Raw genomic sequence first — 54,447 nt, 5'->3', positions numbered from 1 at the left:
AGCACAGGCTCAGTGTAAGGGAATCCAAAAAGTGCCTGAGGACTATCTCTCTGTCTTCTCTTATGGCGGTAAGGTTATGAACCCTGTTCCACCTCTTTAGCTCTTTCAGGTAAATCCTGAAGCTTTCAACCTGCCCCTCGGACAGCTCAAAGCCATTTCTGGCAAAGGTTTCCCTTATGAGCTCCTCAGCAGGAATCTTATGTCCTCCGCCATCTTCTCAGGCTCCTGTTTTGCCGGTGTGTAAAGAAGCTTTATCTTCATATCAGGGGTAACGAGGTATATGGTTGCCGTATGGTCCACAAGGTATCCACCAGCAGATTCGCCCTCTACCTTTTTGTAATAGACCTTGTATTCCTTTGCAGTCTTTCTGATTTCTTCTTCAGTTCCCGTTAACCCTATGAAAGTGAGGTTAAAGTAGGGAACATAGCTTCTTAGGACCTCTGGAGTATCTCTTTCTGGGTCCACGCTTATGAAGAGAACCTGAACTCTATTTGCCTCTTCAGGTTTAAGGTTTTTCATAACCTTCGCCATGGTTTCAAGTGCCATCGGGCATACATCCGGGCAGTGGGTATATCCAAAGAAGAGTAGGACTATCTTTTTCTGCCCTGTAAAGTCCGAAAGTTTTACTCTCTTCCCGTTCTGATCCATAAGCTCAAAGTTGTAAGCAGGCTGGTCAAAGATATGGCCGTAGAACTCGTGCTGCTTTTTGCAGGAAAAGACAAAGGTGAGCAGAAGAACTATAAAAGTTGTTAATTTCCTCATAATTTAAAATTATAGCACAGGCTCACCCTTGTGCCAACCCCCTTCTTGCTCTCCACCCTCATGTCCATGCCGCTCCTCTGAGCGATGAGTTTAACTATGGAAAGCCCCAGCCCTGAACCCTCTCTGTCCGTTGCCTCTCTGTAGAAAAGCTCTCCCGCCCTTTCGGGATGTTCCATGCCCATGCCCTTGTCCTCAACAACCACGCAACCTTCGCTGAAGTAAAGCCTTATACTTCCACCTTCCTTTGTGTATCTGTATGCGTTCTCTATCAGGTTTCTGAGGGCCATCTTGAAGTATTCCTTATCCACATGAAGAACTCTGTCCTCATCAAGGTATTCTACTCTGAAGTTCCTTTCGGTCTTGATAAACTCATACTCCTCCTCAAGCTCTGCAAAGAGCTGGTTTACGCTGACCTCTTCTACCCTGAGCGGAACCTGAGACTCAAGCCTCATTATGGTGGTGAGCTGTGTTATGAGCTTTGCCATCTTTTCAGACTGGAGCTGTATATTGCGGTATACTTCTCTGAGCTCTTCCTCTTTGTATGCACCCATCTGCAACAGCTCTGCCTGTCCCTTTATGTAGGTAAGAGGTGTTTTTAGGGCATGGGCAATGTTTCTTATGAACTCCCTCTGCCAGAGAATTATGTTTTTTAGCCTCTCCACCATGCTGGCATAGGCTTCCTCAAGCAGACCAAATTCGTCCCTCCTGTTGCTTCTTTTTATCTCCAGTTCCAGCTCTCCTCTTGAGAGGCGTCTTGAGACCTCCGTAAGATAAGACAGAGGCTTCAGAAGCCTGTTTATAAAATAAACGGCAAGGAGGGAGGCAGGCAAGGAAACCATGAGAAGTAGCACTGTGGTAAAAAGGAGGATACGCTTTTCCACTTCCCTTATACTGTCCAGCTTTCCAAGAAGGATTAGGTGGTAATCCCCAACCTTCTTTACTATAAAGGCGTAGCCCTTTCCTATCCCTCTTTTTGACCCTAACATGTCCTCTATCTCTCTTCTGTCCACCTCTGGCACTTCACCTTCAAGGAAACCCTCTATGTTTACCACTCTACCCTTCTTATCCACAAGAAGGCTGGCTATCTCCCTTGAGACCACATCCTCAGAAAGAAGCTTTGCGTAGTAATCTGGGTTTTTGTAGTAGTTTCTGTAAAACTCTATAAGGGGGTTTATCTGATACTCCATGTAGTGAAGTATGTATCTGTAGAGGGTTGACCTCACCACCATAAGGCTGAAAAAGGAAAGCAGGACAACGCTTCCAAGGTAGAGGCTGAAGAAAAGTAGTAGAGCCTTAAGCCTTACTGACATCCTCTGAGGTAAGCATGTAGCCGTATCCCCTCACCGTCCTTATGAGTCTGTGTTCCCTGTCCTTTAGCTTGTTCCTTATGTTTTTTATGTAAACATCCACTACGTTTGACCCCTCTCCGTAGGAGTAGCCCCAGATTTTTGAATATATCTCCTCCCTGCTTACCGCCCTGTCTGCTCTTTCCGCAAGAAGCTTTAGAAGCCTGAACTCCCTCTGGGTGGTAGGTATTTTCTCCCCTCTGTAGTAGACCTCAAAGGATTTTAGCCTTAGCTCCAGCTCACCCACCTTTAAAAGGTCAGGCCCCTCTCTTCTATACCTTCTGAGAACTGCACCGATTCTTGCCAGAAGCTCCTTGAAGGAAAAGGGCTTTGTTATGTAGTCATCCGCACCTGCGGAAAGTCCCTCCACCTTATCCTCAAGCTGACCCTTTGCCGTCAGCATTATTATGGGAATATCTCTTATTTCCCTTATCCTTTTGCATACTCTGAGCCCATCCATCTTTGGAAGCATGATGTCAAGAAGCACCAGGTCGTAGTCCTTTTCAAGTATGCTGTTTATGGCCGAATAGCCGTCCTTTACCCAGTCCACATAAAACCCTTCGTGGCTCAAGCCCTCCACAAGCATGGTGCCAATATGCTGGTCATCCTCAACAAGCAGAACCCTCATACTTCAGGTAGCACCAAATGCTCCTCTACCTTCAGAATTTTCAATATATCCCTGTAAGGCTCAAGAGCTATTTCCAGCTCCCTTTCTAACCTTTCATTACCCAGCATGTTGTAGCTGAGGTCCAGTAGAAACTGCAGAAAACCAAAAACTTCCTCTTCGCTTCTTGGCATTCTTCTGTAGAGTATAACACCCTCATGGTATTTTAAAACATCCGAAGATGCTAACTGTGCCAGTATTAGATGGTTCAGATGTCCTGCGTGCTTTAAAATTATGCCGTATATGGCATTGAGCAGAAATTGATGGATAACATTTCTTATGTTGTCCATGGGCTGGTAAAAGGCAATATCTACCCATTCTATCCTTTCAACTGGCAGACTTTTGACCAATCTCAAGCCTTCACTGCCATCTTCCACAATACCCATAAGCAATCCATCCCTGTAAATGATATGAGTTCTGGAGCCTTCCGAATATACGGTTATCATACCCGTCCTGCCCTCCATACCCATACCTATGAGTATCTTTCCTGTTTCTATGAAACATCCGGACAGCCCGCTTACCACCTTTTCCTCAGAATGTTTCAGCATAAGCAGGTCAAGAGTGCTTCCGCTTATGCTTATCACATTCAGAAGGGAATTACTTCTCGGCGTCAGGAAAAAGTCAAAGACTTCTGAATTATAAGGATATACAGCAGATAATCTGCCCTTCTTGTAATAGAGTTCAAACTCAAAATCACCGCCCATTATCTGAACAATACCGCTGAACTTGCTGAAATGAAAGCTCTCCAGAAGTGTTATGATGTTTACTCTATCAGCATCAACGCCTTTCATGAGGTATTCTATTTTTATTTCCTCTTTCAGAAGCTCAGGGTTGTAAAACTGGTTTATATCCAGATAACCACCTGAAAAGAGAGATTTTAGCTTTCTTATTTCCTCAACCAGGTTGTTCTTTGAACTGGCAAGTATCTGATAGATGTTTTTGCCATCGTAGAAACCTGCCTCCTCAAAATTTTTTACTATCCTGACAACGGCCATGGGGGTTATTACTCTTTCCATAAGGGATTTAAGTTCACCATGAACCAGCTGAAGCTGAAGCACAAGCTCCTCCACCGATACAGGGTCTTCAAGCTGGAGGATGTTTTCTCTCTTACCCTCCCTGAAGGTGAAAAAGGCTTCAGGATTTTCCATAAATTCAGAAAGGTGATAAAGAAGCATGGACCTCTTATTCTCAGCAGTTGCCTCATCTCCATCACTTAGTTTGAAACCTTTTATTAGCCCCCTATCCGTGTATAGGGATACTACCTTTACACCGAGGAAAAGGTCAAGTGTGCCGACCCTGTTAAAGAGGCATCCGTTTAGAAGGTCTACAAGGTCCTGCCCTGACCTCAGGTATCCGGATATCATAGGAGCATCCTTTCTACCCTTGATATGAGATAATCTTCAAGAATCTTGAAGGTTTCCAACACTCCTTCTCCCTTTATGGCACTTGCACAGACAGATGGATAGTTTTCTATGTTTATCGTCTTCTCCATTTCCCTGTAGTCCATGGCTTCTGGCAGGTCAAGCTTGTTATACTGGACTACTACGGGGACACTTGAAGGGTCCTTACCCATACGGAGAAGGTCTGCCTTCAGCAGGCTGTAGAAGTTTATGTTCTCATTGAGCCTTTCCTTCTGGGAGTCCACCACGAACACCACTCCATCAACGCCCCTCAGAACTGTCAGCCTTATATCCTTGTATATATCCTGACCCGGGACTGTATAGAGGGCAAAGGAAAGGGTTAGGTCTCCAACCTTTACCTTCTTTGTGGCAAAATCAAAGACAAGTGTCTTCTCCTCCTGCGTATCTATCTTCATAAGGCTAAGTCCCTCTCTTTCTGAAAGCTTTTCAAGGTTTGTGGTCTTACCGGACTGTGCCACCCCGTAGTATACTACTTTGAGTCTTATCAGTCTCTTTTCAAGGTCCACCAGCATCCAGTTCCCTCCTGAACTTTATCTCTCCCCATTTCATACACCCGGCACACAAAGGTCTGTAAGTATTATAAGCCCTTCCGCAAGAACATACAAAGGGTCTTAAAAGTTCTTTCAGGCTATGCAGGCAATACCTGTCCTGTTCCCTGTGAGACTGAGAGCTGTAAAGGAGGGCCTTTAATGGAGCTTTGAGCCTGTCCTCCAGACTCCTTGCCTTGCTGAAGAGGTTGAGCCTAATGTAAACCATGGAGAGAATGTTGGGGTCTATGGATTCTGCCTTTGCTTCCACCACAGGTAGCAATTTTGTGAGTCCTTCTTCATCTTCAAGGAGGTTCCAGAGCACTTCTTCCTGATATCCCAGAGAAAAAACCTTTTCCCAGCTTTTTCTGGCATCCTTTAGCCTGTCCTGAGACAGAAGGTGTCTTATGTAAACCGAGTAGACAAAAGGTGAGGGGTTAAGGTCAAGGGCCTTTTCTATGAGCCTTTCCTCCCCCTTTTTAAGGTAGAGCATGGTCATAATCTCAGCCCTGACACCTTTCTGTTTTTCCCTTTCCCATCGCTCGCACAGGTCAAATACCTTTTCTTCATATTCAAGGGCCCCTTCCCAGTCCTCTTTTAAGGCATTAACATCTCTGAGCCCCTTAAGAACCCTGAGGTTTTCAGCATCCCTGGAAAGTGCCTGAAGAAACCTTTCTTCGGCTTCCTGCAGTCTTCCCTCCTTAAGCATAATCTCCCCTACGCTGGCGGAGGATGCACCATTAAAGCTTCTGAGTTCCTCAAGCCTTCCTTGCTCACCCATAATCTCTGCCACAAGCCACCTTACTGCCTCAAGGGATTTTCCGGCGGAAAGGAGCAGTCTCTCCGCCCTGCCAAGATAGCCCCTTGATAGCTCTTTCAGGCCCTCTTCCAGTCCATGAAGCCGCCTTTTTATCACCGCTTCCCTCAGAAGAAAGTAGAGGGAAGGGAACAGGAAGCCAAGGGCAAAGCTGGAAAGCAGAAGCACAAACATTGGTATGCTGTAGGTTATATAAAAAAAACGGACCTCCACATAGGCAGCGTTCTGAGCTATGAAGAGGAGGAAGATTATCAGAAGGGCTATAAGTATGAGCAGTTTTACAACACTCATAGGTTTACCCTCTCCGCACTGGAGTAGAGCCATTCAAGGTCATAGTATTCCCTCCACTCCCTTAAAAACACATGAACTATTATATCAATAAGGTCCAGAAGTATCCAGTTTGCATCTTCAGCACCTTCCACATGGTCCGGTCTGATACCCATCTTTTCAAGCTCTTCGGTAAGATGTTTTAGAAGAGCTTTTGCATGCACAGCAGAGTTTGCTGTGGCTATCACAAAGTAGTCTGCTATGTTCGTTTGTTTTGAAACATCAAGAATTACTACATCCTCAGCCTTTTTTTCCTCTAACAGATTTTTCAACCTTTTTAAGAGCTCCCTACTGTCCTGCATACTTTTTAAGTTCTCTATAGTAAAGGTTCTCTCCATATACCTGTCTGTATGTTTCCAGTTGTTTTAGCCCTTCCTGACGGCTTGTATCCGCCAGGTTTTTCCACCTTTCTATCTCCCCTGTCAGGAAATCAATTCTCTTCTGTATTGCCCTTCTGTCATCCTCGGACCTGGTGGAGCTGAGCTCCTTTTTTGCAGATTCTATCCATTTTCTGTATTTTAACTCCTGTCTTTTTGCCTGCTCTCTCGTAAGGAGAAGGGACTTTATATACCTGTAGAGAACCTCTGCTTCGGAGACCTGCTGTGGAAAGTTCACAAGAAGGTTTCTGTATCTGAGTGAGGCAGAATAGTAGTAGCCAAAGTCTTCATAGAACCTGCCTATAAGGTATTCGTGCCTTGCTATTTTTGTCTGTGCATTGTCTATGAGCTCCATGACCCTGTCTCCGTAAGGGCTGTTTGGATACTTGCTGAGAAACTCCTTCGCCTTGTCTATGGCTTTGAGGGTGTAGCTCTGGTCTCTGTATGCATCGGGTGCTACCTTCATGTAGCTCTCCACCACCATAAAGTATACCTTCTCCGCTTCCGGACTTTCTGGATAGTAGAAGAGAAAATCCTCAAGGTAAACTATGGCATTTATGTAATCCTTTCGGAGGTAATAACTCTCCCCTATGGCATACTTTGCAGACTTTATCTGCTCTGGTGTCAGGTTTTCTAAATATTTGAGGGCTTCCGAGAGCTTGCTTATGGCTTCTCTGTAATCCTTTCTTGCGTAGGCAGACATACCCTGAGAATAGCTCTCTACTGCAAGCCTTGCCCTCTTTTCCTCCGTCATCTTGGCACAGCCAACCAGCAAGAGTAGAAGAAGAACCAGAAGTTTACGCATGGCTTATGCTGTATGTGTTTATACCAGTTTCCTGGTTTTTACTCAGCCGCACGTGCATGAGTCCTTTTGCCTGCAGGGCTTTACTCACGCCTTCGTATCTGAGGGGATGCACCTGCAGCTCAATGGTTCTCTGATGGTGCGGGGGAAGCTCCTTTTGAAGCTCAAGCAGGAAAAGAGATGAACTTTTTATGTAGCCTCTGCCGGAACAGACAGGACACTGTTCTGAAAGGGTCTTTGTTACACTTCTGCCTGTTTTTCTCCTTGATAGCTCCAGAATACCCAGCTTAGTAAAGCCATATATGGTGATACCGCATGCCTCCTCTCCAAAGGCTGAAAGCATACTGTTTATGACAAGGTTCCTGTTCTCCTGTTTTTTCATGTCTATAAAGTCAACAAGAATTATACCACCTATATCTCTGAGTATTATCTGTCTTGCTATTTCCTTTACCGCTTCAAGGTTTGTCTTCAGTGCGTTCTCTTCATGGCATGAACCGGCGGGTTCTCCACTGTTCACGTCTATTATGGTAAAGGCTTCTGTTTCTTCTATCACTATGTATCCACCACCCCTGAGCCATACCACCTTGTTAAATATACCTTTAAGAGTATCGTAAAGCCTGTATTTGTGCACATAGACTGTAGGGTCCTTGAGGTAAAGGTTCTTCTTGAGCAACTCCGGTTCAAATTCTTCAAGAAAGGAGGCTATGTTGTTCCATACCACTGTGTTGTCTGAGACAATTTCTTCTATCTCCTGCCAGTAGTCCCTTATGAGCTTTATGTAGCTGGGGTATTCTTCAAGGATTATCTGGGGTTTTTTGAGGGCTTTTGCCTTCTTCTGGACCCACTGCCACTGCTCCCTGAGCTTATGTAATTCCCCCCTTATGCTTTCCGGGTCTGCCTTCAGGGCAGAGCTTCTTATTATGACGCCCTCCTCTTTAAGCTCGCTTTCCATCAGGCTGCAGAGGCCTTCCTTTTCCTCCTCCTGTAATTTGCTGGAGCACTTTATATCCCTGCCTCTGGGAAAGTAAATGAGATATTTTCCCACCAGCTTTATGTTTGTAGTGAGCTTTGCTCCCTTTTCACCTTCAACTTCCCTCACCATCTGCACTATCAGGCTGTCCCCCACCCTGTAGCTCTCGCCTCTGAGTGGTAAAAAGGCATCCTTACCCATGCCTATGTCCACAAAGACGCCGTCCATACCCCTTGCGAGCCTCTTTACCCTGCCTTTGAATATGCTCTCTAAGAGCCTCTGCCCTCCCCTTGGTTCAGCGCTTATCCTGTAAGTGGTGTCTCCATCTATTAAAAAGGAAATAAACAGCTCCTCTGAGGACAGAACTATCAGCCTCTTTGCCATTAACTCTATTATACTCTTTCCACTATGCTTTTTATTATTTCCTTTTCAAGGGGTGAGCCAACCTTTGGCAGTATTGTTTCCAGCACGAGGCTTTTTACATTCTCATACCTGTTAAGCCTTCTGGCACATCTTATAGTGTCCCTTATGGAAAACACAAAGTCAACGGGCTCTTCAGACTGCTGTGTCTGGTAGCTTCTGTAGGCACTTCTTATTGCATTGGCTATCTTCAGAAGCTCGAAGATTTTCCAGATGTGTCTTTCCAGTTCCTCCTGTCCTTCAACAGGCATGACTCTGAGCCCGTTTACAACCCAGTGCCAGAGGTATAGAAACTCTTCAAGGCTGAGCCGTGAAAGCTCAGGCACCTGGTCCTTGAGTATTATTGCCTCGTCAGGATGGAAAATACCCCTCTCATCTTCAAAAGGTGGATAGTCTATGAAGATAATGTCCGCCCTTGACTTTATATCCTGCGGGAGCTCTGAAACTCCAAGATAGTGCTGAGGGTTCATACCTCCTACGAGCACCACCTCTCTCTGTGCCTTTATGACTTCGCCGGTGGGAAGGGTGAGGTATCTTCTGTAATCAAAAAGGGGGTTGAAGAGCTTTACCATGCCTGCAGGAAGGGTGTTTATCTCGTCAAAGTATATTACCGCACCCGGAGTCTGAAGCGCCTTCACAAGGTCTGAGTATGCCCTCTTTGTCCCCCTTCTGGGGTCAAACTCGTAAACAAAGGTTATGTCTTCCTTTTCCATTTTTGAATTGCAGGGTATGATGTAGAGAGGTCTATTGGTAAGAGCAGAGAAGACCTCCACAAGGAAGTTCTTACCGACGCCGGCGTCTCCTTCAAGTATAAGAATACCTTCAGAATACATGAGCTGTTCCTTTAAAAGAGAGGCAAACCTTTCCAGGTTCCTTACAAACCATGGAGTTTCCTCATAGGAGACAAAGAGTGGAAGCCTGTAGGGCTCATAAGAAAAAAGCCCGTTAAGGTGGGACAGGTATCTTCTTGTCCACAGTGGAAGAGTCTTCAGCTCCTCCTGAGGAATAAGGTTAGGGTATCTTTTGGGTTCAACCAGCACACCATCCTCTCTTTCAAAGGCTACCCTTGCGTAAACCCTTTCCTGAAGTATAACTCTGTCCTCCACCTTTATTCTCCACCTGAGCCTCCTTTTTTCCCCGGAAAACCTGGGAAAGTCCTCAGAACCAAATATCACCCTTGAATCTTCAATCCTTATTCTGTATCTGTTTAACCTGTCCTGAAGTATCTTTTCCTGAAAAATCTTGAGGAGCTGAGATTGTCCCTGCTGGCTGAAAGCACCCGGTAGTCTATTTATAAACTCCCTTGCCTTTCTTACCTCTTCAAGGGCTTCAAAGTCCCTCACATCATCGCTATGAAGATTGCTTATTGCTTCTCTTACCCTCTGCAGGTGTTCCTGCATGGCTTTCTGGAAGTAGTTCTCAAGGCTTTCTTTGAGTGCTTTCAGCCTCTTGGCTCTTTCTTCTTCCTCCAGTTTTAGCCTTGCCTCCACCTCCCTCAGGTCTTCCGCACTCACACTGCCTTGCCTTATTCTTTCCTCCACATCCCTAACAAAGGCTTCAAAATTTGCCTCCTCCACCATTTGCTGTGCCTGAAGTATCAGCTCCCTTAACTTTCTTATGGGTGCATCCATGGAGATTAGCCTTCTGTATTCCTCAAGCTCCTTGAAGTCTACTTGCCTGTTTGATTTTCTAAGCCTGTTTTTCAGGCTTTTCAGTTCATCTTCTGCCCTCTTTACCATTTGAGACTGCCTGTCTCTATCGTAAAGATAGTCTGTAAGGTTTGTGCTTATACTTCTCAGGCTGTAAAGCCTTCTATCCTCTTCATCCCTGTATTCACAGGTGTATATGGTCCCGTCAGGAGACACTCTCACAACCGAGTAACCAAAGCCATCAAAAGTGTGGATAAACTCAAAACCTGGCATATAAACAAGCCCCATCCTGTTCTCCTCTGCATCTGCAAGGAAGATAAAGTCTCCATCTGGAGACATATCCACATGGGCTATGTTTATGGGCGTGCTCAGGCTCTGAAGGGGCCCCTCAAGCTGTGTATCATAAAGGAAAAGGCTCCTGTTCTCTGAGAGGAGAACTCTGTCCCTGAGAGGGAGAACTGCCCTGCCTGAGGCATGCTCAAGCCTTCTTAGCAACTTTCCCCCAAGGTCATAAAGGGCAACCCCTTTTGTGCCAGACAGAAGCAGTCTATTCCCGCCTATAAACCTCAGAAGCCTGAGCTCCCCTATCTGCGCATCTGAGTAAGAAAAGGCGCTCTTGAAGTCAAGACCCTCCGAACCGAAGCCTCCGGATATGTCTATAACATAGATTCTCTCGCCCACAACGCCATAGGCCAGCAGATTTCCCTGAAGGTCAAGTCCTGCGGATGCTCTCAGCCCTTCCTGGGTGGTTCTGAAGCTTTTCCATGTCTGCGGGTTCCTCGTATCCTCAAGGAGGTAAACAACCAGATAAGGTGGCGTTATGAGTGCAAGATATCTGCCTCTAAAGAGTATGTCTGTCACGACCTGAGCTGGTGGTCTTGAGGGCAGTCTGTGAATCCTGCCCCTCCAGTCATAGAGTTGCAGGAGTCCGTGCCTCCTCCCCACAAGGAGCCAGTATCCATCTTCGGAAACATCCATGGCATCCACCCAGAACTCCTCTATGCGTGCGTCCGGGTCCTTCTCAAGAAAGTCTTCAGGGTAGAGGGTCAGCTCACCCTTTGGACTTGTGACCTTTAGCAGCTTTTCTTCTTCCCTTTCCTTTCTGCGAAGAAGCTTTTGAACAAAACGCATAACTTTAAAATATTAACCGTGGAAAGGTCCAAAACCTATGATTTATCTTATGTTGAAGCCCTGAGAGGAAGGGAGAACATGGAGAAAGACTGGGAAAATCTGTTGATGGCTGAAAAAACAGGAAGCCCAGCTTTTAGACTTTACAGATGGGCTGAGCCTACCCTGAGCGTAGGGTATTCTCAGGAAGAACCCCAACTTCCAATCCCGGTGGTAAAAAGACCCACGGGTGGTGGTGCTCTACTTCATGGCTGGGATATCTCCTTTTCTTACGCAGGGCTTAGGGAGAGCTGGGGTGGCAGTTTTACAAAGATATACAAAAACTTTATGAATCTTATTCTCCAGGCACTGAGAGAAATAAATCCGGGATTTGAGATGAGCAGATACAGGGGTGCATATGAAGATTTTTTCTGCTACTTTTATCCTACCCTTGGAGAGATTACCTTCGGGGGCAGGAAGGTTCTTGCCTGTGCCATGAGAATGCTCAATAGAGCCTTTCTCGTACATGGAAGTCTTTTTGTTGACTTTGAATACAGGGAGTTTGAGAAAATTACCGGCATTGATGCCCGCCTGCTCAGGGAAAGGGTCATAACCTTCAGAGAGTTGAATGTGCCAGAAGGCTATCTGCTACACACCATGGATAGGGTAAAAAATCTGCTATAAAATAAGTGCATGCCTCTCCTTATAACCCTTTTCAGGCTTTTTCTTCTCATTCCCACCCTTTACCTGCTTGAGGAAGACAGAAGAAGCCTTGCTGGAGTTCTTGTAGTAGTTGCTGGCATATCCGACTGGCTGGATGGTGGGCTCGCAAGGAGAAACAATCAGGCGAGTAAGGTTGGGATGCTTCTTGACCCACTAGTAGACAAAATCTTCGTCCTTGGTGTGCTTTCTTACTTTCTCTATAGCCACGAGATTGGGCTTTTGCCCTTCCTTCTACTCCTTGTGAGGGAGCTCTCTGTATCCTTTCTCAGAAGCCTTTCGGTGGAAAAGGGTTATGCCATGCCTGCATCTTACATTGGAAAGGCAAAGGCCTTCTTTGAGTTTCTAACGCTAATAGCCCTCTGCTTTGGCTACGGCTATGCAAACTTCCTGCTCTGGATTTCCCTTCTGCTGGCATACCTTTCCATGTATGACTATACGGTCAGGTATATCACCTTTGAGAGAAGGGCTTAAAGGTTTGGACTTTCCTTGGCTATTATGTCTGCAACCGCTGCCAGCTCCTTACCAAGCAGGAAAAGCACATCATCCAGTGAAAAGAAGCCTGTCAGCTTCCCCTCTGAGTTTACCACTGGATACCTCCTTACGCCCTCGTCCTTCATGAACCTGAGGGCTTCAAAGAGTCCCATATCTTCATCAAGAACGGAAAGCCCCCTTGTCATAACTCTCTCAAGGGGAGTGGTTTTTACATCAAGTCCATCATAAACCACTCTTATAACCACATCTCTGTCCGTTATTATACCCACCGGCTTGTTATCCTCGTCTACTATGACCACACTTCCCACATTTTTCTCCTTCATGAGCCTGACCGCATCATAAACCATGTTATCAGGCCTGAGTGTAATCACCTCTTTTCTTGCGAAGCTTTTAAGGCTCATTTCTATACCTCCTTTCTTTTAAAAAATATGTATACTTTACAATAGATGCAAGCCCTTCACCTTCTGGGTTATAATACTCCACCATGTTAAAAGAATACAACCCCTATCTTGAATACAGAAAGGAAGGGCTTTACCTTGAGGGTGTATCTCTTAAGGCACTTGCAGAAGAGTTTGGAACACCACTTTATGTCTACAGTGGCACATACATTAGAGACAGGATAAGGGCATACAGGGATGCCTTCCCTCAGGCTCTTATCTGCTATGCGGTAAAGGCAAATTTCAATCCTCACATTATCTCCATTGCAAAGGAAGAGGGTGCAGGTGCTGACATAGTGTCGGGTGGTGAGCTTTATGCAAGCCTCAGGGCTGGAGTTGAACCTTCAAAAATTGTGTATGCAGGTGTGGGTAAGACTGTATGCGAACTGGAGGATGCCATAAAGGCTGACATACTCATGTTCAACGTGGAGTCCTTTATGGAGCTGGATGTGCTCAACGAAATTGCAGGAAGGCTGGGCAAAAAGGCACGCATCGCCATAAGGGTTAATCCAGATGTGGACCCCAAGACCCATCCTTACATATCAACGGGCATGAAAAAGAGCAAGTTCGGTGTGGACATAAAGACTGCAAAGGCAGAGTATGAATATGCAGCCAGACTGAAAAACCTTCAGGTGGTTGGTGTCCACTGCCACATAGGTTCTCAGATACTGGACACCTCTCCTTACATTGAAGCCTCTCAAAGAGTGGTAGAGCTCTACTACGACCTTCTAAAGGCAGGCTTTGAGATAGAGTATCTGGACCTTGGGGGAGGACTGGGCATAAAATACAAGCCTGAGCAGTCAAACCCTGAGCCTTCAGACCTTGCAGAGGCAATATTGCCGGTGCTGAAGGATGTAAAGGCGAGGCTCATACTGGAGCCCGGCAGGTCTGTGGTGGGCAATGCGGGCGTGCTTCTGACTCAGGTCCAATTTATAAAGGACAAGGGACACAAGCACTTTGTTATCGTGGATGCAGGCATGAACGACCTTGTGAGACCTGCCATGTATGAAGCGTATCATCACATAGTGCCAGTAGAGAAAAAAGACAGACCATACATAAAAACAGATGTGGTGGGACCCATCTGCGAGACGGGAGACTTTCTTGCCCTTGACAGGGAAATACCTTCTGTGGAGAGGGGTGAGTATCTGGCGGTGCTCTCAGCAGGTGCTTATGGCTTTGCCATGTCTTCCCATTACAACGTAAGGCCAAGGGCATGCGAGGTGCTTGTGGAAAAAGGCTCCTACAGGGTTATAAGGGAAAGAGAAGACTACTCCTACATACTCAGGCAATAAGCCCCCTCTGGTGGAAGCTCCTTCCATTAAGCAGCGTGTAGCGAAGAATCTTTGAGAGGTTTCTTATACCTCTGAGGTCTGCAGGCGTGCTTATCTTCTTTTCTCCTCTTCTCTTTATTATCTCTTTCGCAGTCGCCTTACCAATCCCGGGGACTCTTATAAGAGTTTCATAATCTGCAGTGTTTATTTCAACGGGGAAAAGGTGAGTGTTGGCTTCAGCCCATGCGGTCTTCGGGTCCTTTTCAAGGGGGAGGTTTCCATCCCTGAGAATTTTTCTCAAATCCTCCAGCCTGAAGCCGTATTCTCTTATGAGAAAGTCCACCTGATATAGCCTGTGCTCCCTGAGTGGGTTTTCTGGAGTTCTGTTTTCAAGGGGCGTTCCCCTAACAGGGAAAAAGGCACTGAAGTATACTCTGCTTAGCCTGAATCGTCTGTTAAGGTATTCAACAGCCCTTATTATCTCTTCGTCTTTTTCATTACCAACACCCACCATCATCTGGGTAATCTGGCTCTTTCCTCTGTTTTCTCTTATGAGCCTGTCCACATACTCTATCTTGGGTAACATGTCCCTGAGGATGCTCTTGCCCTTTGCTATGCTCATAAGACGCTCTTCCTTTGGAGTCTCCAGGTTTATGGAGACCCTGTCTGCCACCCTTACAGCCTCCTCTACCGTCTGCAGAGAGACTCCTGGCATCAGCTTGAGGTGTATGTATCCTCTAAAGCCATGTTTTTCTCTGAGTATTTTTGCTGTGTCTATCATTCTCTCCATGGTGAACTCTGGGTTTCCAAAGATGCCCGAAGAGAGAAACAAGCCCCTTGCCTTTCCTGCCCTGTGAAGCTCCATAAAGCCCTTTGCCACCTCTTCAGGTTTGAGTGCTATTCTGACAGTTTCCTCCCTGTCTCTTCTGAAGGCGCAGTATACGCAGTTCTTATCACACATGGTGGTCTGCATGAGCTTCAGGATTGGAACCTTCCCCCTGGGAGTGGAAGCATGAAAAATACAGCTTTCAAAGTGATAGTCCCCATCCCTCTCAAAGCTGGCAAGCCTTGACATAAGCCTTATTCTCTGCTGCAGGTCCATTACTTTATAGCATATGCATTAGCTGTTTTTTCGCCATAGCTTCAGGAGGTGTTAAAATCTTAATTCCATGAGGGCACTCATTTCTGTTTACTACAAAGAGGGGCTTGAGAATTTGCTTGAAGCTCTCCATGAGAAAGACTACGAGATAATCTCCACAGGGGGCACTGCAAGGTTTATCCAGAGCCTTGGCTACAGGGTGAAACCTGTGGAAGAGCTCACCAACTTTCCAGAAATACTGGATGGCAGGGTCAAAACCCTCCATCCTGCGGTGCATGGAGGAATACTCTACAGAGACTGGGTGGAAAAGGACATGGAAGAGATAAGGAATCTGGGCATACAGCCCATAGACCTCGTGGTGGTAAACCTATATCCCTTTGAAGAAAAGCTGAGAGAAGACCTCACGGAGCAGGAGCTTATGGAGTTTATAGATATAGGGGGACCAACCCTCATAAGGGCCTCCGCAAAAAACTTCTACAGGGTTGCTGTGGTGGTAGACCCCTCAGATTATGGGTGGGTGGCACAGAAGATAAAAGAGGGAAAGCTCACACTGGAAGATAGAAAAATGCTTGCAGTGAAGGCTTTTTCGCTTACTGCTTATTACGATGCCCTCATATCCCGGGCTCTGGCGGATATCTTTGAGATAGACTCTGTGCCTGTGTATTCAGCCCTGCCCTCGAAGCTTGTAAAGAACCTGAGATATGGAGAAAACCCCCATCAGAGGGGATGGCTCTTTGAAAACCCCCTTGAAGAGCTTGGTATAGTGCGTTCAAGAATTCTTCAGGGTAAGGAAATGTCCTTCAACAACTATCTTGATGCAGACTCAGCCCTCAGACTTGTGAGCGAGTTTTCAAAGCCTGCCTGCGTTATAGTCAAACACAACAATCCCTGCGCAGTAGCACTTGGCAAAAACCTGCATGAAGCCTACGAAAAAGCCTTTTCCTCAGACCCAGAGTCTTCCTTTGGAGGCATTGTGGCCTTCAACGACAGGGTGGAAAAGGAGCTGGCAGAAAGGCTCAGTGAAGTTTTCCTTGAGGTGGTTATAGCCCCTGAGTTCTCGGAATATGCCCTTGAGTTGCTCTCAAAGAAGAAAAATCTCAGGCTCATTCAGGCTCTTGGCTTTTCAAGGTCTTTTGATGTAAAGAAGATAAGCGGAGGCTATTTACTGCAAGAAGAAGACGGTTTTGATTATGAGAGGCTTGAGATAGTTTCAGAAAGACATCCTACAGAAGAGGAAATGGAAGACCTCCTTTTTGCCTGGAAGGTATGTAAGTATGTGAAGTCCAACGCTATGGTGATAGCAAAGGGTGGCAGAACTCTTGGTATAGGTTCGGGGAATACCTCAAGAGTGGACAGCCTAAGGTGTGCTATAGCAAAGGCTCAGAGGTTCTGTTTTGACATGGAGGGTGGTGTGCTTGCCTCTGAGGCTTTTCTGCCCTTCAGAGACAGCGTGGACATAGCCCACTCTGCGGGTATAAAAGCCATAATTCAGCCAGGTGGGTCTATAAGGGACAGGGAAGTCATTCAGGCAGTGAACGAATACAGTATGGCAATGGTCCTTACTGGCACAAGGCACTTCAGACACTAAATTTATAATCATGCAGGTGAAGGAAAAATCTTACACTTACGAAGACCTTGTAAAGGGCAGACTTCCAGAGGGGCTCTATGAAATCGTCAAGGGCGAGGTGGTGGAAATGGCACCTACGGGCTTTGAACATGGAGACTATGAGGGCAGGTTTTACTGGCTTTTTAACCTCAAGCTAAAGACAAAGGGCTACTATGCAGTGGGTGATGTGGGGCTTGTGATAAGAAAGAACCCCCTCACCATAAGGGCGGTGGATGTGCTATACATAAGCAAAGAAAGGCTCAAGGAAAAACCCAAAGGTATGCTTGAAGTGCCTCCCGATTTAGTGATAGAGATCCTATCTCCCTCCAACACCTACACGGAGATGGAAGAAAAGGTGCAGGAGCTTCTGGACTTTGGAGTGGACAGGGTTTTGCTGGTAGACCCGAGGCTCAGAAAGGCTTTCCTTCACAAAAAGGGTATTGTGGAGGTTTATTCCTTTGAGGAAGAGTTTGAGCTCCTTCCAGAGCTGAAAATAAAACTCTCCGAGGTGCTGGAAGAATGAAGACGGCAGAGAGGCTCTACACCTATCAGGACCTGGTCCAGGGAAACCTCCCGGATGGTCTTTACGAAATCGTCAAGGGTGAGGTGGTGGAAATGGCACCTACAGGTGGATGGCATGGTGAGTATGAAGCGAGCATGGTATATTATCTCAAGCAAAAAGCTAAGAGAAAAGCTCATGTAGTCTGCGGTGAAGTGGGATTAGTCCTGAAAAGAGAGCCTCTTACTTTGCGAGGTGTGGACATAGCCTACATAAGCAGGGACAGGCTAAGAGAATTGCCAGAGGGTGTTCTTGAAACTCCACCTGAGCTCGTGATAGAGATCCTATCTCCCTCCAACACCTACACGGAGATGGAGGAAAAAGTGCAGGAGCTTCTGGACTTTGGAGTGGACAGAGTTTTGCTTGTGGACCCAAGGCTCAAAAAGGCTTTTCTTCACAAAAAGGGCATTGTGGAGGTCTACTCCTTTGATGAAGAGTTTGAGCTCCTTCCAGAGCTGAAAATAAAACTCTCCGAGGTGCTGGAAGAATGAAACTTCTTTACTTTGCTATAGTGAGGGAGAGGCTCAAAAGGTCTGAGGAGGATATTGACTTCACGGGAACGGTGGCGGAGCTCAGAAAAGTGCTGATTGAGAAATACCCGGAGCTTGAACCCATCCTCCAGAGGGTAAAGTTTGCGGTCAACGAGGAATATGTGGAGGATGAATACATGCTGAGGGGAGAAGAGAGGGTAGCCATAATACCTCCGGTCAGCGGTGGATAAAAAGGCTCTTGTTGTCAGGCTTTCTTCCTTGGGCGATGTGGTGCTTGCATCCTGCGTAATAGACCCGCTTCTGGAACTTGGCTATAAACCTTACCTGCTCACCTTTAGACCATACGGGGATATCTTTGCAGAAGACCCAAGGCTTGAAGTTATTCAGGTAAGTAGAGAAGCCCTTTTCAGCAAGGAGCTGCTCCACAAACTCAGAGGCTTTGACCTGTATGTGGACCTTCACAGAAACCTGAGGACTTTCCTTCTCAGGCTCAGGCTGGGCGGAAGATGGGAGGTTTACCGCAAGGAGTCCATAAGGAGAAGGCTGGCAGTCTACTCTGGATTTTTCAGGAAACCTTACAGCGTAGTAAAGGCTTACGCGGAGGCTATCGGGGCAAAGGATGCAAAACCCAGGATTGTCCTTTCTGAAGAGAGGCTCAGAAGCTGGGAGAGTAAACTGGGTAAGGACTATGTGTGCATAGGTCCGGGTGCAAGATACGAAAAGAAAAGGTATCCTTACTTCAGGGAGCTTGCCGGTCTTTTCCTGAAGGCAGGCTACAGGGTGGTGTTAGTGGGTGATGCAAGGGACAGAAGGCTGACAGAGGGCTGGGAGGGTATAAATCTGTGCGGTGAGCTTTCTCTGCTGGATGTTTCTGCGGTAATAAAGAAGGCATCGGTCTTTATAGGCAACGACTCAGGGCTTTTACACATAGCAAGGGCCGTGGGCACACCTGCGGTGCAGGTATACGGAGGGACACACCCTACCCTTGGCTTTGCGGTCAGTGAGGGAGAGGGGACATACCTTCTGAAGGGTCTATACTGCCAGCCCTGCGACCTTCACGGAAAGGGAGGATGCAGGCTCGGGGATTATCCCTACCCCTGCCTGCGTATAGACCCACATCTTGTTTTTGAAACTGCCCTCAGGCTATTACCAGGTTAGAACTCTGCCTGCCATTCCTAGGGTTGGGAGTGCCTGAGTGGGAGTCAGCACCGGGAAGTTGTAGGCAAGGTCCTCTTCCTTCATGCCGTTGAGGTCAAGGGATTGCTTGCAGGCAACCATCTGCACTCCGTTGTCAAGTGCCAGCTTGATAAAGTAAGAGAGTGGCTGTCCACCCTCCATTGGGTAGATACTGTCCGCCATGCCCTTCTTGAGAAGCTCTGTGGCAGGACCGGTAAAGTAGACCACCACATTCATGTCCTCGGCGGCGGCTGTGGAGGCAAGGAAAAAGGCAGAGGGAAGCCTTTTTGCATTCTCCTTACCCGTGAGCAGGATTATCACAAGGTCTGGTGCCTTCTGCTCCATGACTGAACCTCCTTTTAAGCTTATTCTTATAGCATTATAAACCTTCAGAAGAGCCAAGTTTATAAGTTTTTATTATGGGGGGTTAAGGATAACACGGGAGGGTGAGAATTTATTTAAAATTCTCATCATGAAACTACTAAAAGCCAGGGAGATGCAGGACATGGACACAAAAGCCATACAGGAGCTGGGGATTCCCTCCCTTCTTCTTATGGAAAAGGCAGGACTCTCGGTTGTGGAGGTCATAAGAAGGGAATTTCCGCAGGCGAGGAGAGTGCTGGTGGTGGCAGGAAAGGGAAACAACGGAGGCGACGGGCTTGTGGTGGCAAGACATCTGCACATGCTTGGCTACAGGGTTGGCTACTTTCTGGCACTGGGTGAAGAACTCAGAGGCGATGCACAGCTTCAGCTCAAGATACTCAGAAACCTCGGGCTTGAGCCTATGAAAGGGCTGGACTTTGAGGACTTTGACCTGCTGGTGGATGCCCTCTTTGGCACGGGCTTTGAGCCACCGGTAAAGGGTCAGGCGGTGGAGGTCATAAGGGCCATAGACCAGAGCGGGCTTCCTGTAATCTCGGTAGATATTCCTTCTGGTCTATCTGCGGACAGCGGAAGGGAGTTTGAGCCTTCAGTAAAGGCTCGGGTGACAGTTACCTTCCAGTTTCCCAAGCTATGCCATCTTCTGCACCCAGCCAGCAAAAGGTGTGGGAAACTCTACGTGGCAAACATAGGTATACCCCACCGGCTTGCAGAAGGAATAAACAGGGAGGTCCTCACAGAAGCGGAGCTTCCAGAGAGAGAGCCTGACGTGCACAAGGGCAGGATGGGTCATGTGCTTTTAATGGGTGGGAGCGTGGGAAAGACGGGTGCGGTCATCATGTCCGCAAAGTCCGCCACTTCGGCGGGTGCTGGGCTCGTAAGTGTGGGAGTGCCAGAGGGTCTGAACCATATCCTTGAGATAGCTCTCACAGAGGAGATGAGCCTCCCACTCAGGGGAGAACGAAGGCTCTCAAAGGAGTGCCTTCCTCAGGTGCTGGAATTGCAGGAAAAGTGCTCTGCCGTAGGCGTGGGGATGGGAATGGACCGATACGAAGAGGGGAGACACATAATAAAGGGACTCATTGAAGGTATAGAAAAGCCATTGCTCATAGATGCGGACGGGCTCAACAACCTTGCGGACCTTGGGGTAGAGGTTCTCAGAGAACGGAAGGGCATTACTGTGCTTACACCTCATGTGGGAGAGTTTGAGAGGCTCTCAGGTCTTGAAAAGAGCTACATTGTGGAAAACCTTGTGGATGTGGCTGTGGACTTTTCGGTGCGGTATGGCTGTTATGTGGTTCTCAAGTCCTCAAGGACTGCCATAGCAACGCCGGAAGGGAAAGTATACCTCTCTGTGAGGGGCACACCCGCCATGGCAAAGGGGGGAGTGGGAGACGTGCTTGCGGGCATACTGACCGCCCTTATAGGAAGGGGCATGCCTGTGGAGTGGGCTCTAAAGCTTGGAGTTTTCCTTCACGGGCTTGCGGGGGAGCTGGCAGAGAAGAGAAAGCACAGAGAAACTTTAAAAGCCCTTGATCTCGTGGAGAGCTTACCGTCCGCTTTCAGGCTCATAGAAAGCAGAGCCTACAGTCAGGCTTTTGAGTATCTGCTGTAGCGTCAGAAATTCACAGAGTCAGGAGTTTAAATCTTAAGAATGGCAGTGGAGAGCATCTTAAGGAATAGAGGAGAGCGGACATGAAAATGAACATTCCTGAAAAGACACAGCAAACAGACATGAGGAAAAAGATTAAGAGAAATAAGCAGACAAATTTTTGGCAACAGGCAACCGCCGGTTGTTATAGCGGGGCACCTTTGCGACTTTAACTATCCAGTGGTTTGTACTGAGGGAGGCGTTGCCTGCGTATAAACTTATGCACGCCTTCAAGGGAGAGAGAAGAGGGGAGCAGGGTAGGTCTTATAATCATACCTAATGAGACTTCTTGCCCTTCTTCTACTTTTTCTCAGCGGCTGTGGTATAGTCCACATAGAGGTCAGAGACCGCACGCCTCAGAAGACAGTCAGTAAAAGGATGGAGGGTAAAAGCTCATCGCAGAAGACCACAGAGCCCATTCAGAAAGCAGAAACACAGCCAAGAGGGGACATGCCACAGAAAAGGGAAGAGCCGCCAAAGCTTGCAGAAGTCCTGAGGGTTCAGGCACCGGTGAAGGGCAGAGCGATACGCACACAGAGGGGATACTTTATAGCCACATCCTGCGGTGAGTTCTTCAGGTCTGTGGGAGATGGCAGGGTGCTGTATGCAGGGGATGATATAAAAAACTACTCCTGGGTTGTTATGGTGGATGGTGGTGATGGGCTTGTTTACGTATACGGATATGCAGAGAGCCTGCTTGTGAAAAGGGGTGAGAATGTAAAAAGGGGTCAACCTCTTGGCAGGGTAGGAAAGGCTTCTGATGATTGTGGGCTTCTTTTTGAGGTGAGAGACGCAGAAGGGAAACCAATCAACTTTGAGCTTGTGCTATAATAAGAGCCATGATAGATATAGCCTTTGCCCAGCAACCGGGACATGGTGGAAGCCCTGTGGGAGCTCTTCTCTTTCAGCTACTCTTCTTTATTGCCCTTTTTGCTCTCTTTTACTTTCTCCTCATAAGGCCACAGAGCAAGGCAAGGAAGAGGCATCAGGAGTTTCTCGCAAACCTCAAGAAGGGAGACAGGGTTGTAACCACGGGAGGAGTGTGGGGCACTGTGGTGGAGATAGGGGATGATACGGTAACGCTTAAGGTGGATGCCAACACGAGGATAACCTTTACAAAAGAGGCCATATCCCACTATCAGCCAGGCTTCAAGAAAGAAGACAGGGAAAAGGAAGAATAAATTTTTCCCTATGAAGCTGTTGCCGGAGGAGGGGGTTGTTCTCCCTGAACTACATGACCACAGAAAAACTGCCCTTGTGAAGGGTGGGCAGAGTATAAGTTACAGAGAACTTATAGAAAACATATCCAGCTTTGCAACCCTTGTGGACATACTGCCCGGTGAGAGGGTGGTCATATGCTCTGAAAATAGGCCTGAGTGGGTCTATGCCCTCTATGGAACATGGCAGAGGGGTGGAATAGCAGTTCCCGTGGACTTCATGTCCAGCCCGGAGGAGATTCTCTACATATTGAGGGAAACAGAGCCAGCAGTTGTTTTCTGTTCAGAGCAAACAGAAAAGGCTGTCAAAGAAGCTCTTGAAAAGTCTGTAGCCGGTGCAACCCTTTACAACTTTGACAGTCTTATAATTCCCAGGCCCCATGACAGGTCTATGAGTAGGGAGCTCAGGGAAACCGCCCTCATACTTTACACCTCTGGCACAACAGGACAGCCCAAGGGCGTCATGCTTAGCTTTAAGAACCTGCTTTCCAACATAAGGGCAATTGAAAAAGTAGGCGTTGCAGGAAGGGAGGATAAAACTCTTGCCCTTCTTCCTTTTCATCACTCCTACCCCCTTATGGTCACCCTCCTTGTGCCTCTCTATCTGGGTGCCACGGTGGTCTTTCTGGAAAGGCTGAGTTCTGAAGAGCTCCTGAGGGTAATGAGAGAGCATCGTATAACCATTCTTGTTGGTGTGCCAAGACTCTACCAGCTTCTGCATCAGAGAATAATGGAAGGCGTGAGAGCAAATCCCTTAGCCAGGCTACTCTTCATGCTCTCGCCCTACATGAACAAGAAACTCAGAAGATTCATCTTTGGTAGAGTTCACAATGCCTTCGGCGGAAGAATAAGATATCTGGTAAGTGGAGGTGCAAAGCTTCAACTCGATGTTGCCCTTGACCTTGACAGGCTTGGCTTTACAATTCTTGAGGGTTATGGGCTTACAGAAACCTCACCCATAGTGTCTTTTAACCCACCAGACAGACCAAAGCTGGGTTCTGTGGGACTGCCCATAGAGGAGGTCTACGTGAAAATTGACGAAGAGGGTGAGGTGCTGGTGCGTGGTGTCAATGTGATGCAGGGCTACTACAAAAAGCCAGAGGAGACACAGAAGGCTTTTAAAGATGGCTGGCTTTTGACGGGAGACCTGGGATATCTTGACGAAGAGGGCTATCTTTACATAACGGGCAGGAAGAAGGAAATCCTTGTGCTCTCAGGTGGGAAGAAGGTAAACCCTGAAGAGCTTGAAAGCCTGATACTTACGGAAGGCAGGGGCGTAAAGGAGGTGGCAGTGCTTGAGGTGGATGGAGCTGTGAAAGCCCTCCTTCTGCCAGATTTTGAAAGCCTGAAGAAACAGGGCATCGTTAACATAGAGGAGTTTGTAAGATGGCAGGTAATAGACAGGGTAAATCAGAGGCTTCCAGAATGGAAAAGGATAACAGGCTTCAGGGTCATAAAGGAAGAACTCCCGAAGACAAGGTTAGGAAAAATAAGAAGGTTTCTGCTTCCCCAGATATACCAGTCTGCAGAGGTCTACGGAGAAAAGAGAGAAGAAGAGGCTATTATGAGCACTCAGGAGGGCCAGACCATAAGAGCCTTTCTCCAGAGGCTTACACAGAGGGAAGTGAAAGGCTACCATCACCTTGAACTTGACCTGGGCCTTGATTCCCTTGGAAAGTTGGAGTTTCTGAGCTTTCTTGAGACCGCCTTTGGAGTGGCTCTTACGGAGGAGGACCTTGCAAGCAATCCCACGGTGCAGGACATGGCAAGGCTCGTGCTGGAGAGAAAGGAGAAGTTTGAAAGCACACAGCTCCAGTGGAGGGAGATACTCCTGGGGGGAGTGCCTTACTCTCCAGAAGAGCATAATCTTGCCTTCGGCGCTGGAAGGCTAATCTTGAGGCTCTTTTTCAGCCTTTACAACCGTCTGCAGGTAGAAGGTCTGGAAAACCTTCCTGAGCCACCCTTTATACTCGCCCCCAACCATGCCAGCTATTTAGATGGCTTTGTATTAGCCAGCGCCTTGCCCTCCAGAATAGCACTGAAAACCTACTTTCTGGGTGCAGAGGAATACTTCAGAAATCCCCTCACATCCCTCTTTGGCAGACTTGCCCATGTGATAACGGTAAATCTGGACAGAAAGCTAAAAGAATCTCTCCAGAAAACCGCATGGGTTCTCAGACTGGGCAGAGTGGTTGTCATATTCCCTGAGGGCGCAAGAACAAGAGACGGAAATCTTCTCCCCTTCAGAAAGGGCTTTGCCATACTCAGCAAAGAGCTCGGTGTGCCCGTTTTGCCAGTGGCTCTGATAGGAACATACGAGTCCATGTCCATATACAACCGCTTCCCCAGACCCAGAAAGATAAGGGTGGTCTTTGGAAAGCCCGTAAGCCCTGAAGGTAAGAGCTATGAGGAGATAGTTACTGAGACGAGGAACACCATTGAATATAATCTAAGGAGAGGGTTGTAGATGCACCAAGAAGTGCAAATTCCCGTAGATGGGGAATTTATAAGGGGAGATTTGAGCGTACCACCGGGTTCTGCGGCAATAGTAATCTTCGTTCACGGCAGTGGAAGCAGCAGATTCAGCCCAAGAAACAGGTTTGTGGCAGGTTATCTCAACAGAAACGGCCTCGCTACCCTTCTCTTTGACCTTCTTACAGAAAGGGAAGAAAGAGTGGACCTCAGGACTGCCCAATACAGGTTTAACATATGCCAGAAGAAAAAAAGAGGTTTACGCCGTGGTTTCAAGAGGAGGCAGGCCAGACCTTGCTTTTGAATACCTTCCTCAAGTAAGCTCTCCCGTCTTGCTAATAGTTGGGGGCCTAGACTACCCTGTTATAGAGCTAAACAGGCGTGCCTACGAACTTCTTACATGTGAGAAGAGGCTTGAGATAGTTGAGGGGGCCAGTCATCTTTTTGAAGAGGAGGGGAAGCTTGAGGAGGTTGCGAGGCTTGCCACAGAATGGTTTCTCATGTGGCTGAGCAAATGAAGGCTTTTAAAATTTACTCCCTGCTATAATTTTATTCTCATGTCTGGTCATGAAATTCGGGAGCTTTTTCTGAGTTTTTTTGAGAAAAGGGGTCATACAAGGGTAAAGTCTGCAAGTCTTGTGCCTGAAAAGGACCCGACCCTGCTCTTTGTGAATGCAGGTATGGTACCCTTCAAGGATGTGTTTCTTGGCGTTGAAAAAAGACCATACACGAGGGCGGTTTCCTGTCAGAAGTGTCTTAGAGTCTCTGGTAAGCACAACGACCTTGAGAGTGTTGGCTTTACCTCGAGGCATCACACCTTTTTTGAGATGCTTGGAAACTTCTCCTTTGGGGACTACTTCAAAAAAGAAGCCATAGAGTATGCCTGGGAGTTTGTCACCCAGCATCTTGGAATACCACAGGAGAAGATATATGTGAGCGTATTCAGGGAGGATGAAGAGGCCTTCGGCATATGGAGAGACCATATAGGGCTGTCTGAAGAACGCATATGGAGGATGGGCGAAGAAGACAACTTCTGGCAGATGGGGGACACAGGCCCCTGCGGCCCATCTTCTGAAATATACGTGGACAGAGGTCCTGATTATGAACCTGAAAGGTATCTTGAGATATGGAACCTGGTCTTTATGCAGTATTACAGAGACGAAAGAGGTAAACTCACACCACTACCAAAACCCAACATAGATACGGGTATGGGTCTTGAGAGGGTGGCTAGCATCCTTCAGGGCACAAGGACAAACTTTGAAATAGACCTTATCCGGCCTCTCATAGGCTTTGGGGAGGAGCTGTCTGGAAGGTCTTACGGCGGAGATTTTGAAACAGATGGTGCTCTCAGAGTAATAGCAGACCACCTGAGGGCTCTTACCTTTGCCATCGGGGACGGCGTTCTTCCCTCCAGTGCAGGAAGAGGCTATGTGATAAGGAGAATACTCAGGCGTGCCATGAGATACGGCTACAAGCTTGGCATCCTTGAGCCTTTTCTTTACAGGGGGGTTGACCTGGTGGTGGACATCATGAAAGAGCCCTATCCTGAGCTCCTTCAGGTAAAGTCCTTTGTAAAGTCCGTCATAAGGGCCGAGGAGGAGAGGTTTGTAAACACTCTTAGGAAGGGCATGCCCTATGCGGAGGAAATCCTCCAGAAGGCAGAGGAAGGTGTGGTGCCCGGAAACCTTCTCTTCAACCTCTATGATACTTATGGCTTCCCCATTGACCTTTTTGAAGATATGGCAAGGGAAAAGGGTCTTAGGCTTGATATGGAAAGCTTCCAGAGGGAAATGGAGGAGCAGAGAGAGAGGGCAAGGAAACACTTCAGGATAGAGGTAAAGGGGGCAGAACCTGTTTATCAACATCTGAAGGAACTGGGGAAAATCTCACGCTTTCTGGGATATGAAGAAAGGAGCCTTCAAACGGAAGTTTTAGCCATCGTAAAGGGGGGTGAGCTTGTCTCTGAGCTTAGAGAGGGTGAAAAGGGTGAGGTGTTTCTCAAGGAAACACCCTTCTATGCAGAAAGAGGCGGTCAGATAGGTGACAGGGGCGTGATAGAGTCTACAGAGGGTATGTTTTTCGTGGAGGATACACAGTCTCCTGTGGATGGAGTGATAGCCCACAGAGGCTATGTGTCAAAGGGTTCCATAAGGGTAGGGGACAGGGTCTTTGCCCACATAGAAGAGGAAAGAAGGGAGGATATAAAGAGGAACCACACTGCCACGCACCTTCTCCATGCAGCTCTGAGAGAGGTTCTGGGTGAGCATGTGCGTCAGGCGGGGTCCCTTGTGGCAGACCAGTATCTGCGTTTTGACTTTACACACTTTCAGGCTCTCACGGAAGAAGAGCTCAAAAAGGTGGAAGAGCTTGTAAACCTGCAGGTTATGAAAAACCAGCCCGTGCTGGTGGAGGAGATGGACTATCAGTCTGCCATAAGAAGCGGAGCCATCGCCATCTTTGAGGAGAAGTATGGTGAGAGGGTAAGAGTCCTTAGCGTTGGAGACTTTTCCAGAGAATTGTGCGGTGGAACGCATGTGAGCAGAACAGGGGACATAGGCTACTTCAGGATAGTATCTGAGTCTTCTGTGGGTGCAGGAATCAGGCGTATAGTGGCAAAGACAGGCAGATGGGCTGTTGAGCATGCCTTTGAAGAGAGGAGAAGGCTTATGGAGCTTTCACGCCTGCTCGGTGTCTCTGCAGAGGATACCACTGTGGCTGTCCAGAGGCTTATGGAGGAGATAAGGGAGAAGGAAAGGGAGATAAACAGGTTAAGGGAAAAGCTTCTTGCCGGTGATGGTCTTTCTGGGGTCAGGAGGGAGAACCTTGGTGAGGTGGAGCTTCATGTGGGCGTGCTTGAGGACATAGAGCCAAAGGAGATGCTTGCCCTTGCAGACAGGATAAGGAACAGCACACATAATGCGGTGGTTTTCCTGCTGAGTAAGAGGGGGGAGAAGGTCTCCTGTCTGATAGCACTTTCAAGAGAGCTGACGGACAGACTTTCAGCAAAAGAACTTATTAAAGTGGTCTCTGAGCATCTGGGCGGTGGGGGAGGAGGAAGAGATGACCTTGTTCAGGGTGGGGTAAACAGTCTTGACGGGTTGCAATCTGCTGTAGAAAGTCTAAAATCTGTTATAATAGAGCGTTTTATGGAGGTAAGAGGATGAAGAAGGGTATACATCCAGAGCTCAAACCCACGCATTTTGTCTGTGGCTGTGGAAACAGCTTTACCCTGCTCTCCACAAAGGGGGGAACGGTTTACCTTGAGACCTGCAATGCATGTCACCCCTTCTACACGGGCAAACTGAGGGTAAAACCAGCCTTCCTGGAGCTGACCGGTAAGGGATAATGCTCAGCCCTGAGCTTGAAGAGAGGCTAAAAGCTATAGAACAGAGGTATTTAGAGCTGCAGTATCAGCTCAGCAGTCCAGAGGTGGTCTCAGACAGAGAAAAGCTCACAAGGCTTGGAAAAGAGCTCAAGGACCTTGAAGAGGTCTACACTGCATACAGGAATTACAAAAAGCTACTCTCAGACCTTGAGCAGGCGAGGGAGCTATTGAAGAGCGAGGATCTGAGGGAGCTTGCAAGGGAAGAGGTTGAGAGGCTCACAGAGGAGCTGGAAAAGGTGGAAAAGAACATAAGGATACTTCTCCTTCCAAAGGACCCGAGAGATAGCAGGAACGTGATATTAGAGATAAGGGCTGGAGTTGGTGGTGAGGAGGCAGCCCTCTTTGTGGCAGACCTTCTGAACATGTATCAGAAGTATGCGGAGGAAAAGGGCTGGAAGTTCAGCATACTCTCCACCAACAGGACAGGTCTTGGTGGCTACAAGGAGGTGGTTGCCCTGATAGAGGGTGAAGGTGCCTACTCAAGGCTCAAGTTTGAAAGCGGGGTTCACAGGGTTCAGAGGGTGCCCGTCACAGAAGCGGGTGGAAGAATACACACATCCACTGCCACCGTGGCAGTCCTCCCGGAAACAGATGAAACGGAAGTTCAGATAGACCCGAAAGACTTGAGGATTGAAACCTTCAGGGCAAGTGGTGCTGGCGGTCAGTATGTGAACACCACCGAGAGTGCAGTAAGGGTTACTCACCTTCCTACCGGTATCACCGTCTCCTGCCAGGATGAGAGGTCCCAGTTTCAGAACAGGCAGAAGGCACTTAAAATCTTGTATGCAAGGCTCAGGGACTTTTACGAAAGGCAGAAGGAGGAAGAACTTGCAAAGGAAAGAAGACAGCAGGTAGGCATGGGGGAAAGGAGCGAAAAGATCAGGACTTACAACTTTCCACAGAACAGGGTTACGGACCACAGGATAAACCTTACCCTCTACAGGCTGGGGGATGTGCTCCAGGGAAAGCTTGATGAACTTATAGAGGCTCTTATGGAGCATGACATAGAGGAGAAACTCAGGGCGATTGCATGAGTCTGTAAGGCCTTAAGGTGTTTTTCTCAATCAGACCCACACCAAGAAAGCTGCTGTCCTCGTAAAGTCTGACAAAGGTTCTTTCAAGGCTTTCCCTGAGCCTTACGGCAGAACCGTGCCTTATCCTTCTTGCCAGCTCACCACTAAGGTTAACCCTGGGCATAAAAGCGAGGGCTTCCCCCACTGGGATTAACAGCCCGGCTATATCCTCTAGAAGGAGAAGCCTCTGATAGACTACTGCCATATCCACGCTGAAGCTTCCAGCTTTTAATCTTCTGAGCTCAAGCACATGAGCTCCGCAGGAAAGCTCCCTTCCTATGTCATGAACGAGGCTTCTTATGTATGTGCCGGAGGATACTTCAAAGAGGAACTCAACTAAGGGTAACTGGCATCTGAGAAGCTCAGCCTTGTATACGAGAACCTCCACAGGTTTCATCTCCACACTCACTCCCTTCCTTGCAAGCTCATAGGCTCGCTTCCCTCCAAGACGCTTTGCCGAGTAAGGTGGAGGCTTCTGGAGCAGGCTTCCAGTGAATTTTTCCAGAATTTTCTCAATATCATTACAGGATACTTCTACAGGTCTTGTCTCAATGACCTCACCCTCAGCATCGTAGGTGTTGGTAACCTCCCCGAGCTTTGCGGTGGTTATGTAGGTTTTGTCAAGTCCGATAAAAAACTGAGAGAACTTGGTAGCTTCCCCCACAAGCACCAGGAGAAGTCCTGTGGCTATCGGGTCAAGGGTGCCTGCATGTCCGGCCTTGACTTTAAAGCGCTTCTTAATTGATTCAACCACATCCATAGAGGTAATTCCTCTTGGCTTGTCTACAAGAAGAAGACCTGAGAGCATCAGCTGAGAAAATCCTTGAGATGTCTCTTCATTGCCATGTTTCTCAGCTTTCTGAGTGCCCTTGTTTCAAGCTGACGCACCCTCTCCCTTGAAATCTGCAGTATATCCCCAATCTCCCTCAGAGTCCTTGGCTCCTCACCCCTAAGACCAAAGCGTAGCTCTATGACTCTCCTTTCCTTTTCAGGGAGCCTGTCCAGAAGGTCATCTATTTCCTTCTCCAGCACCTCACTTATTATCCTCTCCTCCACATCTGCAGTGCCATGCTGGCTCAGAAAGTCTACAAAGAAGGTGTCCTCGTTCTCCCCCACTGGCGCATCCAAGGACAGGGGGACCCTGCATAGCTGAAGACATTTGTCCACATCTTCTGGGCTTATCCTGTAACCTTCTTTCTTAATTCTTTTTTCTATCTCATCCTCAGTAGGTTCACGACCAAGCTCCTTCTCAAGCTCCTTCTGAAGCACTTCCTTTGTGTATTCGTGGGCGATTTCTTCAGATGTGGGCTCTCTCTCAAGCTCTCTGTATAGCCTGCTGTATATACTGCTTATGCGATTTATCAAATGGGACTGCTTTATGGGTATTCTCACTGCACCGGTCTGCTGAGAGAGCGCCTGCATTATTGCCTGCCTTATCCACCATACGGCGTAGGATATGAACTTTACACCCCTGTCGGGGTCAAACCTCTTTGCAGCTTCAAGCAGACCATGGTTGCCCGCAGCTATGAGCTCAGAGAGTGGTAGTCCATAACCCAGATACTGCTTTGCTATGCTTATAACAAATCTGAGGTTGGATTCCACGAGCCTTCTGAAAGCCTGCTGGTCTCCCTCCTTTGCCCTCTTTGCCACCTCCTTTTCCTCCTCAGGCGTGAGAAGAGGTATTTTGGAGACCTTTTTGAGATACTGGTTTATTATCTCCTGCTCAGTATCGGGTATCATGTCCCTACCTCAGCCTCAGCACAAGAAAGAGGTTGTTGCCCCTTCTCCTTACGAGCAGAAGAGCATTTTCTCTTCCTGCCTGTCTGAGGGCCTCTATGCTCTGCTGGAATTCTCTTACGCTTGAAACTGGTCTGTTTCCTACCTGAAGGATGATATCACCCGGAACTATGCCGCTCTGCATGGCAAGGCTGTTCTGTGTAACTCTTACCACCAGAACACCTTTAACTCCAAGCCTTCTTTCCTCTTCAGGGGTAAGGTCTCTGAGAACAAGCCCCAGCTCCGCCTGACCGAGCTCCTCCTCTGCCACCCGTCTTTCTTCAGGCATCTCCTCCACCCGTATCTTCAGGCTTACTTCTTTCCCCTCCCTTATCACCTTCAAATTTATCTCCTTGCCGGGCTCTGTTCTCATTATCTTGAACTGAAGCTCCCTTACTTCGCTCACCTTCTGACCGTCTACTTCAACCACCACATCACCCACTCTCAAACCACCTTTTTCTGCTGGACTCCCGGGCATTATCTGGGCAATTATTACACCTTCCCTGACTCCAAGGCTTTCAGCCATCTCAGGGGTTATATCCTGAATGACCACGCCAAGCCAGCCTCTTATAACCTTTCCCTTTGCGATGAGCTGGTCAGACACCCATTTTGCCAGGTTTATGGGAATGGCAAAGCCAAGCCCCTGACCCTCTGCCAGTATGGCGGTGTTTATGCCTATAACCTCACCCCTTATGTTTACGAGCGGTCCACCAGAGTTTCCCGGATTTATGGCGGCATCCGTCTGTATGAAGCTCTCATACTGGGTTATACCTATCGCCCTTCTAAGGGCGGATATGACGCCCACCGTCACAGTCCTTTCAAGCCCGTAGGGGTTTCCTATGGCTATCACCAGCTGTCCAACCTTCAGCTTATCTGAATCACCGAGCTTTGCCACCCTGCCCTCAGGATTGGGTATATCCTTGTCGTCCACCTCTATCACAGCCACGTCCGTCTTTGGGTCTATGCCCACAATCTTTGCTCTTTTTTCTGTGTGCCTGTCAAACCTCACCCTTATGGCCCTTGCATTCTGCACTACGTGGCTGTTGGTGAGTATGTAGAACTTTCCCTTTCTGTAGTCTATTATCACGCCAGAGCCAAGAGACCTTCTTTCCTGAGGGGGAACCTGAAAGGGGAAGGGAAAGGGAGTTTCAATGCCTGTGACTTCCTGAGTAGCAAATATGGTCACAACTGAGGGGGAAACAGCCTCTACTATACCTGTCAGCTCCTGTTCAAACTGTGAAAGTGTGCCAGATGAGGGGATTACTCTCTCCTCTTTTGGGGTCGGGTTGGCACTCTGAACCTGCTGTGCCTTACAGCCAATAAGAAGGGAAAGGCACAGAAAAAAGGTCAGAAACATAACCATCTTTCTCCTCCTCATTCTCTGACCTCACAGGAAAAGAATAGAACTTTAAAGGCTGGTCTGTCAATCTCATAAATCATACTTTCAATCCTCTTCCTTGAGATTATACCACCTTTAAAAAGGGGATTGAAAGAGGAGCCCGTGTAGTGGAAGAACTTCACCAGGTCCCATCCGCTGAAGGGTATTTTCACCTCCTCAAGGAAAAAGCTCCTTATGTTAGCCCTGCCTTCAAGCAGGCTGAGAATGCTCTTTACTTCTGGGAAGGGGAAAAGGAGCTCAGGAAGGCTTCCTTCAACGGGAAGGGCGCAGAGAAACAGCCTCCTGCAAACCCTCAGGGCTTCAGGTATACTCCTTTTAAGGTCAGTCCAGTGAAGGGCAAAGTTGCTTATAACAAAGTCAAAACTCCTGTCCTTGAAAGGCAGGGCATGGGCATCGCCAATGACCACTCTGCCAAACCTTTCTCTGTATACCTTGGCCATACCAATGGCTATGTCTACGCCTACAACATCCTCAAGACCTTCGCTGAGAAGCCCTGTTCCGCAGCCGAGGTCAAGAACAGGTCCTCTTAAGTTTTCAAGTCTTTTGAGCCTCTGTGCAGAGTATCTCTGAGGAATCGCCCATTCCTCATAGCTACTGCAAGCCCTTGAGAACCTCAAAGATAAGATTTTCATACTCCGGGAAATGACCTCCTGGGAAGGTTATTAATTTAGACCTTTTCAGCATGTTGTAAAGGGTAAGTGCAGAGGAGAGGGGAACTATGGTGTCTTTCTCGCCGTGAAGGATTAAAACCCTCTGTCTTATGTATGGAAGGATATGTCTCAGGTCAGTATACATGTATTCCCTGAGAATTCTCTTTGCTCCTTCAATATCCACAGTGTCTTCAAAGCCTTTTGGGTAGGCAAGAGACCTGAACTCTCTTAAAAACCCTTCCCTCTCCCTCTCAAGTCTCAGCAGAAAGGCCCTCAAGTTTTTCTCTGACCATGCACAACCAAAGCATGGGGATGCACCTATCAGCAGAAGTCCCCTGAACTTTTCGGGAAAAAGGTAAGCCATCATGAGCGCAAGGCTTGCACCCATAGACCATCCAATCAGAACAGAACCACTTTCTGCCTTCAGAGCCAGAGACCTTGCCAGGGACCAGAGGTCTGAGTAAGAAAGCTGGCTTTTTCCATGATAGGGCAGGTCTACAGAGGGAATTCCACTGAGAACCTTTGAACTGAAACCCCATCCGTGAAGAAAAAAAAGCGGGCCCGGAGGGACTCGAACCCCCGACCTAGGGATTAGAAATCCCTTGCTCTGTCCAGCTGAGCTACGGGCCCTCGGGGTGGCAGGACTTGAACCTGCGGCCTTTGGCTCCCAAAGCCAACGCTCTGCCACCTGAGCTACACCCCGTAAATATAAAATTATAGCTCAGGTTTTAAGGCTTGGCTCCCTCTCAGCCACAAAAATGGTCAGGTCTCTGAGCCTGCAAGAATAGCCCCATTCGTTATCATACCACGCACCCACGTGCACCATGTCTTCTATAACCTGAGTTAGCCCTGCATCAAATATGGCAGAGTGTGGATTACCCACTATGTCCTGAGATACCACTGGGTCTTCTGTGTATTGCAGTATGCCCTTGAGGTGGTTTTCGGAGGCTTCTCTGAAAGCTCTGTTTACTTCCTCTACAGAAGCTGGAGCTTTCTCCACTATGACCGTAAGGTCTATTAGAGAACCATCCGCTACGGGAACTCTCCTTGCAGTGCCATCAAGCCTTCCTTTAAGCTCCGGTATGACCTCACCTATCGCCTTCGCAGCCCCTGTGGTGGTGGGTATGATGTTCACTGCTGCAGCCCTTGCGCGCCTCAGGTCTTTGTGGGGAAGGTCCAGAACCCTCTGGTCGTTGGTGTAGGCGTGGACTGTGACCATGTAGCCTTTCTTTACTCCAAACTTTTCATGTAAAACCTTCAGTGTCGGGGCAAGGCAGTTGGTGGTGCATGAGGCGTTGGAGATAATCCTGTGCCTTTCAGGGTCATACATGTGCTCGTTTACACCCAGCACAAGGGTTATGTCCGGGTTTTTGGCAGGTGCAGAGATTATGACCCTCTTTACCGTATCTCTGAGATGAAGTTCTGCCTTGTCTCTGCTTGTGAAGGCTCCTGTGGACTCAATGACCACATCCACCCCAAGGTCTCCCCATGGAATTTCAGCAGGGTCCTTTACTGAAAAGACCCTTATTCCCCTTCCATCCACTATAAGGCTTGAATCCTTTGCCTCCACATGGGCCTTAAACCTTCCATGAACAGAGTCGTATTTCAGAAGATGTGCCAGGGTCCTTGTATCGGTCAGGTCGTTTACCGCTACTATCTCAACCTCTTCATGTCCCTGACACGCCCTGAAAAAGGACCTTCCTATCCTGCCGAATCCGTTTATACCTACTCTTATACCCATAGTATTTTATTATTATAAGACCTAAATGACTGTGATGGTATATGACAGAGGCAGGAAGGTTTAAAATTTATACCAATGCCCGCAAGAAGGAAGGGGAAGAGGTATCGTGATTAGTTTTTCCGTTTGTCCTCACGACACGCAGAAGGGGCTGAAAAGATGGTCCGAGTTTACTAAAAAACTTGAGCATTTGCTCGGAGAGGGGGTAAACTTTGAAGTTCTGGGCGGGCATGAGGAAGAGTACATAAGGATAGAGAGGGGAGATTTTTTTGATGTTTACTATGCAGGACCCCTGGTCTCTCCAAGGCTTTACCAGATGGGTTACCTTCCTGTGGCAAAGTTCAGGGGTCAGAGGGACAGACTCTTTCTCGTAGTAAAAGACAGACTTCCAGAAGAGGGACCCATACTGGTTGCTATACCCTTCCTGAAGCCTGCAGGATATCCCATCATGGGTCTTGATGTAGAGCGGGTTAAACTTGTTTTCACGAAGAACTTTCCTGAGGTCTTTCAACTTCTGAAAGAAGGTCATGTTCATGCTGGTGTGATGTATAACGAAACATGGAATGAGATAGATGAAGAGGAAAAACAGGGTTTCTATATTATAGAGGACCATATCTTTGATACATCCCACATATTCATGGTAAGGTCTGGACTGTATGAGAGGCTCAGGTCTGCACTTCTCTCCTTTAAGGAGCTTGAGCCCTCTAACGAGGAAGACATAAGGAAAACCATAAAACTATACATGGATTTTGACAGGTTTTTAAAGCTCTGGTCAGGGGTAAGCCTCGCTCAGGCTCTTGAAAAGGCTACACATATAGGGTTTTTTGTTTATGGCGAGCAGGTGCTCTTCGCAAACAAGACCTTTCTAAAAATGGTTGATTATACTTCTGAAGAGTTGAAAGGCATGGATGTTTACCAGGCGGTGGATATGCTAATACATCCAGACTACAGGGGGTTTGTGAAGAAAGTGGTAAAGAGAAGGCTTTCAGGAGAAGAGCTAAATATAGATTATGGAGAGCTACCCCTTTTAAGAAGGGATGGAACTCTGGTATGGACCATAGTCAGCTCCTCAACCATACTCTATGAAGGTAGCTATGCGGGTGTAGTTTTTTTCGTGGACATAACAAAAAGGAAGAGACTTGAAAGATTGTATGGTCTTTTGAAGGAGGTCAATCAGATAATCACGCAGGTGCTTCTCGAGGAAGAGCTCCTTGAGAGAGTATGCCATAGTCTTGTGGGCAAGATGGGTATAAGATTTGTGTGGATAGGGGCGTCTGATAAAAAGGAGCATTTTAAACCCGTTACTTATTGTGGGGATGGTGAAAAATACCTTGAGAGTGTAGCCTCTTTTATTGAGGAGGAGCCAACTTACAGAGCTTACGTGGCGAACAGAATAATCGTAAACCCTGATACTACAGAGCTGGATGTGGCTGAGGCCCTGAAGAGGGAGATGCTCAGCAGGAGCTATCTTTCCTCCTGCGCCGTTCCACTTTCAAAGGAGGGTGAAACAGTCTACGTTCTTGGTATGTATGCAGAAGAGCCCTATTACTTTCAGGAGGAAACGAAGGATGTGCTTTATGAACTGAGGCATGACCTTGAGTTTGCCTTGAATAGACTGGAGGACCTGCAGAGAAATAAGCTCATCGCGTCCGCTCTTGAAAACTCCACATCATGGGTTGTCATAACAGAAAGAGATGGAACTATAACCTATGTGAATGATGCAGTCTGCCAGATTTCTGGCTATTCAAGACAGGACCTTATCGGGCAGAATCCAAGAATATTTAAATCCGGACACCACACGCAGGATTTTTACAGAAGTCTCTGGGAAACCATACTTTCTGGACAAGAATTTCATGCCACCTTTGCCAACAGAAGGAAGGATGGTGAGCTATTCTACCTTGAACAGACCATATACCCCATAGAACTGCCAAACCGCACTGTAAAGTTTATGAGCGTGGGCAGGGACATAACCAGAGAGGTTCATCTTTCTTCAGAAGTTGAAAAGCTGACCTTCTACGACCCCGCCACTGGAATTCTGAACCTTGACGGCATAAGGTTTAAAGCTGGGGAGCTTATAAATAAGAAGAAGATGTGTGCCCTCTTCCTTGTAGACCTTTACGGCATGTCTCTTATCAACAAAAACTATGGTATTCAGGTTGGTGACATGGTGCTCTCACTGATAGCTAAAAGGCTGCAGGATGAACTTGGAGAGAGTGGTGTGGTGGGGAGGGTAGCCAGCGATGAATTTGCCCTTTTTATGCCCATAGTCAAAGAGGAGGAATCCATCATACTTGCAGACAGGATAGAGGAAGTGATTGGCGAACCCATATACTTTGAAGGGGAAAGGTTGAAGTTATCTGTGAATATGGGTATAGCCCTCTACCCTATGGACGGCAGTAGCTTCAACCAGCTTCACGAAAAGGCAAGCATAGCCCTGTCTTCCGCAAAAAAAGCAGGTGAGGGCGAGAGAAGGTTCTTTGAATCAGCATTTGAGGAAAGGGTCAAGGAGGCGGCTCTGGCTATAGGCCTTGTGAGTAGAGCTGTGGAGGAAGACCTCTTCATCTTCTACTATCAGCCATACTTCAGAGGAGAGGATATTGGTCTGGCAGGATTTGAGGCGCTCGTGAGAATAAGAGACAAGGATGGGAAAATTTATGGACCAGCGCATTTTGTTGAATATCTGGAAAGCAGCAAATACCTTAGGAGTTTTGAAGGTTTTGCCCTTAGGGAGGCTCTGAGATTCTTTGAAAAGTTCAAGCTGCCGGTATCCATAAACATATCTGCCAGGAGCTTTAAGGATAGAGGCTTTATAGAAGTTATAGCAGAACAGTTAAAGGGATCCAGCGTAATAGTTGAGATAACCGAAAGAGTCTTTATAGATGAAAGGGAAAAGGCCATTGAACACATAACTATACTTAAAGAGTCGGGTGTAAAGATAGCCCTTGATGACTTTGGAACAGGCTATTCTTCACTTGGATATATTTCAAACCTGCCGGTGGATGAAATAAAAATTGACATATCCTTTGTAAGGGAGATAGTAAAAGACCCCAGAAAGAGGGCGGTTGTAGGTAATCTAATAAAGCTTGCCAGCGACCTTGGCATTGAGACCCTTGCAGAGGGTGTGGAAACCCAGGAACAGCTGAAGATTCTTCGGGATATGGGATGCACCTATGTGCAGGGCTATCTGCTTGGCAAGCCCATGCCCGAGGAAGAGGCTTTGAAATTGATTTCTATGGTATGATTTTTAGACCATGAGAATAGCCTTTCTGAGACAGGGAAAGGACCTTGGAATTAACAGACATATGCTGGCATTTATGGAGCTTTTCAGAGAGAGGGGTGCAGAGGTTCAGGACTTTGACCTTATGGAAGGAGAGCTTCAGGATGTGGTAAATAGGCTTCTGGAATTCTCCCCCCTCTTTACCCTTGACCTTAACGGTAGCTGTGTGGTCTTTGGAGAGAGAGAGGGTCAGAAGCTTCCGGTTTTTGACGCCTTTGGCTTTGTGCATGTGAGCCTCTTTACCGACGAACCTCTCTTTCACTTCCCTGTCCTTCTTGACCTGCGGCAGTCAAACAACTTCCTTCCTATAGTCACAGACCTCAAGTATGCGGACAGTCTAAGATTTCTGGGTCATGAAAGGGGCACCTATTACATAACCCCCTTTGTGGACCCTGGGCAGATGCCAGAGCCTTCTGAGGACAGGGACATAGAAGTCATATTCCTTGGGCCTGTAGTAGACCCAAACATAATCGCCCAGCAGGTTGTCCAGAACATCAAGGAGGGCTTTGTCCCTTATTTCTTTGAAGTGGGCGAGTTTCTCTTCAGGAACCCGGAGGCACACCTTCTGTATGCAGGCGAATACATCCTTTCTATGTTCAACCAGAGCTTTCAGGAAGAGTTTACAAAGTGGCGTCAGGAAAACCCTCAGGATTACATAAGGTTTCTCAACGATATAAGTTTCTATGCAACCGCAAGAAAGAGGTGGTATATTCTGAGCTTTCTCGAGGGCATAAACCTCAGGATAGTGGGTGCCTTTGAGGGTGAACTCAGGGAAGGTCATGAACACATCCCCATACAGAGCTGGGAAGAAGCTCTTGAGCTCATTGGAAGGTCGTCCATGACCATTCTCAGCTACCCTCATGCAGTTCCCACCGGCATAGGCTTTGTTCCCCTGGAGGTTGCCTTTATGGGTAGTGCACCCTTCATAGACTTCAGGGCAACCCTGCCAGGCTTCTTTACCCCCGGTCAGGAAGTCATAACCTATCTTCCCCTTGACAGGGCTGATATAGAGGAAAAGGTGGTCTATTATCTGGAGAACCCTCAGGAGGCAAGAGAAATAGGCAGAAGGGCAAGAGAAAGGGTTATTCAGAACTACACCCCCGAAGAGAGGGCTGAGTTTCTGTATAACATGTTCCAGGATATACTTTCCCAGGCTCAGCAGAGTGGCGCTGGCTGATGTTCCCCACCTTTGGAACCCTTGTGAACGCAGGGCTTGTGCTCGCCGGCAGTCTCGTTGGCATTAGCTTATCAAGAGCCATTCCTGAGAGGCTCAGAACATCTATAATGCAGGGTATAGGGCTTTTTACACTGCTTCTTGGGCTGAAGCTAATCTCAGAGAACAAACCAGAGCTCTTGAAGGTTTTCTTCCTTCTTGTGGTGGGCTCTCTTATAGGTAGCTTTCTCAGGCTTGAGGAAAGGCTCGAAGGGATTACACGGGGACCATCGGATATTGCCAGGGGCTTTGTTTCCGCTTCCCTGCTCTTTACCGTTGGACCCATGACTCTTATGGGCTGCATTCTTGAAGGAGCAAAGGGTGACAGCTCGCTGATACTTTCAAAGGCCTTTATGGATGGCTTCTCTTCCATAGTTCTTTCCTCTTCCCTTGGCAAAGGCGTTGCCCTTTCGGCTTTCTATGTTCTCCTCTTTCAGGGTTCTATAACCCTTCTCGCCTTTTTTTATGGTGAGTTTCTGAAGGAGCAAGCAATGGCAAACGCCCTTTTCACGGGAGGTGGTCTTATGGTTCTTACCTCTCTGAAAATTCTTGAGGTTTTAAAGCATGTAAGTGTTCTTAACCTTATGCCGGCTCTGGTGCTTGCGCTTTTCCTTTAGCTGCTCAGATAGATTATCTCAGTCATTTGGTGGATTTTCCCCACTATGGCAGGAGAAAGCCTTTCCTCCATGGCTCTTGCCACCTCATCCTCCCTTTGTCTGAGAAGTGGGTAGTTCGTGGTTATGAGGGTGCTCTTCAAAAAGTTATACCTGTGGCTGATTATGTGGGAAAGGGTTTCTATACGCCAGTCAGAAAGCCTTTCGCTCCCAAGGTCATCAAGCACAAGAAGGGGCGCATTCAGAAGAAGGTTCATAAAGCGGTGGTATTTGTCCGTGTTTGCATAGCTCTGAAGCCTGTAGAAAAGGTCCTTGGTATCAAAGAAAAAGCCCCTTATCCTCTTATTTCTGTAAACTGTTTTCAGAACCGCAACCACGAGATGTGTCTTTCCCATCTGTGGAGGTCCCACCAGCGTCAGACCCTTACCTTCCTCTGGCTCAAAGGTATAGGCGTAGTGCATACAGGCTTCAAGAGCCCTTTTTTGTGAAGGTGAAACCGGGACATAATTTTCAAACTCCGCCTCTGTGAACCTTGGCGGTATGTTCAGGTGCTTCTGAAGGTTTACCCCCTCATACCTGCAACTGCAGAGCTCAAGCACACCTCCCCTGTCCACAAAGCCCGTTCCACCACACTTTGGGCACTCCATTGGATAAAATATAGGCAATGCCAACCTTCCTGCTCACCAACGATGATGGCTATTTTTCAGAAGGCATCAGAGCCCTCAGAGAGGAGTTAAAAAACCTCGGAAGGGTGATAACCGTTGCTCCAGACAGAAATCTCAGCGGTGTTGGACACTCTCTTACCTTTACTCAGCCTCTGAGAATAAGAAGGGTGGATGAGGACTTCTGGACTGTTATAGGTGGCACTCCTGCGGACTGCGTTCATTTTGGCTATTATCTTTTCCTTGAGGGAAGAAAGCCAGACCTAGTATGTTCTGGCATAAACGAGGGACCAAACCTGGGAGAGGACATAACCTACTCGGGAACAGTGTCCGGTGCCATGGAGGGCAGGATTCTGGGCATTCCCTCTGTAGCTTTCTCCGCCTTTGGGAGGGATGAGGTGGACTTTTCTGAGGTGGCAAGGGTGGCAAGGGAGGTTGTCCTCAGGGTTCTTGAAAGGGGAATGCCAGAAGATACCTATCTTAACGTAAACATACCAAACCTCCCAAGTGAAGACATAAAGGGCTTTATGCTCACCCGCCAGGGCAGAAGGGCATACAAGGAAAAGGTGCTCAGGCTCTCGGACCCCTCTGGGAGACCCCTATACTGGATAACGGCGGAGGAATTTGGATGGCACTTAGAAGAAGGCACAGACTACTGGGCAGTATATCATGGCTATGTTTCCATAACACCCCTTCAGCTTGACCTCACAAACTACAGGGCAATGGAGTATTTGAAGGAAAGGTTCAGGTTATAATAGCTCCTATGCTTGCAAGAAGAGTATCCCACATAAAGCCGGCTCCCACCCTTGCCCTCACCGCCAAAGTAAACCAGCTCAAAGCTCAGGGTGTGGACATAATAGGCTTTGGTGCCGGAGAACCGGACTTTGATACACCAGAGTTTGTTAAGGAAGCCTGTATAAGGGCACTGAAGGAAGGTAAAACCAAGTATGCACCTTCTGCGGGAATTCCCCAGCTGAGAGAGGCTCTTGCAGAAAAGCTCCACAGGGAAAATGGCGTTGAATACAAACCTTCTGAGATTGTGGTCACCGCCGGAGCAAAGATGGCACTTTTTCTGGTTATGCTTGCAGTTCTTGAAGAGGGTGATGAGGTCCTCCTCCCATCTCCCTACTGGGTAACCTATCCGGAGCAGATCATGCTCTGCGATGCAAAGGTGGTGGAAGTGCCACTAAGGGAAGAAGAAGGCTTTGTTCTCAGGGCTGAGGTCCTGAAAGAACACATCACTCCAAAAACCAGAATGCTTATACTCAATTCACCCTCAAACCCTACGGGTGCAGTTGTTCCGGAGGAAGAACAGAGAAAAATAGCACAGCTCTGCCTTGAAAATGGTATACTCATAGTCTCAGACGAATGTTATGAGGCCTTCCTATACGATGGGGAAAAATTCGTAAGTCCTGCAAGTTTTTCAGAGGATATAAGAGACATAACCTTCACCGTCAACGCCTTCTCAAAAACTTACTCCATGACAGGCTGGAGGATTGGCTATGTTGCCTGCCCTGAGAGATACGCAAAGGTTATAGCAGACCTCAACAGCCAGAGCATATCCAACGCCACCACCTTTGCCCAGTATGGAGCCCTTGAAGCCCTCAGAAACCCACACTCTAAAGCCTTTGTAGATAACATGAAAAGAGCCTTTGAGAGGAGGAGAGACCTTGCATACGAGCTCCTGAAAAAAATTCCAGACATAAGCGTAGTAAAGCCAAAGGGAGCCTTCTACATATTTCCCAACCTGAGGCACTATTCTGAAAAGCTTGGCTCTGACATAAAACTTGCAGACTATCTCATAGAAAAGGGAAGGGTTGCTGGGGTTCCCGGCTCAGCCTTTGGTGCAGAGGGATACATGAGGCTATCTTACTGCATTTCTGAAAACATAATTGAGGAAGGTATAGGGAGGCTCAGCAAGGCACTTGAAAGCCTGAAGGGCATGCTATAATTAACCCTTATGGAAGAGAAGCAGCAACAGGAAGAAGTATTGCAGGAGCAGTCAGAAGAACAGAAGGACAAGAGAATAAAGGAGCTTGAGGAAAAATTGCTCAGGCTTGAAAACACTGCAAGGGTTATAAATCAGAGGTATGTGGACCTGCAGAGGGAGGCAGATTATCTGAAGGAAAGATACAGAAGGGACCTTGAAGAGGCAAGGAAATACGGACATGAGAATCTTGCCCTTGACCTGCTGGAGGTGGTTGACAACTTTGAGAGGGCTTTCCAGTATGAAGGTGGGGACGCAGAGGGTTTGAAAAAGGGTTTTGAACTTATATACAAAGAGCTTCTGAGGATACTGGAAAAGCACGGCATAAGAGAGATAGAGGTGCTGGGCAAAGAGTTTGACCCATACCTTTCAGAGGCGGTAGACAGAGAATACACGCAAGATATGGCGCCGAACATGGTTCTCCGGGTGGAAAAGAAGGGCTACTGGCTACACGACAGAGTGCTCAGACCTGCAAAGGTGGTGGTCTCCTACTGGGAAGAGGAGATTACTTGATGGAAATTCGTTTCAAAGACTTCCACCGCAAGATGACCCCTTTTAAAGACGAGAGCATGGAGCAGCTCCTTGAGGAGCAGGTAAACCAGTGGATTAAGCTCAACAAACCAAAAATCATAAGCGTGGAAACCATCTGGGAGAGAAATTCTCATGTCTCCGCAGGTATAAGGGTATGGTATATCCAAGAATGAAAAGAAGGGCCTGCATATTCATAGATGGGGCAAATTTTTACTTTGTCCAGAAAGACATACTGCATCAGAGGATTGACCTTGTAAAGCTGGTTAATTATTTTAAGGTGGAGTTTGACATTTACAACACCTTTTTCTACCTCGCCTACAGAGAAGGAGACGAAAAACAGGAGAATTTCATAAAACTGCTTGCCTTCAGCGGAATAACGGTGGTGAAAAAACCTGTAAAACAGCTAAAAGACGGCACATACAAGGGCGACCTGGATGTTAACCTTACCATAGATGCGCTTCTCACCAAGGATAACTATCACACTGCAATCCTCTGCACCGGAGATGGAGATTTTGAAAAGCTGGTCTGGACCCTGAGAAACTTTGGAAAGGAAATAATCTGCGTATCTGCAAGAGAAGCAACTGCGGTAGAGCTTGTAAACGCCTGCGACAGGTATATAGACCTGAGGGACCTTTTACCTCTTATAAGACTGGAGGAAAAGGAATGAGGTTTCTGGTTGTGGGAGTTGGTGCTCTTGGGAGCACATACCTCGCCTTTCTGAGCAGGGCAGGTCATAGTGCTGTGGGACTTTTAAAAAAGGGTAGAAGGCTTGAAAGCATAAAGGTGGAAGGCATATGGGGAGAGTTTGAGCAGGAAGTTCTGGCTGTGGACTCTCTTGAAGCCCTTGACTTTGAACCTGACATAGTCATACTCACAGTAAAGAGCTACGATACACAGGAGGCTCTCAGGAGTTTAGAACCTCTAAGAAGCGGCAAAAGTCTTTTAATGGTAGCACAGAACGGCTACGGAAACTATGAGAAGGCGGTAGATACCTTTGGCAGGGGTAAAGTAATTCTTGCAAGAGTTATATTCGGTGCAGAGCTGTTAGAGTGGGGAAGAGTCAGGATAACCGTCTGTGGCGATGACGTGGTTATAGGGGACCCTGCAGGTTTTCTGGAGGAGGCTTTTCTGAGAGAACTGGCTGGCATTTTCAGCCATGCAGGCATACCCACAAGATATGAAAGGGATGTATACAAGTATTTATGGGATAAGATTCTCTACAACTGTGCCCTGAACCCACTGGGAGCCCTTTTTGAAACCACATACGGCAAACTTGCCAGCAACCCCCATACGAGGGAGATAATGGACAGGATATTAGAGGAAGCCTTTGAGGCTATAAAAGCAAACTCCATTCCCACCTTCTGGAATAGTGCGGAAGAATATAAAAAGCACTTTTACGAGAAACTAATCCCGCCCACTGCAGAGCATTATCCTTCCATGCTCCATGATGTGAAGAAGGGAAGAACTGAGATTGAAGCCCTCAACGGTGCTCTGCTTGAGCTTGCGGGTGCAAAGGGAATAAAGCTTCCTGTCAACGAGTTTGTGGTAAAGCTCATAAAAGCCAAAGAGATTTTCAGCTCAGCTCTCTCCTGAGGTCTCTGTTCATGGCGGTCTCAAAGGTGTAAGGGCAATCTTCTGGTATAGGGAAGTCCTCTGGGTTATGGTCATTAAATATCAGCCATTTCTGTATTCTTCTTCTTGCGAACTTCCACGCCTTTTCTATCTCTAAGGGTAGTCTGTTTCTGAGGCTGGGGTATACATCGAGCATGGCAAGGATTTCTAATCTTGCACTTTCCACGCTTTTTATCCAACCCATTCCCGCCTTCTCTCCACCTGACAGCCTTCTGAAGTTATCCCATTTGTATAGGTGCTCCAGAATTCTTGCGAGCTGGCTTATACAGCTATCCAGATGTTTCTGTGCCATATCCTCTATCTCCTCCAGCAGGTTCTCCCAGTCCACAAGCTCATAAGCCTTTTCTTTTAGAAGCTGGTGGTTTATCTCTGCCCAGAGGGGGAAGTCTTCATGATAGAGCCTCTTGAGTTCTTCCACACTAATAGTTCTCATGTTTCTAATTATATGCCCGAGGTCTTTGACCTTCAATCAACCTTCAAAACTGTAAGGAAGGCTTCCTGAGGAAGCTCCACTTTCCCAAACTGTTTTAGCCTCTTTTTACCTTCCTTCTGCTTTTCAAGGAGCTTCTTCTTTCTGGTAATGTCTCCGCCGTAGCACTTGGCGGTCACGTTTGCCCTGAGAGGCGGAATTCTCTCTGAAGCTATTATCTTTGTCCCTATACCAGCCTGAACCTTGACCTCAAAGAGTTGTCTGGGTATGACATCTCTGAGCTTTTCCACAAGCTGACGGGCTCTTCTGTAGGCTTTGTCCCTGTGGACTATGAAGGAAAGAGCATCAACCGGGTCATTGTTTATAAAGATATTGAGCCTCACCAGGTCCTCTTCTCTGAAGCCAAGAAACTCATAGTCGTAGGAGGCATAGCCTTTTGAAACACCCTTTATCTTGTCGTGGAAGTCCATTATGACCTCACTCAGAGGCATCTCATACTCAAGCATGACCGTGTTGGGGTCAAGGTAGAGGAACTTTTTCTGAATTCCTCTCTTCTCCTGACAGAGGTTCATTATACTGCCAACGTAGTCCTTTGGCGTGATTATGGTAAGGAGCACAAAGGGCTCTTCAAGAGCCTCTATTACGCCCCAGTTTTCGGGAAGCTCTGAGGGATTTCTTATTTCCTTTACCTCTCCATTTTTAAACCTTACTCTGTAGACCACACTGGGTGCAGTGGTCACTATGCTCACTCCGTATTCTCTCTCAAGCCTTTCCTGCACTATTTCCATGTGCAAAAGTCCAAGAAACCCCACCCTGAAGCCAAGTCCAAGGGCTGGTGAGGTTTCTGGTTCAAACTGCACCGCTGCGTCGTTTATGGCGTATTTCTCAAGAGCATCTCTTAGCTCTTCGTAGGTGTAGCCCTCTGAGGGATATATGCCGGCGTATACCATAGGCTTTGCGGGTCTGAAGCCGGGGACAGGTTCTCCTGTTGGATTTTTTGCATCCGTTATGGTATCCCCAACCCTTATATCCCTCACGTCCTTTATGGAGGCTGCCAGGTATCCCACATCTCCTGCAGATAGCCTTTCAAACTTTGTCATTTTAGGAGTCTGTGCACCCACCTCTGTGACTTCAAATTCTTTGCCTGTGGAAAATAGCCTTATTCTCGTGCCAGGCCTGACCTCACCGTCAAAGACCCTCACAAAGGCAACCGCACCCCTGTATGGGTCGTAGTAGGAGTCAAAAATAAGCGCCTTGAGAGGCTTCTGAGGGTTTCCCTCGGGTGGTGGTATTCTCTTTACGATTGCCTCCAGTATCTCCTCAATACCTATGCCTTCTTTTGCAGAAGCAAGTATTACCTCTTCTGAAGGAAGACCAAGTATATCCTCTATCTGTCTTTTTACCCTTTCCGGGTCTGCGGCCGGTAGGTCTATTTTGTTTATAACGGGAATTATGGTAAGGTCCTGCTCCACTGCCTTCCAGAAGTTGGCAACCGTTTGAGCCTCTATGCCCTGCGTGGCATCCACAAGGAGCAGAGCTCCTTCACAGGCAGCGAGAGCCCTTGAGACCTCGTAGGAAAAGTCCACATGCCCGGGAGTGTCTATGAGGTGTAGCGTATAGAGGTTTCCGTCCTTTGCCCTGTAGAACATCCTTACCGCCTGTAGTTTTATGGTTATGCCCCTCTCCCTCTCAATCTCAAGGGTATCAAGCATTTGCTCCTTCATCTCCCTCCTTGAGACAGAGCCGGTGAACTCTAAGAGCCTGTCCGCAAGGGTAGACTTTCCGTGGTCCACATGGGCTATTATGGAGAAGTTTCTTACTCTTTCCATAAGACTTATATTTTATGCCTGTTAGTGACTTTTACAGTTTTAATTATCCTCTTATATAAGACATGCTTATACCTGTCATAAAAAATTTCTATTGCTAAGCATTCTCAAAGCCCTTATATTAAACACATAGTATGTGGAAGGTGCTAATAAGCTTGATTTTAGCGGTATCTACAAGCTTTGCGGTCTGGTTTAACAAGGCAAAGGAAGGTCTTGAATATGCCCAGCAACAGGATAAGCTTGTTGCCTTCTATTTCTACAGCAACTATTGTCCCTACTGTGCCCAGATGGAGGAGTTTGTCCTCAATCAGGAGGATGTGCAGAAGAAACTGGAAAACTTTGTTGTAATATCCCTCAACATCTCCTCCGACGAGGGGAGCAGGTGGGCGAGAAAGCTCGGAGCCCCCGGCGTTCCTACTATAGTCTTCTATGACCCCAAGCAGGATAAGACTCTTGGTGCTCTGTTCGGAAACAGGCCCAGGGGTGATATACTGAATTTTATTCAGGGAATATGCAAAAGACACAATATAAAGGCATGTTAATAATTTCTAAGGAGGTATAAACTATGGACAGGAGAAAGTTTCTTGCACTGTCAGCAGTGGCAGTCATGGGGCTGACCTTGGTCCCAGCAGTTCAGCCAGCCTTTGCTTCTACTCCAAAGCTGGAGGAGGAGCTTCAGAAGAGGCTGGGAGTCAAACTTGCCCAGATTAAGGAAGTGGCGGATATCAAGCTGACCGCTCCCACCATAGCAGAGTCTGGAGCCAATGTGCCCATAACCGTTGAGTCCACCATACCTGTGGACAGGGTTGAGAGGCTATGGGTGTTTGTGGACAAAAACCCCGTTCCATGGATAGCAGACGTGACCTTTACACCCATGAACGGTCAGGTCTTTTTCTCCACCAGGATAAAGATGGGAGAGACCTCCAACGTAAGAGCAATACTCAAGCTGAAGGATGGCTCCTATGTAATGGCAACCAAGGAGGTAAAGGTTACCGCTGGCGGATGCGGATAATCCCTTAGATTTTCAATACCAAAATCCCATACAGGAGGTGCAATATGGCAATAGGAGCGGGCATACTGCGTGTGCCGAAGGAGGCAAAGAAGGGAGAAATCGTAAGGGTGCAGATGGTGATAACCCATCCCATGTCCCCACCAAGGAAAGACCCACAAACAGGTCAGGAGATTCCTCCCCATACCCTTACAAAGCTTGACCTTCTCTTCAACGACAAGCTGGTAAGCACCATCAACATGGGTGCAGGTGTGTCTGCCAATCCCTTTATAGCCCTGACTCTAAAAGCGGATGAGAGCGGGGTAGTCAAGATAGTCTACGAAGATAACAAGGGCGGGAAGTGGGAAAGAACCGCAGACATAAAGGTCTCTTAAGGGAGGTTATAACATGAGAAAAAAGCTGCTTCTGGCGATTTTTACCGCCGGTGCTGTCGCCGGTGGCCTTTTGTCTACAAAGGCTTTTGCTCAAGTTGAAGGAGAGCTCTCTCCAGAGGAAGAGATGAGACTTGTTCAGGAATTCAACCGCATGTTGGCAGAGGGCATAAACCCAGGCGAGGTATGGTATGAAGTAGGCAAGGATGCCATAAAGAAATATAACCTTGACAAATGCGACCTTGGACTGGGTCCGGGTGTTTTTAAGGGAGCCGCTGCACAGCTGCCCAGATACTTTGCAGATGCTGGCAAGGTTATGGACCTTGAAACGAGGGTTGGCTGGTGTCTTCAGAAGCATGCAGGTATGACACAGGAGCAGGTTCTAAAGTTTGTTCGCCAGTGCTGGGGCAAAACGGGTAACTGCGTGAGTGAATATGACGGCATAATCATGTATCTAACCATGGAGTCCAATGGACAGAAGATAAACGTTAACCTCAAAGACCCGAGGGTTAAAAAGATGTATGATATAGGCAAGCAGGTATACTATGCAAGACTTGGACCCTGGGACTTTAACTGTGCTACCTGTCATGCCGGTAAGCAGGAGGTGAGAATAAGGGCCACAAGGCTCTGGAGTGCAGACAGGCCTGGAGAGGCTGGTCAGGCAGTTTCCATATTCCCCAAATATCTCGTGAGATGGGGTCTTCCCATGACCATGCACTACAGGTATGCAGAATGCATCCGCCAGATGAGGTGGCCCGAGTTCATACCCCATTCAGACCTTGCGGTGGCGCTCTCCACATACCTTTACGGCACAGCAAACGGCACAGAGATAAAAGCACCAGGCATAGGGAGGTAATAGAGATGAAAAAAGCGCTTCTTATAGCAGGTGTTTCCGCTCTTTTGACAGGTGCGGTGGTTGAAGCTCAGCAGAGGAAGGCACAGCCTCAGAAACAGCAACAGCCTGCAGTCAAACAGGAAGAAGTGATTCAGGTGCTTAAGTCCGGACTTTCCACAGACCCTAGGTTTGCATGGAAAGTGGAACAGGACGAAGCTCAGAAGATATGCTCACAATACCCAAGTAGGGAAGCCATGCCAGGTCCCGCAATACAGAAGGTTATACAGGTGAGTCAGAACGAGATAAGGTATCCTCAGTGGGGTCTGTTCTGGGGGGACTGGAAAGAGGGTAAGAAGATAGTGGACAACCCCAGGGGTGGAAGGTTTGCCAGCTATGGTTTCTCTGATAGCCCTACCGATAGAGGTGGAAACTGCTATGCCTGCCACCTGATAGAGAAGGGTGTTCCCGGTGGAACCATGGGTCCAAACCTGTATCAGTATGGTAAGAGGTGGAACATAACCAAAGAGAACATGAACAGTCCGGAAGCAATTCAGAACCTGAAAATCGTTTACAACATAGTCTATGACTCCTGGTCCGCCTTCCCCTGTTCCTCTATGCCAAGGTTTGGACGCAACGGCGCACTATCACCAGAAGATGTTATGAACATAGTGACCTTCTTGCTTCACCCCGACTCCCCGGTTAACAAGTAACTTCAGAGGGGGCTCTGCCCCCGTATAATATTTCCTGAAGAAGGAGGTTTGATAATGAGCCTTAGTAGGAGGGAATTCCTTGGATACTCCGCCTTAGCTCTTTCTGCACTGGCTTTTTCCCCAGAAGCTTTTGCAAAAAGACCTGTGAGCTTTGAAAAGCTGATGGAGTTCAAGCCATATGGAAATCTTACACTTGTCTTCATATCTGACTTTCATGGCCACCTCAAGCCCATGTATTTTGCCGAGCCTATGAACCTGCTTGCTCCAGAAGCCCTTAAGGGGACTCCCGGATATCTTGCTGGCACGGACTTTTTGAAGTTCTACAACATAAAGCCGGGTTCTGTGGAAGCCTACATGGGTTCATGTGTGAGTTTTATAAGACTGGCAAAGCTATACGGCATGACCGGTGGTGGACCGCAAGTTGCCACAGTTATAAAAACCATAGTTAACGAAAGGGGCAAGGACAGGTGTCTGGTGCTTGATGGAGGTGATACATGGGCGACCTCTGGTATTGCGGTCAAAACTGATGGGATGGCCGTGGTTGACTGGCTTAACTATGTGGGCTTTGACTATATGGTGGCCCACTGGGATGTGACCGTTGGAAAGGAAAAGTTTCTTGACATAGTCAAAAACAAGCTCAAGGCAAAGTTTATCTCCTACAACATAACAGAAGAGCCCTTTGGAGACCTTGTCTTTCCCCCTTACGATGTGGTGGAAAAGGGTGGCGTTAAGATTGGCATAATAGGAAGCTCCTTCCCCTTCACACCCCTTGCAAACCCGAGGGTATACACAGAGGGCTGGAGCTTTGGCGTCAGGCCCGACGAGCTTCAGAAGTATGTGAATGAGCTCAGGGAAAAACACAAGGTTGACCTTGTTATACTGCTTTCCCACGATGGTCTTCCCCTTGACATAGCCCTGATGAAAATCGTAAAGGGTATTGATATAGTTATATCCGGCCATACCCACGATATAACACCCACTCCAGTTAAGGTAGGAGATACACTTATAATCTCACCCGGTTCACATGGTAAGTTTGTGGGAAGGATGGACCTTGATGTGAGAAATGGTAAACTTCATGGCTACAGGCTCAAGCTCATACCAGTTCTTTCTGATGTGGTGCCGGAGGATAAGGGAGCAAAGGAGCTGGTTAGAAAATGGTATGCTTCTTATGAAAAGGAGTTCAACACCGTCATAGGAACTGCCAACACCTTGCTCTATAAGAGAGATACGGTTTTCAGCACATGGGACAGGCTTATAGGCGAAGCTCTTGCAGACTACTACCACGGCGTGGATGCGGTTATGTCCCTTGATGTGGGCACATCTCCAGGCTTCAGATGGGGGACAACTGTCCTCCCCGGTCAGAAGATAACGGTGGAACATGTCTACGATGTGCTGGGTATGACCTACCCAGAAGTATTTATAATGAAAAGAAAGGGTAGAGACCTTCTTGTGCTCTGGGAAGATGTGGCGGACAACGTGTTTAACCCCAACCCCCTGTATCAGCAGGGTGGAGACATGTCGAGGATATACGGAGTGGAATATGAGCTGAAAATTAACGCAAAGCAGGGCGAAAGGATAAGGAACGTAAAGATTAAGGGCAAGCCCATAGAGATGGACAAAGAGTATGTGGTTGCAGTCTACGGTGGCCCACCTCCCATGGGAGTCCAGCCAGAGAAGAAGAACATAAGGGACATAGTTGTAGACTACATAAGGAAGAAGAAGAACATTGAAGTGGACAGAAGGCCCAATGTAAAAGTCCTTGACCACCCCTACAACACAGACTGCTACTGGAGGTAAGGCATGTTAAGGCTTTTTTTACTTCTCCTCCTGCCACTTTTTACCTTTGCCATGGACCCCCTCAGGGTTATGTATATCACTTACAACCTCAGGGAAAAGGATTTTAAGGCTGGTGTTGAGTCGGTAAGGAAGAGTATGGAAGCTCAGGGTCTGAAAGTGCTCAGGACCCTCACCATATCCGACGCCATAAGGGCAAGGGGAAACGAAGTCTTCAGAAACTACTATGTTGTCTTTGGATGTGAGTTTGAGGGCATGGGGGACATTCTTTTAAAGGCCCCAGCCCTGAGCAACATAGTCCCCTGCAGTGTGGCAGTATACGAGGAGAAAGGTAGGGTAAAAGCCACAGTTGTGAACCATCAGGTCTTCTTAACCCGCTACAGAAACCATCTAACTCTTTCCGAGAGAAGAAATATAAGCCAGCTCTACCGCAGGCTTCATTCTGCACTTGCTTCAATAAGCACCAACAGGCCTACCATTCCTCAAGTGCCTGCTATGAAGGAAAACCTGGTTCATGAGGATGTAATTGAGGGCATTGACTTTGACACCTTCAAGACACTTTACAAGACTGCCCTTGACGGCGTTAACATGAACATACTGGACATAATGGATATCAGACAGCAGAGCCCAAAGTTCTCCATCTTCCTTGCCTGCAACCTGAGCTATGGTGAGGCAATACTAAAGGACATACCCCAGTTTGGAACCCTTGCTCCCTGCAGGGTATACCTCTACGAAAAGGATGGCAAAGTGGTAACGGGCTATATAAACATACCCTTCCTGCTGAAAACCTACGGAAGGCACCTCAGCAGAGAAAATGCGGAAATATTCCGCAAGGCGGACCAGGACATAAAGCAGGCTCTCAAAGAGGCAAAGGGTGAATAGGTTAATTGCCTTTCTACTCCTTGCCCTTCCTCTCCTTTCCCTTTCCTATCCACGGCATGTTAGGGAGACTCTACGGGAGCTTGCCCCCGGTGTATATGGAGTCTTCGGAACCTATGAACAGGTAAGCAGGCAGAACAGAGGTTTTATATCCAACGCCTACTTTGTAATAACAAGGGATGGTGTGTTTGTAGTAGATGCCTTAAGCACATACACACTTGGCAGAGAGCTGGTGGAGACCATAAGGACAAAAACAAAGCTTCCTGTAAGATACGCTCTTATCACACACTACCATACGGACCATTTTTATGGAGTGCGAGCCTTAAAGGAGGCAGGGGCAGTCATAATAGCCCATCCCTGGTCTGATGAATATCTTGCGGATGATGCCTCCAAAAGAATGCATACTGCAAGGCTTGAGATTCTTGGAGAAAGACTTCTTAGAGGCACAAAACTTATAGGACCGGACATAACCACCTCCAGCAGCATGACAATAAAAATGGGTGGTGAAATTTTTGAAATACATCACTGGTGCAGGGCTCACACGGATGGAGACCTTGTAGTCTGGATGCCCAAGAGGAAAATACTCTTTGCCGGCGACCTTGTTTTTGGAGGGCGTGTCCCCTTTCTGGGCTCTGGCAACTCCCGCACATGGCTTCTCTGTCTTGAAAAAATAAAGGAGCTTTCACCTGAGATCCTTCTCCCAGGACATGGCGAGCCTCTATACGGCAGAGAGAACATAGTCAGACAGGTGGAGTGGACCAGGGATTACATAAGGGATATAAGGTCTGTGGTAAGAAGGTTATACGAGGAAGGTTACAGTGTTGAGGAGGTAAGAAACAGGGCTAACGAGGATATGCTAAGACTAAACCCGGAATATTCTCAACTTTCTGTTTTCTTTGAGGTCAACCCGGTAAACGCCTATTATGTTTACTTCGAAATAGAAAAAGAAATTTTAGAGGAGCAGAGATAGTTCCCACGCCCTGTAGGAGCTTCTCACCTTTGCACCACTCGCCACCTTCTTAAAGCCCATGCTGTATGCTATCTTCTCAAGCTCCCTGAATTCTTCCTCCGCGTAGTATTTTATGACTGGGTGGTGGCTCCTTGATGGCTGATAATACTGACCTATGGTAAGAAGTTCACAGCCTGCAGAGAACAGGTCTTTCATAACCTGAATGATTTCCTCCCACTCCTCTCCAAAGCCAAGCACAAGGGCTGACTTGGTCGGCACTTGGGGGGCTATTTCCTTTGCCCTTTTCAGAATCTCCAAACTTCTCTCATACTTTGAGCCAGTCCTAACCTTTTCATACAGTCTCGGGACTGTTTCTACGTTGTGGGCAAGCACATGGGGTTTTGCAGAAAGGACAGCCACAAGAGAATTCATGTTTCCCTTAAAATCCGGCACGAGAGCCTCCACCCTTATATCAGGAATGCCTTCCTTGAGCATTCTTATACATTTATAAAAATGCGAGGCGCCACCATCTGACAGGTCATCTCTGGTGGGTGAAGTTAAAACCACATACTTGAGCCCCAGCTCCCTTACAGCCTGAAGAAGATGGTATGGCTCCTGTGGGTCAGGGGGCAGAGGTTTTCCCCTCTGGAGGTTGCAGAAGGTGCAGGAGCGTGTGCATGTATCCCCCATTATCATAAAGGTTGCAGTGCCAGAGCCAAAGCATTCTCCTATGTTGGGGCATCTTGATTCTTCACAGACCGTGTTGAGCTTTAGACTTCTCAGAAGCTTTTTGACCTGATGGGTGCTGGAAAGGTTCAGCGTAGGCTTCATCCTAAATATAATATCTGCAGACCTTGCCAGAAGGCTTATAATAACCCGAGTTGCAAGTTATAAGAAATTATGGTAAAAAAAAGCTCCCCATGGAAAACCCATAGGGAGGATT

Annotated in this window: 58 protein-coding genes and 2 tRNA genes (1 of these 60 only partly in view); 34 read left to right on the top strand and 26 right to left on the bottom strand. The window is 47.6% G+C overall.

What is annotated here, in order from left to right:
• The 11 genes in view from rsmG to ACKRDP_RS05070 are tightly spaced (at most 29 nt apart) and all read right to left on the bottom strand, a layout consistent with a single transcriptional unit that may run on beyond the window.
• Positions 1-145, bottom strand: the beginning of a protein-coding gene (rsmG, locus tag ACKRDP_RS05120) for a 16S rRNA (guanine(527)-N(7))-methyltransferase RsmG (RefSeq protein ID WP_409153774.1). The gene continues 404 nt to the left of window position 1, outside the view; the window shows 145 of its 549 coding nt (coding positions 1-145); its start codon is at positions 143-145; the stop codon falls past the left edge of the window.
• A gap of 29 nt (positions 146-174) precedes the next feature.
• Positions 175-762, bottom strand: coding sequence for an SCO family protein (locus tag ACKRDP_RS05115; protein WP_409153679.1), 588 nt, complete (start codon positions 760-762; stop codon positions 175-177).
• A complete protein-coding gene (locus ACKRDP_RS05110; protein WP_409153678.1) occupies positions 759-2,072 on the bottom strand; it encodes a sensor histidine kinase in 1,314 nt (437 codons plus the stop codon). The genes ACKRDP_RS05115 and ACKRDP_RS05110 overlap by 4 nt, the downstream gene beginning before the upstream one ends.
• A complete protein-coding gene (locus tag ACKRDP_RS05105) occupies positions 2,056-2,736 on the bottom strand; it encodes a response regulator transcription factor (protein ID WP_409153677.1) in 681 nt (226 codons plus the stop codon). Before ACKRDP_RS05105 ends, ACKRDP_RS05110 begins: the two co-directional genes overlap by 17 nt.
• Positions 2,733-4,136 (bottom strand): hypothetical protein, encoded by a 1,404-nt coding sequence (locus ACKRDP_RS05100; RefSeq protein WP_409153676.1) that lies wholly within the window; start codon positions 4,134-4,136, stop codon positions 2,733-2,735. The genes ACKRDP_RS05105 and ACKRDP_RS05100 overlap by 4 nt, the downstream gene beginning before the upstream one ends.
• Positions 4,133-4,705 (bottom strand): ADP-ribosylation factor-like protein, encoded by a 573-nt coding sequence (locus ACKRDP_RS05095; protein ID WP_409153675.1) that lies wholly within the window; start codon positions 4,703-4,705, stop codon positions 4,133-4,135. Before ACKRDP_RS05095 ends, ACKRDP_RS05100 begins: the two co-directional genes overlap by 4 nt.
• Positions 4,689-5,828 carry a lipopolysaccharide assembly protein LapA domain-containing protein gene (locus ACKRDP_RS05090; RefSeq protein ID WP_409153674.1) on the bottom strand — a complete coding sequence of 380 codons (1,140 nt, stop codon included), beginning with the start codon at positions 5,826-5,828 and terminating at the stop codon, positions 4,689-4,691. Before ACKRDP_RS05090 ends, ACKRDP_RS05095 begins: the two co-directional genes overlap by 17 nt.
• Positions 5,825-6,166, bottom strand: a complete 342-nt coding sequence (rsfS, locus tag ACKRDP_RS05085; RefSeq protein WP_409153673.1) for a ribosome silencing factor — start codon at positions 6,164-6,166, stop codon at positions 5,825-5,827. Before rsfS ends, ACKRDP_RS05090 begins: the two co-directional genes overlap by 4 nt.
• On the bottom strand, positions 6,153-7,046 hold the full coding sequence (locus ACKRDP_RS05080; RefSeq protein WP_409153672.1) for an outer membrane protein assembly factor BamD: 894 nt from the start codon (positions 7,044-7,046) through the stop codon (positions 6,153-6,155). The genes rsfS and ACKRDP_RS05080 overlap by 14 nt, the downstream gene beginning before the upstream one ends.
• Positions 7,039-8,397: a ribonuclease E/G gene (locus ACKRDP_RS05075; RefSeq protein WP_409153671.1), complete on the bottom strand. Its 1,359-nt coding sequence runs from the start codon at positions 8,395-8,397 to the stop codon at positions 7,039-7,041. The genes ACKRDP_RS05080 and ACKRDP_RS05075 overlap by 8 nt, the downstream gene beginning before the upstream one ends.
• Positions 8,398-8,405: 8 nt before the next feature.
• Positions 8,406-11,213, bottom strand: coding sequence for an AAA family ATPase (locus tag ACKRDP_RS05070; protein WP_409153670.1), 2,808 nt, complete (start codon positions 11,211-11,213; stop codon positions 8,406-8,408).
• 18 nt (positions 11,214-11,231) lie between these two features.
• Between ACKRDP_RS05070 and ACKRDP_RS05065 the strand changes: the two genes are divergently transcribed.
• Positions 11,232-11,873, top strand: coding sequence for a lipoyl protein ligase domain-containing protein (locus ACKRDP_RS05065; RefSeq protein WP_409153669.1), 642 nt, complete (start codon positions 11,232-11,234; stop codon positions 11,871-11,873).
• A 9-nt stretch (positions 11,874-11,882) separates the two neighbouring features.
• Positions 11,883-12,383, top strand: coding sequence for a CDP-alcohol phosphatidyltransferase family protein (locus ACKRDP_RS05060; RefSeq protein ID WP_409153668.1), 501 nt, complete (start codon positions 11,883-11,885; stop codon positions 12,381-12,383).
• Here ACKRDP_RS05060 and ACKRDP_RS05055 read toward each other — a convergent pair.
• Positions 12,380-12,805 carry a CBS domain-containing protein gene (locus ACKRDP_RS05055; protein WP_409153667.1) on the bottom strand — a complete coding sequence of 142 codons (426 nt, stop codon included), beginning with the start codon at positions 12,803-12,805 and terminating at the stop codon, positions 12,380-12,382. The two genes, ACKRDP_RS05060 and ACKRDP_RS05055, sit on opposite strands and share 4 nt — an antisense overlap.
• An 83-nt stretch (positions 12,806-12,888) precedes the next feature.
• Between ACKRDP_RS05055 and lysA the strand changes: the two genes are divergently transcribed.
• Positions 12,889-14,133 carry a diaminopimelate decarboxylase gene (gene lysA, locus ACKRDP_RS05050; protein ID WP_409153666.1) on the top strand — a complete coding sequence of 415 codons (1,245 nt, stop codon included), beginning with the start codon at positions 12,889-12,891 and terminating at the stop codon, positions 14,131-14,133.
• On the opposite strand, the gene ACKRDP_RS05045 is transcribed toward lysA, so the two are convergent.
• The gene (locus tag ACKRDP_RS05045) at positions 14,123-15,214 is read right to left on the bottom strand and encodes a radical SAM protein (protein ID WP_409153665.1); all 1,092 of its coding nucleotides are present in this window, start codon (positions 15,212-15,214) and stop codon (positions 14,123-14,125) included. The two genes, lysA and ACKRDP_RS05045, sit on opposite strands and share 11 nt — an antisense overlap.
• A gap of 67 nt (positions 15,215-15,281) precedes the next feature.
• Between ACKRDP_RS05045 and purH the strand changes: the two genes are divergently transcribed.
• The 5 genes from purH to ACKRDP_RS05020 are packed head-to-tail and all read left to right on the top strand — an operon-like array spanning position 15,282 to position 19,025.
• Positions 15,282-16,799, top strand: coding sequence for a bifunctional phosphoribosylaminoimidazolecarboxamide formyltransferase/IMP cyclohydrolase (gene purH / locus ACKRDP_RS05040; RefSeq protein WP_409153664.1), 1,518 nt, complete (start codon positions 15,282-15,284; stop codon positions 16,797-16,799).
• Positions 16,800-16,809: 10 nt separating this feature from the next.
• On the top strand, positions 16,810-17,340 hold the full coding sequence (locus ACKRDP_RS05035) for a Uma2 family endonuclease (RefSeq protein ID WP_409153663.1): 531 nt from the start codon (positions 16,810-16,812) through the stop codon (positions 17,338-17,340).
• Positions 17,337-17,867 carry a Uma2 family endonuclease gene (locus ACKRDP_RS05030; RefSeq protein ID WP_409153662.1) on the top strand — a complete coding sequence of 177 codons (531 nt, stop codon included), beginning with the start codon at positions 17,337-17,339 and terminating at the stop codon, positions 17,865-17,867. Before ACKRDP_RS05035 ends, ACKRDP_RS05030 begins: the two co-directional genes overlap by 4 nt.
• A complete protein-coding gene (gene moaD, locus ACKRDP_RS05025) occupies positions 17,864-18,097 on the top strand; it encodes a molybdopterin converting factor subunit 1 (RefSeq protein WP_409153661.1) in 234 nt (77 codons plus the stop codon). Before ACKRDP_RS05030 ends, moaD begins: the two co-directional genes overlap by 4 nt.
• Entirely contained in the window at positions 18,090-19,025 is a 936-nt protein-coding gene (locus ACKRDP_RS05020) for a glycosyltransferase family 9 protein (protein WP_409153660.1), read from the top strand. Before moaD ends, ACKRDP_RS05020 begins: the two co-directional genes overlap by 8 nt.
• Here ACKRDP_RS05020 and ACKRDP_RS05015 read toward each other — a convergent pair.
• Positions 19,014-19,388 (bottom strand): DsrE family protein, encoded by a 375-nt coding sequence (locus ACKRDP_RS05015; RefSeq protein ID WP_409153659.1) that lies wholly within the window; start codon positions 19,386-19,388, stop codon positions 19,014-19,016. The genes ACKRDP_RS05020 and ACKRDP_RS05015 overlap by 12 nt on opposite strands.
• Before the next feature lie 127 nt (positions 19,389-19,515).
• On the opposite strand from ACKRDP_RS05015, the gene ACKRDP_RS05010 reads away from it, so the two are divergent.
• From ACKRDP_RS05010 to prfA, 9 genes are all read left to right on the top strand, one after another.
• Positions 19,516-21,039, top strand: coding sequence for an NAD(P)H-hydrate dehydratase (locus ACKRDP_RS05010; RefSeq protein WP_409153658.1), 1,524 nt, complete (start codon positions 19,516-19,518; stop codon positions 21,037-21,039).
• 315 nt (positions 21,040-21,354) lie between these two features.
• Positions 21,355-21,906 (top strand): murein hydrolase activator EnvC family protein, encoded by a 552-nt coding sequence (locus tag ACKRDP_RS05005; protein ID WP_409153657.1) that lies wholly within the window; start codon positions 21,355-21,357, stop codon positions 21,904-21,906.
• Between the two features lie 8 nt (positions 21,907-21,914).
• Positions 21,915-22,256 (top strand): preprotein translocase subunit YajC, encoded by a 342-nt coding sequence (gene yajC, locus ACKRDP_RS05000; protein WP_409153656.1) that lies wholly within the window; start codon positions 21,915-21,917, stop codon positions 22,254-22,256.
• 10 nt (positions 22,257-22,266) lie between these two features.
• Positions 22,267-24,759: an AMP-binding protein gene (locus ACKRDP_RS04995; protein WP_409153655.1), complete on the top strand. Its 2,493-nt coding sequence runs from the start codon at positions 22,267-22,269 to the stop codon at positions 24,757-24,759.
• Positions 24,760-25,068, top strand: coding sequence for a hypothetical protein (locus ACKRDP_RS10090; RefSeq protein ID WP_489685579.1), 309 nt, complete (start codon positions 24,760-24,762; stop codon positions 25,066-25,068).
• Entirely contained in the window at positions 25,031-25,282 is a 252-nt protein-coding gene (locus tag ACKRDP_RS10085) for a hypothetical protein (protein WP_489685578.1), read from the top strand. Before ACKRDP_RS10090 ends, ACKRDP_RS10085 begins: the two co-directional genes overlap by 38 nt.
• A 39-nt stretch (positions 25,283-25,321) precedes the next feature.
• On the top strand, positions 25,322-27,928 hold the full coding sequence (gene alaS, locus ACKRDP_RS04985) for an alanine--tRNA ligase (protein ID WP_409153654.1): 2,607 nt from the start codon (positions 25,322-25,324) through the stop codon (positions 27,926-27,928).
• On the top strand, positions 27,925-28,110 hold the full coding sequence (rpmE, locus tag ACKRDP_RS04980) for a 50S ribosomal protein L31 (protein WP_409153653.1): 186 nt from the start codon (positions 27,925-27,927) through the stop codon (positions 28,108-28,110). The genes alaS and rpmE overlap by 4 nt, the downstream gene beginning before the upstream one ends.
• Positions 28,110-29,183, top strand: a complete 1,074-nt coding sequence (gene prfA, locus ACKRDP_RS04975; RefSeq protein ID WP_409153652.1) for a peptide chain release factor 1 — start codon at positions 28,110-28,112, stop codon at positions 29,181-29,183. The genes rpmE and prfA overlap by 1 nt, the downstream gene beginning before the upstream one ends.
• Here prfA and truB read toward each other — a convergent pair.
• From truB to gap, 8 genes are all read right to left on the bottom strand, one after another.
• Complete coding sequence (gene truB / locus ACKRDP_RS04970) at positions 29,167-30,030, bottom strand: tRNA pseudouridine(55) synthase TruB (protein ID WP_409153651.1); 864 nt, start codon at positions 30,028-30,030, stop codon at positions 29,167-29,169. The genes prfA and truB overlap by 17 nt on opposite strands.
• Entirely contained in the window at positions 30,030-30,962 is a 933-nt protein-coding gene (locus ACKRDP_RS04965; protein ID WP_409153650.1) for a sigma-70 family RNA polymerase sigma factor, read from the bottom strand. Before ACKRDP_RS04965 ends, truB begins: the two co-directional genes overlap by 1 nt.
• Before the next feature lie 4 nt (positions 30,963-30,966).
• Entirely contained in the window at positions 30,967-32,376 is a 1,410-nt protein-coding gene (locus tag ACKRDP_RS04960) for a Do family serine endopeptidase (protein ID WP_409153649.1), read from the bottom strand.
• Positions 32,373-33,029, bottom strand: coding sequence for a methyltransferase domain-containing protein (locus ACKRDP_RS04955; RefSeq protein ID WP_409153648.1), 657 nt, complete (start codon positions 33,027-33,029; stop codon positions 32,373-32,375). Before ACKRDP_RS04955 ends, ACKRDP_RS04960 begins: the two co-directional genes overlap by 4 nt.
• Positions 32,989-33,555, bottom strand: coding sequence for an alpha/beta fold hydrolase (locus ACKRDP_RS04950; RefSeq protein WP_409153773.1), 567 nt, complete (start codon positions 33,553-33,555; stop codon positions 32,989-32,991). Before ACKRDP_RS04950 ends, ACKRDP_RS04955 begins: the two co-directional genes overlap by 41 nt.
• 48 nt (positions 33,556-33,603) lie before the next feature.
• Positions 33,604-33,677 (bottom strand) — tRNA-Arg (locus ACKRDP_RS04945).
• Positions 33,678-33,750: transfer RNA gene (locus tag ACKRDP_RS04940), tRNA-Pro, on the bottom strand.
• Positions 33,751-33,768: 18 nt separating this feature from the next.
• Positions 33,769-34,788: a type I glyceraldehyde-3-phosphate dehydrogenase gene (gene gap / locus ACKRDP_RS04935; RefSeq protein WP_409153647.1), complete on the bottom strand. Its 1,020-nt coding sequence runs from the start codon at positions 34,786-34,788 to the stop codon at positions 33,769-33,771.
• Positions 34,789-34,894: 106 nt separating this feature from the next.
• On the opposite strand from gap, the gene ACKRDP_RS04930 reads away from it, so the two are divergent.
• From ACKRDP_RS04930 to ACKRDP_RS04920, 3 genes are read left to right on the top strand one after another with little or no spacing between them, the layout of a single operon-like run.
• Positions 34,895-38,026 carry an EAL domain-containing protein gene (locus ACKRDP_RS04930; RefSeq protein ID WP_409153646.1) on the top strand — a complete coding sequence of 1,044 codons (3,132 nt, stop codon included), beginning with the start codon at positions 34,895-34,897 and terminating at the stop codon, positions 38,024-38,026.
• 10 nt (positions 38,027-38,036) lie between these two features.
• A complete protein-coding gene (locus tag ACKRDP_RS04925) occupies positions 38,037-39,239 on the top strand; it encodes a glycosyltransferase (RefSeq protein ID WP_409153645.1) in 1,203 nt (400 codons plus the stop codon).
• The gene (locus ACKRDP_RS04920) at positions 39,239-39,892 is read left to right on the top strand and encodes a DUF554 domain-containing protein (RefSeq protein ID WP_409153644.1); all 654 of its coding nucleotides are present in this window, start codon (positions 39,239-39,241) and stop codon (positions 39,890-39,892) included. Before ACKRDP_RS04925 ends, ACKRDP_RS04920 begins: the two co-directional genes overlap by 1 nt.
• Here ACKRDP_RS04920 and ACKRDP_RS04915 read toward each other — a convergent pair.
• The gene (locus ACKRDP_RS04915) at positions 39,889-40,536 is read right to left on the bottom strand and encodes an ATP-binding protein (protein ID WP_409153643.1); all 648 of its coding nucleotides are present in this window, start codon (positions 40,534-40,536) and stop codon (positions 39,889-39,891) included. The genes ACKRDP_RS04920 and ACKRDP_RS04915 overlap by 4 nt on opposite strands.
• Before the next feature lie 17 nt (positions 40,537-40,553).
• Here ACKRDP_RS04915 and surE point away from each other — a divergent pair, with 17 nt between their 5' ends.
• Genes surE through ACKRDP_RS04885 form a run of 6 tightly spaced genes read left to right on the top strand, consistent with a single transcriptional unit; the run spans position 40,554 to position 44,662 of the window.
• Positions 40,554-41,306 (top strand): 5'/3'-nucleotidase SurE, encoded by a 753-nt coding sequence (surE, locus tag ACKRDP_RS04910; RefSeq protein WP_409153642.1) that lies wholly within the window; start codon positions 40,554-40,556, stop codon positions 41,304-41,306.
• An 8-nt stretch (positions 41,307-41,314) separates the two neighbouring features.
• Positions 41,315-42,502 (top strand): pyridoxal phosphate-dependent aminotransferase, encoded by a 1,188-nt coding sequence (locus ACKRDP_RS04905; protein WP_409153641.1) that lies wholly within the window; start codon positions 41,315-41,317, stop codon positions 42,500-42,502.
• 9 nt (positions 42,503-42,511) lie between these two features.
• A complete protein-coding gene (locus ACKRDP_RS04900; protein ID WP_409153640.1) occupies positions 42,512-43,051 on the top strand; it encodes a nucleotide exchange factor GrpE in 540 nt (179 codons plus the stop codon).
• The gene (locus ACKRDP_RS04895) at positions 43,051-43,242 is read left to right on the top strand and encodes a hypothetical protein (protein WP_409153639.1); all 192 of its coding nucleotides are present in this window, start codon (positions 43,051-43,053) and stop codon (positions 43,240-43,242) included. Before ACKRDP_RS04900 ends, ACKRDP_RS04895 begins: the two co-directional genes overlap by 1 nt.
• Positions 43,239-43,736 carry a LabA-like NYN domain-containing protein gene (locus ACKRDP_RS04890; RefSeq protein ID WP_409153638.1) on the top strand — a complete coding sequence of 166 codons (498 nt, stop codon included), beginning with the start codon at positions 43,239-43,241 and terminating at the stop codon, positions 43,734-43,736. Before ACKRDP_RS04895 ends, ACKRDP_RS04890 begins: the two co-directional genes overlap by 4 nt.
• Positions 43,733-44,662, top strand: coding sequence for a ketopantoate reductase family protein (locus tag ACKRDP_RS04885; protein ID WP_409153637.1), 930 nt, complete (start codon positions 43,733-43,735; stop codon positions 44,660-44,662). Before ACKRDP_RS04890 ends, ACKRDP_RS04885 begins: the two co-directional genes overlap by 4 nt.
• Here the strand turns inward: ACKRDP_RS04885 and ACKRDP_RS04880 are convergent.
• Together ACKRDP_RS04880 and lepA are read right to left on the bottom strand one after the other, a co-directional pair.
• Positions 44,643-45,134: a DUF29 domain-containing protein gene (locus tag ACKRDP_RS04880; RefSeq protein ID WP_409153772.1), complete on the bottom strand. Its 492-nt coding sequence runs from the start codon at positions 45,132-45,134 to the stop codon at positions 44,643-44,645. The genes ACKRDP_RS04885 and ACKRDP_RS04880 overlap by 20 nt on opposite strands.
• 32 nt (positions 45,135-45,166) lie before the next feature.
• Positions 45,167-46,960: a translation elongation factor 4 gene (lepA, locus tag ACKRDP_RS04875; RefSeq protein WP_409153636.1), complete on the bottom strand. Its 1,794-nt coding sequence runs from the start codon at positions 46,958-46,960 to the stop codon at positions 45,167-45,169.
• A 152-nt stretch (positions 46,961-47,112) separates the two neighbouring features.
• Between lepA and ACKRDP_RS04870 the strand changes: the two genes are divergently transcribed.
• Genes ACKRDP_RS04870 through ACKRDP_RS04835 form a run of 8 tightly spaced genes read left to right on the top strand, consistent with a single transcriptional unit; the run spans position 47,113 to position 53,525 of the window.
• Positions 47,113-47,499 (top strand): thioredoxin family protein, encoded by a 387-nt coding sequence (locus ACKRDP_RS04870; RefSeq protein WP_409153635.1) that lies wholly within the window; start codon positions 47,113-47,115, stop codon positions 47,497-47,499.
• 23 nt (positions 47,500-47,522) lie between these two features.
• Positions 47,523-47,969: a thiosulfate oxidation carrier protein SoxY gene (gene soxY, locus ACKRDP_RS04865; RefSeq protein WP_409153634.1), complete on the top strand. Its 447-nt coding sequence runs from the start codon at positions 47,523-47,525 to the stop codon at positions 47,967-47,969.
• A gap of 44 nt (positions 47,970-48,013) precedes the next feature.
• Positions 48,014-48,340: a thiosulfate oxidation carrier complex protein SoxZ gene (gene soxZ / locus ACKRDP_RS04860; protein WP_409153633.1), complete on the top strand. Its 327-nt coding sequence runs from the start codon at positions 48,014-48,016 to the stop codon at positions 48,338-48,340.
• A gap of 13 nt (positions 48,341-48,353) precedes the next feature.
• Positions 48,354-49,193, top strand: coding sequence for a sulfur oxidation c-type cytochrome SoxA (soxA, locus tag ACKRDP_RS04855; protein ID WP_409153632.1), 840 nt, complete (start codon positions 48,354-48,356; stop codon positions 49,191-49,193).
• Between the two features lie 5 nt (positions 49,194-49,198).
• On the top strand, positions 49,199-49,882 hold the full coding sequence (soxX, locus tag ACKRDP_RS04850) for a sulfur oxidation c-type cytochrome SoxX (protein WP_409153631.1): 684 nt from the start codon (positions 49,199-49,201) through the stop codon (positions 49,880-49,882).
• 54 nt (positions 49,883-49,936) lie between these two features.
• Positions 49,937-51,679, top strand: coding sequence for a thiosulfohydrolase SoxB (gene soxB / locus ACKRDP_RS04845; RefSeq protein ID WP_409153630.1), 1,743 nt, complete (start codon positions 49,937-49,939; stop codon positions 51,677-51,679).
• Positions 51,680-51,682: 3 nt separating this feature from the next.
• Complete coding sequence (locus tag ACKRDP_RS04840; RefSeq protein WP_409153629.1) at positions 51,683-52,558, top strand: DUF302 domain-containing protein; 876 nt, start codon at positions 51,683-51,685, stop codon at positions 52,556-52,558.
• Positions 52,551-53,525: an MBL fold metallo-hydrolase gene (locus ACKRDP_RS04835; protein WP_409153628.1), complete on the top strand. Its 975-nt coding sequence runs from the start codon at positions 52,551-52,553 to the stop codon at positions 53,523-53,525. The genes ACKRDP_RS04840 and ACKRDP_RS04835 overlap by 8 nt, the downstream gene beginning before the upstream one ends.
• Here ACKRDP_RS04835 and lipA read toward each other — a convergent pair.
• Entirely contained in the window at positions 53,508-54,335 is an 828-nt protein-coding gene (gene lipA, locus ACKRDP_RS04830; RefSeq protein WP_409153627.1) for a lipoyl synthase, read from the bottom strand. The genes ACKRDP_RS04835 and lipA overlap by 18 nt on opposite strands.
• Between the last annotated feature and the right edge of the window lie 112 nt (positions 54,336-54,447).

The sequence above is a fragment of the Pampinifervens navoyensis genome (genome assembly GCF_046159715.1).
GTDB lineage: Bacteria > Aquificota > Aquificia > Aquificales > Aquificaceae > Pampinifervens.
Note: the sequence above shows the minus strand (reverse complement) of the source record. Positions and strands in the feature narration are given on the sequence as shown.

What these genes read in the sequence shown, in the direction of transcription:
- ACKRDP_RS05115 (WP_409153679.1), bottom strand. Translation starts at nt 762, where the DNA reads ATGAGGAAATTAACAACTTTTATAGTTCTTCTGCTCACCTTTGTCTTT.
- truB (WP_409153651.1), bottom strand. Translation starts at nt 30,030, where the DNA reads ATGCTCTCAGGTCTTCTTCTTGTAGACAAGCCAAGAGGAATTACCTCT.
- ACKRDP_RS05070 (WP_409153670.1), bottom strand. Translation starts at nt 11,213, where the DNA reads ATGCGTTTTGTTCAAAAGCTTCTTCGCAGAAAGGAAAGGGAAGAAGAA.
- purH (WP_409153664.1), top strand. Translation starts at nt 15,282, where the DNA reads ATGAGGGCACTCATTTCTGTTTACTACAAAGAGGGGCTTGAGAATTTG.
- ACKRDP_RS05005 (WP_409153657.1), top strand. Translation starts at nt 21,355, where the DNA reads ATGAGACTTCTTGCCCTTCTTCTACTTTTTCTCAGCGGCTGTGGTATA.
- ACKRDP_RS05010 (WP_409153658.1), top strand. Translation starts at nt 19,516, where the DNA reads ATGAAACTACTAAAAGCCAGGGAGATGCAGGACATGGACACAAAAGCC.
- soxA (WP_409153632.1), top strand. Translation starts at nt 48,354, where the DNA reads ATGAGAAAAAAGCTGCTTCTGGCGATTTTTACCGCCGGTGCTGTCGCC.
- surE (WP_409153642.1), top strand. Translation starts at nt 40,554, where the DNA reads ATGCCAACCTTCCTGCTCACCAACGATGATGGCTATTTTTCAGAAGGC.
- ACKRDP_RS04900 (WP_409153640.1), top strand. Translation starts at nt 42,512, where the DNA reads ATGGAAGAGAAGCAGCAACAGGAAGAAGTATTGCAGGAGCAGTCAGAA.
- ACKRDP_RS05100 (WP_409153676.1), bottom strand. Translation starts at nt 4,136, where the DNA reads ATGATATCCGGATACCTGAGGTCAGGGCAGGACCTTGTAGACCTTCTA.
- ACKRDP_RS05105 (WP_409153677.1), bottom strand. Translation starts at nt 2,736, where the DNA reads ATGAGGGTTCTGCTTGTTGAGGATGACCAGCATATTGGCACCATGCTT.
- soxZ (WP_409153633.1), top strand. Translation starts at nt 48,014, where the DNA reads ATGGCAATAGGAGCGGGCATACTGCGTGTGCCGAAGGAGGCAAAGAAG.
- ACKRDP_RS04920 (WP_409153644.1), top strand. Translation starts at nt 39,239, where the DNA reads ATGTTCCCCACCTTTGGAACCCTTGTGAACGCAGGGCTTGTGCTCGCC.
- ACKRDP_RS05030 (WP_409153662.1), top strand. Translation starts at nt 17,337, where the DNA reads ATGAAGACGGCAGAGAGGCTCTACACCTATCAGGACCTGGTCCAGGGA.
- ACKRDP_RS04905 (WP_409153641.1), top strand. Translation starts at nt 41,315, where the DNA reads ATGCTTGCAAGAAGAGTATCCCACATAAAGCCGGCTCCCACCCTTGCC.
- ACKRDP_RS05080 (WP_409153672.1), bottom strand. Translation starts at nt 7,046, where the DNA reads ATGCGTAAACTTCTGGTTCTTCTTCTACTCTTGCTGGTTGGCTGTGCC.
- ACKRDP_RS04960 (WP_409153649.1), bottom strand. Translation starts at nt 32,376, where the DNA reads ATGAGGAGGAGAAAGATGGTTATGTTTCTGACCTTTTTTCTGTGCCTT.
- rpmE (WP_409153653.1), top strand. Translation starts at nt 27,925, where the DNA reads ATGAAGAAGGGTATACATCCAGAGCTCAAACCCACGCATTTTGTCTGT.
- yajC (WP_409153656.1), top strand. Translation starts at nt 21,915, where the DNA reads ATGATAGATATAGCCTTTGCCCAGCAACCGGGACATGGTGGAAGCCCT.
- ACKRDP_RS05055 (WP_409153667.1), bottom strand. Translation starts at nt 12,805, where the DNA reads ATGAGCCTTAAAAGCTTCGCAAGAAAAGAGGTGATTACACTCAGGCCT.
- ACKRDP_RS04840 (WP_409153629.1), top strand. Translation starts at nt 51,683, where the DNA reads ATGTTAAGGCTTTTTTTACTTCTCCTCCTGCCACTTTTTACCTTTGCC.
- ACKRDP_RS05075 (WP_409153671.1), bottom strand. Translation starts at nt 8,397, where the DNA reads ATGGCAAAGAGGCTGATAGTTCTGTCCTCAGAGGAGCTGTTTATTTCC.
- ACKRDP_RS04890 (WP_409153638.1), top strand. Translation starts at nt 43,239, where the DNA reads ATGAAAAGAAGGGCCTGCATATTCATAGATGGGGCAAATTTTTACTTT.
- soxY (WP_409153634.1), top strand. Translation starts at nt 47,523, where the DNA reads ATGGACAGGAGAAAGTTTCTTGCACTGTCAGCAGTGGCAGTCATGGGG.
- lepA (WP_409153636.1), bottom strand. Translation starts at nt 46,960, where the DNA reads ATGGAAAGAGTAAGAAACTTCTCCATAATAGCCCATGTGGACCACGGA.
- ACKRDP_RS04915 (WP_409153643.1), bottom strand. Translation starts at nt 40,536, where the DNA reads ATGGAGTGCCCAAAGTGTGGTGGAACGGGCTTTGTGGACAGGGGAGGT.
- ACKRDP_RS04955 (WP_409153648.1), bottom strand. Translation starts at nt 33,029, where the DNA reads ATGAAAATCTTATCTTTGAGGTTCTCAAGGGCTTGCAGTAGCTATGAG.
- lysA (WP_409153666.1), top strand. Translation starts at nt 12,889, where the DNA reads ATGTTAAAAGAATACAACCCCTATCTTGAATACAGAAAGGAAGGGCTT.
- ACKRDP_RS05110 (WP_409153678.1), bottom strand. Translation starts at nt 2,072, where the DNA reads ATGTCAGTAAGGCTTAAGGCTCTACTACTTTTCTTCAGCCTCTACCTT.
- ACKRDP_RS04995 (WP_409153655.1), top strand. Translation starts at nt 22,267, where the DNA reads ATGAAGCTGTTGCCGGAGGAGGGGGTTGTTCTCCCTGAACTACATGAC.
- ACKRDP_RS05060 (WP_409153668.1), top strand. Translation starts at nt 11,883, where the DNA reads ATGCCTCTCCTTATAACCCTTTTCAGGCTTTTTCTTCTCATTCCCACC.
- ACKRDP_RS04925 (WP_409153645.1), top strand. Translation starts at nt 38,037, where the DNA reads ATGAGAATAGCCTTTCTGAGACAGGGAAAGGACCTTGGAATTAACAGA.
- ACKRDP_RS10090 (WP_489685579.1), top strand. Translation starts at nt 24,760, where the DNA reads ATGCACCAAGAAGTGCAAATTCCCGTAGATGGGGAATTTATAAGGGGA.
- ACKRDP_RS04895 (WP_409153639.1), top strand. Translation starts at nt 43,051, where the DNA reads ATGGAAATTCGTTTCAAAGACTTCCACCGCAAGATGACCCCTTTTAAA.
- ACKRDP_RS05045 (WP_409153665.1), bottom strand. Translation starts at nt 15,214, where the DNA reads ATGGACCTGCAGCAGAGAATAAGGCTTATGTCAAGGCTTGCCAGCTTT.
- lipA (WP_409153627.1), bottom strand. Translation starts at nt 54,335, where the DNA reads ATGAAGCCTACGCTGAACCTTTCCAGCACCCATCAGGTCAAAAAGCTT.
- ACKRDP_RS05035 (WP_409153663.1), top strand. Translation starts at nt 16,810, where the DNA reads ATGCAGGTGAAGGAAAAATCTTACACTTACGAAGACCTTGTAAAGGGC.
- ACKRDP_RS05090 (WP_409153674.1), bottom strand. Translation starts at nt 5,828, where the DNA reads ATGAGTGTTGTAAAACTGCTCATACTTATAGCCCTTCTGATAATCTTC.
- ACKRDP_RS04885 (WP_409153637.1), top strand. Translation starts at nt 43,733, where the DNA reads ATGAGGTTTCTGGTTGTGGGAGTTGGTGCTCTTGGGAGCACATACCTC.
- alaS (WP_409153654.1), top strand. Translation starts at nt 25,322, where the DNA reads ATGTCTGGTCATGAAATTCGGGAGCTTTTTCTGAGTTTTTTTGAGAAA.
- rsfS (WP_409153673.1), bottom strand. Translation starts at nt 6,166, where the DNA reads ATGCAGGACAGTAGGGAGCTCTTAAAAAGGTTGAAAAATCTGTTAGAG.
- ACKRDP_RS04965 (WP_409153650.1), bottom strand. Translation starts at nt 30,962, where the DNA reads ATGATACCCGATACTGAGCAGGAGATAATAAACCAGTATCTCAAAAAG.
- ACKRDP_RS04880 (WP_409153772.1), bottom strand. Translation starts at nt 45,134, where the DNA reads ATGAGAACTATTAGTGTGGAAGAACTCAAGAGGCTCTATCATGAAGAC.
- ACKRDP_RS05015 (WP_409153659.1), bottom strand. Translation starts at nt 19,388, where the DNA reads ATGGAGCAGAAGGCACCAGACCTTGTGATAATCCTGCTCACGGGTAAG.
- ACKRDP_RS05095 (WP_409153675.1), bottom strand. Translation starts at nt 4,705, where the DNA reads ATGCTGGTGGACCTTGAAAAGAGACTGATAAGACTCAAAGTAGTATAC.
- gap (WP_409153647.1), bottom strand. Translation starts at nt 34,788, where the DNA reads ATGGGTATAAGAGTAGGTATAAACGGATTCGGCAGGATAGGAAGGTCC.
- soxB (WP_409153630.1), top strand. Translation starts at nt 49,937, where the DNA reads ATGAGCCTTAGTAGGAGGGAATTCCTTGGATACTCCGCCTTAGCTCTT.
- soxX (WP_409153631.1), top strand. Translation starts at nt 49,199, where the DNA reads ATGAAAAAAGCGCTTCTTATAGCAGGTGTTTCCGCTCTTTTGACAGGT.
- moaD (WP_409153661.1), top strand. Translation starts at nt 17,864, where the DNA reads ATGAAACTTCTTTACTTTGCTATAGTGAGGGAGAGGCTCAAAAGGTCT.
- prfA (WP_409153652.1), top strand. Translation starts at nt 28,110, where the DNA reads ATGCTCAGCCCTGAGCTTGAAGAGAGGCTAAAAGCTATAGAACAGAGG.